Origin of the sequence: Treponema peruense (assembly GCF_016117655.1) — a bacterium.
GTDB lineage: Bacteria > Spirochaetota > Spirochaetia > Treponematales > Treponemataceae > Treponema_D > Treponema_D peruense.
On sequence record NZ_CP064936.1, the window covers coordinates 1,206,791 to 1,264,263 of the forward strand.

Annotated in this window: 56 protein-coding genes and 6 tRNA genes (2 of these 62 running past the window's edge); 31 read left to right on the forward strand and 31 right to left on the reverse strand. The window is 44.4% G+C overall.

Annotation, left to right across the window (positions count from 1 at the left end):
* From IWA51_RS05470 to IWA51_RS05505, 8 genes are all read left to right on the forward strand, one after another.
* A protein-coding gene (locus tag IWA51_RS05470; protein WP_198443515.1) for a glycoside hydrolase family 5 protein crosses the window boundary here: on the forward strand, positions 1-115 show its 3' end. It extends 1,064 nt beyond the left edge of the window; the window shows 115 of its 1,179 coding nt (coding positions 1,065-1,179); its start codon lies off the left edge, out of view; its stop codon occupies positions 113-115.
* 76 nt (positions 116-191) lie between these two features.
* Positions 192-1,817 carry a glycoside hydrolase family 5 protein gene (locus tag IWA51_RS05475; RefSeq protein WP_198443516.1) on the forward strand — a complete coding sequence of 542 codons (1,626 nt, stop codon included), beginning with the start codon at positions 192-194 and terminating at the stop codon, positions 1,815-1,817.
* 81 nt (positions 1,818-1,898) lie between these two features.
* Complete coding sequence (locus IWA51_RS05480) at positions 1,899-3,038, forward strand: glycoside hydrolase family 5 protein (protein ID WP_198443517.1); 1,140 nt, start codon at positions 1,899-1,901, stop codon at positions 3,036-3,038.
* Between the two features lie 40 nt (positions 3,039-3,078).
* Complete coding sequence (gene yicI / locus IWA51_RS05485) at positions 3,079-5,112, forward strand: alpha-xylosidase (protein WP_198443518.1); 2,034 nt, start codon at positions 3,079-3,081, stop codon at positions 5,110-5,112.
* Entirely contained in the window at positions 5,109-5,762 is a 654-nt protein-coding gene (locus IWA51_RS05490) for an SGNH/GDSL hydrolase family protein (protein WP_198443519.1), read from the forward strand. Before yicI ends, IWA51_RS05490 begins: the two co-directional genes overlap by 4 nt.
* A gap of 1 nt (position 5,763) precedes the next feature.
* Positions 5,764-7,941 carry a beta-glucosidase gene (locus tag IWA51_RS05495; RefSeq protein WP_198443520.1) on the forward strand — a complete coding sequence of 726 codons (2,178 nt, stop codon included), beginning with the start codon at positions 5,764-5,766 and terminating at the stop codon, positions 7,939-7,941.
* On the forward strand, positions 7,913-10,231 hold the full coding sequence (locus tag IWA51_RS05500) for a glycoside hydrolase family 95 protein (protein WP_198443521.1): 2,319 nt from the start codon (positions 7,913-7,915) through the stop codon (positions 10,229-10,231). The genes IWA51_RS05495 and IWA51_RS05500 overlap by 29 nt, the downstream gene beginning before the upstream one ends.
* Before the next feature lie 2 nt (positions 10,232-10,233).
* On the forward strand, positions 10,234-11,067 hold the full coding sequence (locus IWA51_RS05505) for an alpha/beta hydrolase (RefSeq protein WP_198443522.1): 834 nt from the start codon (positions 10,234-10,236) through the stop codon (positions 11,065-11,067).
* 19 nt (positions 11,068-11,086) lie between these two features.
* Here IWA51_RS05505 and IWA51_RS05510 read toward each other — a convergent pair whose 3' ends face one another.
* The gene (locus IWA51_RS05510) at positions 11,087-11,230 is read right to left on the reverse strand and encodes a hypothetical protein (protein ID WP_198443523.1); all 144 of its coding nucleotides are present in this window, start codon (positions 11,228-11,230) and stop codon (positions 11,087-11,089) included.
* Positions 11,231-11,395: 165 nt separating this feature from the next.
* Here IWA51_RS05510 and IWA51_RS05515 point away from each other — a divergent pair, with 165 nt between their 5' ends.
* The 4 genes from IWA51_RS05515 to IWA51_RS05530 all read left to right on the forward strand — a co-directional run bounded on the left by IWA51_RS05515 (position 11,396) and on the right by IWA51_RS05530 (position 16,493).
* On the forward strand, positions 11,396-12,532 hold the full coding sequence (locus tag IWA51_RS05515) for an FIST signal transduction protein (RefSeq protein WP_177527875.1): 1,137 nt from the start codon (positions 11,396-11,398) through the stop codon (positions 12,530-12,532).
* 12 nt (positions 12,533-12,544) lie between these two features.
* On the forward strand, positions 12,545-15,106 hold the full coding sequence (locus IWA51_RS05520; RefSeq protein ID WP_177527876.1) for an EAL domain-containing protein: 2,562 nt from the start codon (positions 12,545-12,547) through the stop codon (positions 15,104-15,106).
* Between the two features lie 80 nt (positions 15,107-15,186).
* Positions 15,187-15,750, forward strand: coding sequence for a hypothetical protein (locus IWA51_RS05525; RefSeq protein ID WP_198443524.1), 564 nt, complete (start codon positions 15,187-15,189; stop codon positions 15,748-15,750).
* An 8-nt stretch (positions 15,751-15,758) separates the two neighbouring features.
* The gene (locus IWA51_RS05530) at positions 15,759-16,493 is read left to right on the forward strand and encodes a tRNA threonylcarbamoyladenosine dehydratase (protein ID WP_177527878.1); all 735 of its coding nucleotides are present in this window, start codon (positions 15,759-15,761) and stop codon (positions 16,491-16,493) included.
* Positions 16,494-16,495: 2 nt separating this feature from the next.
* On the opposite strand, the gene IWA51_RS05535 is transcribed toward IWA51_RS05530, so the two are convergent.
* From IWA51_RS05535 to IWA51_RS05565, 7 genes are all read right to left on the reverse strand, one after another.
* Positions 16,496-17,329, reverse strand: coding sequence for a cysteine ABC transporter substrate-binding protein (locus IWA51_RS05535; RefSeq protein WP_198443525.1), 834 nt, complete (start codon positions 17,327-17,329; stop codon positions 16,496-16,498).
* Between the two features lie 94 nt (positions 17,330-17,423).
* Positions 17,424-18,179: an amino acid ABC transporter ATP-binding protein gene (locus tag IWA51_RS05540; RefSeq protein WP_198443526.1), complete on the reverse strand. Its 756-nt coding sequence runs from the start codon at positions 18,177-18,179 to the stop codon at positions 17,424-17,426.
* Between the two features lie 25 nt (positions 18,180-18,204).
* The gene (locus IWA51_RS05545) at positions 18,205-18,903 is read right to left on the reverse strand and encodes an amino acid ABC transporter permease (protein ID WP_177527881.1); all 699 of its coding nucleotides are present in this window, start codon (positions 18,901-18,903) and stop codon (positions 18,205-18,207) included.
* Positions 18,881-19,543: an amino acid ABC transporter permease gene (locus IWA51_RS05550; protein WP_177527882.1), complete on the reverse strand. Its 663-nt coding sequence runs from the start codon at positions 19,541-19,543 to the stop codon at positions 18,881-18,883. The genes IWA51_RS05545 and IWA51_RS05550 overlap by 23 nt, the downstream gene beginning before the upstream one ends.
* A gap of 1 nt (position 19,544) precedes the next feature.
* Complete coding sequence (locus IWA51_RS05555; protein ID WP_177527883.1) at positions 19,545-20,270, reverse strand: Bax inhibitor-1/YccA family protein; 726 nt, start codon at positions 20,268-20,270, stop codon at positions 19,545-19,547.
* Positions 20,271-20,285: 15 nt separating this feature from the next.
* The gene (locus IWA51_RS05560; protein ID WP_198443527.1) at positions 20,286-21,020 is read right to left on the reverse strand and encodes a late competence development ComFB family protein; all 735 of its coding nucleotides are present in this window, start codon (positions 21,018-21,020) and stop codon (positions 20,286-20,288) included.
* A gap of 56 nt (positions 21,021-21,076) precedes the next feature.
* Positions 21,077-23,104 (reverse strand): aconitate hydratase, encoded by a 2,028-nt coding sequence (locus tag IWA51_RS05565; protein WP_198443528.1) that lies wholly within the window; start codon positions 23,102-23,104, stop codon positions 21,077-21,079.
* A 119-nt stretch (positions 23,105-23,223) separates the two neighbouring features.
* Between IWA51_RS05565 and IWA51_RS05570 the strand changes: the two genes are divergently transcribed.
* A complete protein-coding gene (locus IWA51_RS05570) occupies positions 23,224-23,877 on the forward strand; it encodes a hypothetical protein (RefSeq protein WP_198443529.1) in 654 nt (217 codons plus the stop codon).
* Between the two features lie 26 nt (positions 23,878-23,903).
* Positions 23,904-24,878, forward strand: coding sequence for a hypothetical protein (locus tag IWA51_RS05575; RefSeq protein ID WP_198443530.1), 975 nt, complete (start codon positions 23,904-23,906; stop codon positions 24,876-24,878).
* A 5-nt stretch (positions 24,879-24,883) separates the two neighbouring features.
* Here the strand turns inward: IWA51_RS05575 and IWA51_RS05580 are convergent, their stop codons facing one another.
* The 7 genes from IWA51_RS05580 to IWA51_RS12660 all read right to left on the reverse strand — a co-directional run bounded on the left by IWA51_RS05580 (position 24,884) and on the right by IWA51_RS12660 (position 33,730).
* Entirely contained in the window at positions 24,884-26,029 is a 1,146-nt protein-coding gene (locus tag IWA51_RS05580; RefSeq protein ID WP_198443531.1) for an AI-2E family transporter, read from the reverse strand.
* A gap of 17 nt (positions 26,030-26,046) precedes the next feature.
* On the reverse strand, positions 26,047-27,381 hold the full coding sequence (gene serS, locus IWA51_RS05585; protein WP_177527889.1) for a serine--tRNA ligase: 1,335 nt from the start codon (positions 27,379-27,381) through the stop codon (positions 26,047-26,049).
* Between the two features lie 59 nt (positions 27,382-27,440).
* Positions 27,441-28,991 carry a hypothetical protein gene (locus tag IWA51_RS05590; RefSeq protein WP_198443532.1) on the reverse strand — a complete coding sequence of 517 codons (1,551 nt, stop codon included), beginning with the start codon at positions 28,989-28,991 and terminating at the stop codon, positions 27,441-27,443.
* Complete coding sequence (locus IWA51_RS05595; RefSeq protein ID WP_198443533.1) at positions 28,988-29,362, reverse strand: hypothetical protein; 375 nt, start codon at positions 29,360-29,362, stop codon at positions 28,988-28,990. The genes IWA51_RS05590 and IWA51_RS05595 overlap by 4 nt, the downstream gene beginning before the upstream one ends.
* Positions 29,359-32,409, reverse strand: a complete 3,051-nt coding sequence (locus IWA51_RS05600; RefSeq protein ID WP_198443534.1) for a chromosome segregation SMC family protein — start codon at positions 32,407-32,409, stop codon at positions 29,359-29,361. Before IWA51_RS05600 ends, IWA51_RS05595 begins: the two co-directional genes overlap by 4 nt.
* 141 nt (positions 32,410-32,550) lie before the next feature.
* Positions 32,551-33,621, reverse strand: coding sequence for a helicase-related protein (locus IWA51_RS05605; protein ID WP_230402722.1), 1,071 nt, complete (start codon positions 33,619-33,621; stop codon positions 32,551-32,553).
* Positions 33,533-33,730, reverse strand: a complete 198-nt coding sequence (locus IWA51_RS12660; protein WP_230402723.1) for a DEAD/DEAH box helicase — start codon at positions 33,728-33,730, stop codon at positions 33,533-33,535. The genes IWA51_RS05605 and IWA51_RS12660 overlap by 89 nt, the downstream gene beginning before the upstream one ends.
* Positions 33,731-33,778: 48 nt before the next feature.
* On the opposite strand from IWA51_RS12660, the gene IWA51_RS05610 reads away from it, so the two are divergent.
* Positions 33,779-34,894 (forward strand): glycosyltransferase family 4 protein, encoded by a 1,116-nt coding sequence (locus tag IWA51_RS05610; RefSeq protein ID WP_177527894.1) that lies wholly within the window; start codon positions 33,779-33,781, stop codon positions 34,892-34,894.
* Here the strand turns inward: IWA51_RS05610 and IWA51_RS12920 are convergent.
* From IWA51_RS12920 to IWA51_RS05630, 4 genes are all read right to left on the reverse strand, one after another.
* Positions 34,803-35,228 carry a DNA cytosine methyltransferase gene (locus IWA51_RS12920; protein ID WP_198443535.1) on the reverse strand — a complete coding sequence of 142 codons (426 nt, stop codon included), beginning with the start codon at positions 35,226-35,228 and terminating at the stop codon, positions 34,803-34,805. The two genes, IWA51_RS05610 and IWA51_RS12920, sit on opposite strands and share 92 nt — an antisense overlap.
* Positions 35,229-35,487: 259 nt before the next feature.
* On the reverse strand, positions 35,488-37,230 hold the full coding sequence (locus IWA51_RS05620) for an ABC transporter ATP-binding protein (protein WP_198443536.1): 1,743 nt from the start codon (positions 37,228-37,230) through the stop codon (positions 35,488-35,490).
* Positions 37,231-39,033, reverse strand: a complete 1,803-nt coding sequence (locus tag IWA51_RS05625) for an ABC transporter ATP-binding protein (protein WP_198443537.1) — start codon at positions 39,031-39,033, stop codon at positions 37,231-37,233. It abuts the gene before it with no gap.
* Positions 39,034-39,176: 143 nt separating this feature from the next.
* Positions 39,177-39,794 carry a TetR/AcrR family transcriptional regulator gene (locus IWA51_RS05630; protein ID WP_177527897.1) on the reverse strand — a complete coding sequence of 206 codons (618 nt, stop codon included), beginning with the start codon at positions 39,792-39,794 and terminating at the stop codon, positions 39,177-39,179.
* Between the two features lie 299 nt (positions 39,795-40,093).
* On the opposite strand from IWA51_RS05630, the gene IWA51_RS05635 reads away from it, so the two are divergent.
* The 11 genes from IWA51_RS05635 to IWA51_RS05685 all read left to right on the forward strand — a co-directional run bounded on the left by IWA51_RS05635 (position 40,094) and on the right by IWA51_RS05685 (position 47,437).
* The gene (locus tag IWA51_RS05635; RefSeq protein WP_198443538.1) at positions 40,094-40,762 is read left to right on the forward strand and encodes a class I SAM-dependent methyltransferase; all 669 of its coding nucleotides are present in this window, start codon (positions 40,094-40,096) and stop codon (positions 40,760-40,762) included.
* 53 nt (positions 40,763-40,815) lie between these two features.
* A complete protein-coding gene (locus tag IWA51_RS12665; protein WP_230402724.1) occupies positions 40,816-41,685 on the forward strand; it encodes an alpha/beta hydrolase in 870 nt (289 codons plus the stop codon).
* Positions 41,686-41,755: 70 nt separating this feature from the next.
* Positions 41,756-42,409, forward strand: a complete 654-nt coding sequence (locus IWA51_RS05645) for a class I SAM-dependent methyltransferase (protein ID WP_198443539.1) — start codon at positions 41,756-41,758, stop codon at positions 42,407-42,409.
* A 642-nt stretch (positions 42,410-43,051) separates the two neighbouring features.
* A complete protein-coding gene (locus IWA51_RS05650) occupies positions 43,052-43,309 on the forward strand; it encodes a heavy-metal-associated domain-containing protein (RefSeq protein ID WP_198443540.1) in 258 nt (85 codons plus the stop codon).
* Positions 43,310-43,491: 182 nt separating this feature from the next.
* On the forward strand, positions 43,492-44,082 hold the full coding sequence (locus IWA51_RS05655) for a hypothetical protein (RefSeq protein ID WP_198443541.1): 591 nt from the start codon (positions 43,492-43,494) through the stop codon (positions 44,080-44,082).
* Between the two features lie 256 nt (positions 44,083-44,338).
* Positions 44,339-45,586, forward strand: a complete 1,248-nt coding sequence (locus IWA51_RS05660; RefSeq protein WP_198443542.1) for a methyltransferase domain-containing protein — start codon at positions 44,339-44,341, stop codon at positions 45,584-45,586.
* A 24-nt stretch (positions 45,587-45,610) separates the two neighbouring features.
* A complete protein-coding gene (locus IWA51_RS05665; RefSeq protein ID WP_198443543.1) occupies positions 45,611-45,769 on the forward strand; it encodes a hypothetical protein in 159 nt (52 codons plus the stop codon).
* 30 nt (positions 45,770-45,799) lie between these two features.
* Positions 45,800-46,222, forward strand: a complete 423-nt coding sequence (locus tag IWA51_RS05670; protein WP_329601803.1) for a hypothetical protein — start codon at positions 45,800-45,802, stop codon at positions 46,220-46,222.
* On the forward strand, positions 46,212-46,382 hold the full coding sequence (locus tag IWA51_RS05675) for a hypothetical protein (RefSeq protein ID WP_198443545.1): 171 nt from the start codon (positions 46,212-46,214) through the stop codon (positions 46,380-46,382). Before IWA51_RS05670 ends, IWA51_RS05675 begins: the two co-directional genes overlap by 11 nt.
* Before the next feature lie 9 nt (positions 46,383-46,391).
* Positions 46,392-47,183 carry a class I SAM-dependent methyltransferase gene (locus IWA51_RS05680; RefSeq protein ID WP_198443546.1) on the forward strand — a complete coding sequence of 264 codons (792 nt, stop codon included), beginning with the start codon at positions 46,392-46,394 and terminating at the stop codon, positions 47,181-47,183.
* Positions 47,180-47,437, forward strand: a complete 258-nt coding sequence (locus IWA51_RS05685) for a hypothetical protein (RefSeq protein WP_198443547.1) — start codon at positions 47,180-47,182, stop codon at positions 47,435-47,437. The genes IWA51_RS05680 and IWA51_RS05685 overlap by 4 nt, the downstream gene beginning before the upstream one ends.
* 202 nt (positions 47,438-47,639) lie before the next feature.
* Here the strand turns inward: IWA51_RS05685 and clpX are convergent, their stop codons facing one another.
* The 9 genes from clpX to IWA51_RS05730 all read right to left on the reverse strand — a co-directional run bounded on the left by clpX (position 47,640) and on the right by IWA51_RS05730 (position 51,794).
* A complete protein-coding gene (gene clpX, locus IWA51_RS05690; protein WP_177527905.1) occupies positions 47,640-48,902 on the reverse strand; it encodes an ATP-dependent Clp protease ATP-binding subunit ClpX in 1,263 nt (420 codons plus the stop codon).
* Positions 48,902-49,516, reverse strand: coding sequence for an ATP-dependent Clp endopeptidase proteolytic subunit ClpP (gene clpP / locus IWA51_RS05695; protein WP_177527906.1), 615 nt, complete (start codon positions 49,514-49,516; stop codon positions 48,902-48,904). Before clpP ends, clpX begins: the two co-directional genes overlap by 1 nt.
* Positions 49,517-49,648: 132 nt before the next feature.
* Positions 49,649-51,019, reverse strand: coding sequence for a trigger factor (gene tig / locus IWA51_RS05700; RefSeq protein ID WP_177527907.1), 1,371 nt, complete (start codon positions 51,017-51,019; stop codon positions 49,649-49,651).
* A gap of 102 nt (positions 51,020-51,121) precedes the next feature.
* Positions 51,122-51,193, reverse strand: a tRNA-Gly gene (locus tag IWA51_RS05705).
* A 49-nt stretch (positions 51,194-51,242) separates the two neighbouring features.
* Positions 51,243-51,314: transfer RNA gene (locus IWA51_RS05710), tRNA-Gly, on the reverse strand.
* Positions 51,315-51,364: 50 nt separating this feature from the next.
* Positions 51,365-51,445 (reverse strand) — tRNA-Leu (locus IWA51_RS05715).
* Between the two features lie 47 nt (positions 51,446-51,492).
* Positions 51,493-51,565: transfer RNA gene (locus tag IWA51_RS05720), tRNA-Lys, on the reverse strand.
* A 47-nt stretch (positions 51,566-51,612) separates the two neighbouring features.
* Positions 51,613-51,686, reverse strand: a tRNA-Arg gene (locus IWA51_RS05725).
* Between the two features lie 36 nt (positions 51,687-51,722).
* Positions 51,723-51,794, reverse strand: a tRNA-His gene (locus IWA51_RS05730).
* 172 nt (positions 51,795-51,966) lie between these two features.
* Here IWA51_RS05730 and IWA51_RS05735 point away from each other — a divergent pair.
* From IWA51_RS05735 to csrA, 5 genes are read left to right on the forward strand one after another with little or no spacing between them, the layout of a single operon-like run.
* Positions 51,967-52,404 carry a hypothetical protein gene (locus IWA51_RS05735; RefSeq protein WP_198443548.1) on the forward strand — a complete coding sequence of 146 codons (438 nt, stop codon included), beginning with the start codon at positions 51,967-51,969 and terminating at the stop codon, positions 52,402-52,404.
* 21 nt (positions 52,405-52,425) lie between these two features.
* Positions 52,426-54,297 (forward strand): flagellar hook-associated protein FlgK, encoded by a 1,872-nt coding sequence (flgK, locus tag IWA51_RS05740; protein WP_177527909.1) that lies wholly within the window; start codon positions 52,426-52,428, stop codon positions 54,295-54,297.
* A 26-nt stretch (positions 54,298-54,323) separates the two neighbouring features.
* Positions 54,324-55,568 (forward strand): flagellar hook-associated protein 3, encoded by a 1,245-nt coding sequence (locus IWA51_RS05745; RefSeq protein WP_198443549.1) that lies wholly within the window; start codon positions 54,324-54,326, stop codon positions 55,566-55,568.
* Between the two features lie 22 nt (positions 55,569-55,590).
* A complete protein-coding gene (gene fliW / locus IWA51_RS05750; protein ID WP_177527911.1) occupies positions 55,591-56,034 on the forward strand; it encodes a flagellar assembly protein FliW in 444 nt (147 codons plus the stop codon).
* A complete protein-coding gene (csrA, locus tag IWA51_RS05755) occupies positions 56,035-56,256 on the forward strand; it encodes a carbon storage regulator CsrA (protein ID WP_177527912.1) in 222 nt (73 codons plus the stop codon).
* A 78-nt stretch (positions 56,257-56,334) separates the two neighbouring features.
* On the opposite strand, the gene tsaB is transcribed toward csrA, so the two are convergent.
* The 3 genes in view from tsaB to IWA51_RS05770 are tightly spaced (at most 18 nt apart) and all read right to left on the reverse strand, a layout consistent with a single transcriptional unit that may run on beyond the window.
* Positions 56,335-56,955, reverse strand: coding sequence for a tRNA (adenosine(37)-N6)-threonylcarbamoyltransferase complex dimerization subunit type 1 TsaB (tsaB, locus tag IWA51_RS05760; protein WP_198443550.1), 621 nt, complete (start codon positions 56,953-56,955; stop codon positions 56,335-56,337).
* 2 nt (positions 56,956-56,957) lie between these two features.
* Entirely contained in the window at positions 56,958-57,395 is a 438-nt protein-coding gene (gene tsaE / locus IWA51_RS05765) for a tRNA (adenosine(37)-N6)-threonylcarbamoyltransferase complex ATPase subunit type 1 TsaE (RefSeq protein ID WP_198443551.1), read from the reverse strand.
* 18 nt (positions 57,396-57,413) lie between these two features.
* Positions 57,414-57,473: the final stretch of a hypothetical protein gene (locus IWA51_RS05770; RefSeq protein ID WP_177527915.1), read on the reverse strand. It continues 204 nt past the right edge of the window; only the last 60 of its 264 coding nucleotides appear in the window; its start codon lies beyond the right edge, outside the window; it ends in the stop codon at positions 57,414-57,416.

Genomic DNA, 57,473 nt, shown 5'->3' on the forward strand with positions numbered 1-57,473 from the left:
GTCCCTTTCAAAAGAACTGGGCTTCTGTTCCATGCTCTGGGACTGCAACAGCTGGTATAACCGTACCGGACTCCGGTGGAATTTTGACGAACTTTCGGCCATTTACTCCCGGTAACAATTCGTAAAAAACTCATATAAAAAGTAAAAAAAATTATGTTTTGCGCACGGTTTTCCTGTGTTACACTTTTAGTATGAAAAGAATACTTAGAAATACCGCGGCCGTCTGTGCCGTTTTTGCAGCAGCCATGCTTTGTCTGCCTTCATGCGAATCTTCTCCTTCAGGAGAAACTCTGGACACAAGTGAGTTGACAGAAATCGTAACTTTTGACAGCGTAAACTTTGCCAATGTAAAATCGGGCGATACAATTACGGTAACAACTGTTGCGGGAAAGGGGCTTTTCCAGACATCTGCGCCTTCAAGTGCAGTTCTGTTGCTTTCTACAAAAGGAACGTCAGGTACAGCACTTTCTGGCGGAACGTGGTCGGCTAATGCAACAGCCCTGAAAAGAGGTGCTTCCCTTAAGTCGGGCACGCAGACTACGGTATACACACTTTCTGAAGAAAACGCCGCCCTCGTGAAAAAAAGCGGCCTTTCGGTGTGGGCAGGCGGTGCAACAATTACCGCTGTAAAGAATTCCAGTGCTTCTGCCACAGTTTCGTCTTCTGTAAACAAAACTGACAGTGCAAAAAAATATTTTAGCGACAACCTTTCTGCCGGCTGGAATCTTGGCAATGACCTTGACACTTCCAACAGTACTTCAAACTGCAGCTCATATTCCCCATGGTGTGGGGTAAAGTCAACAAAGCAGATGTTTGCAAACGTCAAGAGAGCAGGCTTTGACTTTATAAGAATCCCCATCACATGGAAAGACCATTACAATACTTCTACAGGAAAAATAAACGAACAGTGGATGGCTTACGCAAAAGAAGTTGTTCAGAATGCGGTGGATGCAGGTTTTGTTGCCGTAATCAACCTTCACCACGACGGTGCCGACAACAACAGCTGGCTTAACGTTTCAAAAGCAGACGACGGCCGTGACGAATATCTTGAAGTAACATCTCAGTTCACCGACTTTTGGAGCCAGATTTCCTATGCATTCCGCGACTTTGGCAGTAACCTTATGTTCGAGTCCCTTAACGAAATTCATGATGGTGGCTGGGGTTGGGGAATAAACCTCAAGGACGACGGTCTCAACTACGCAATTCTTAACCGCTGGAGTCAGGCTTTCTGTACAGTAGTGCGTTCCGGCTGGGGCAACAACAGCTACCGCTATCTTGCATTCAACGGCTACTGCTCAAACCCCGACCTTACAGTAGATGCCTTTGAGTTCCCCAAAGACAGTTCTGCTTCTGACGGAATAAACCGCTTTGCACTTTCGTTCCACTACTACCAGCCTGTTTCTTTTGGAATCAACGCAGAAATAAAAAAGTGGGGCAGTGACTACGGTAACGTTCCTAAAGGTGAATGTGACAGCTGGGGTCAGGAAAAAACAATGGACGAAACCTTTGCAAAAGTTGCCAAAAAGTTTACCGACTGCGCAATTTATGTAGGTGAATACGGCGCAACCTATAACGGAACAAAATACAGCGACTACCAGAGATACTACGATGAATATCTTGTAAAATCAGCAAGAAAAAACGGAATGCTCTGTGTTGCCTGGGACAATAACGCCGGCTGTACAGGAAAAGAAAGTTTCGGCCTTATTGACCGTTCTACAGGAAATGTCCGTAGCAATTATTCAGCCATTGTAGAAGCTATTATGCGCGCTTCAAAAGCTTCTTCTGACTACGAAATTACTGACCCATCAGAAAAATAATTTTCAATCAAATTTTTATAGAAAAGCAGTGCAATTTGTCCTATTTTGCACTGCTTTTTGCTTTGGTATTATTTGAGTTGTATGAAAATATCTGCATTATTTGCTGCGGCGTTTCTGTTGGTTTCATGCGCGTCACAGCCTGTTGTACTTTCAGATTTTACTGCTCAGAAAGCAAAAGCCGTTGTTCCTTCCGGGGCAATTCCTTCTTCGCAAAAGATGGAATTTGTACAATCCCTTGGAGCCGGAATCAACATAGGCAATACGCTTGATGTAATTACTGACCGCGACGGACCGGGAACAGATGAAACCGGCTGGGGTAATCCAAGAATAAGCAGAGAATACATTCATGCCCTTGCGTCATACGGTTACAAAACTGTGCGCCTTCCCGTTACCTGGACAGAACATACAGGTCCTTCTCCAGATTATATTATAGAAGAAAAATGGCTTTCGCGTGTTCAGGAAGTTGTGAACTGGTGTCTTGAAGAAAATCTGAATGTCATTGTAAATATGCACCATGACGGCGGAACAAGCAAAACCAGCTGGATTCTTTCTGCTGCCACCGACTTCGATTATGTAAATACACGTCTTGCCGTTACCTGGAAGCAGGTCGCACTTCGGTTCAAAGATTATCCACAGTCCCTTGTTTTTGAAGCAATGAATGAAGTAGGGTTTGATTCAAACTGGGAAAAGCGCTATGAAATTCTTAACGGACTCAACCAGACTTTTGTTGACACGGTAAGACAGACCGGCGGGGCAAACAGCGAAAGGTATCTTATGGCTTCGGGTTACTGGACAGATATAGAAAGAAGCTGCGACAGTCAGTTTAAAATGCCAAAGGACATCGCAGACAAAATAATTCTTTCTGTCCACTATTACACACCGAGTGCATTCTGCATTTCAATGGATTCTTCAAGTGACTGGTATTCGTATACGTGGGGAACAAAAAAAGATTATTCCGAACTTAAAGGAAAGTTTGACCTTCTTTACGATAATTTTATTTCAAAAGGAATTCCTGTTGTTGTAGGCGAATACGGATGTGTACGCGGTAAAGACGAACAGAGCCGTCTTGCCTGGCTTTCTTCTGTTGCAATTGTGTGCAAAAATTACGGTTGTACTCCGGTTCTGTGGGATACAGGACACGAAATAAGCCGTTACAATCCGTTTGCAATGACAGAAGTTTTAAGTATTGCAAACACTCTTTCGGGAATTAGTGCTGAATAAATTAATTTAGAATATATATTCCAATTTTTATGGGGGAAATATGAAATTTACTAACGGTTATTGGGTTGTTCGCGACGGATTTTCTGCAAACTTCGCGGCCCAGGCTTACGATGTGCGTGAACAGAACGGAACTCTCGAAGTTTATGCACCTGTTAAAGTGACAAAAACACGTGGCGACAGTCTTAACGCAACTCTTCTTACTGTGCGTTATTCTTCACCCATGCCCAATGTTATTAAAGTGAAGGTTTCTCATTATGAAGGCTCATACGATGCAGGTCCTTATTTTGAGCTGAATTCTGACTCTTCTTTCAAGCCCGCAATTTCTATTTCAGAAAAAGAGGCTTCAATTACTTCAGGCAATCTTACAGCAAACGTATGCATTGCTGACTTCTGGAAAGTAACTTACACAAACGACAAGGGACGCCAGCTTACAAAAAGTGAATCAAAGTCAGCGGCCTATATGGTAAAGCACTCACACCCGCAGGAACACATGTTCTACAGCGACGAGCTTCCTTTTATGAAAGACGAACTTTCACTTGGGGTCGGCGAATACGTTTACGGACTGGGAGAGAGGTTTGGCTCTTTTGTAAAAAACGGACAGACTGTTGACATTTGGAATGCAGACGGCGGAACAGCAAGCGAGCAGGCTTACAAGAATATTCCGTTCTACATGACAAACCGCGGATACGGCGTTTTTGTAAATAACCCGGGGGCTGTTTCTTTTGAAGTTGCCAGCGAAAAAGTTTCACGCGTTCAGTTCAGTGTTCCGGGAGAATCTCTTGAGTATTATGTAATTTACGGCCCTGAACCAAAACAGATTCTTGAACGCTACACGGCTCTTACGGGACGTCCGGCTCTTCCGCCAAAGTGGACGTTCGGTCTGTGGCTTTCTACTTCATTTACGACTTCCTACGATGAAAAAACAGTTATGCACTTCATAGACGGAATGTTTGAAAGAAAGATTCCGCTTTCTGTTTTCCACTTTGACTGTTTCTGGATGAAGGGATTCCACTGGAGCGACTTTATCTGGGATGAAGAAACTTTCCCCGATCCTGCAGGACTTATCAAGCGCCTTCATGACCGCGGACTCAAAGTATGTGTCTGGATTAACTCTTATATTGCACAGCGTTCTTATCTTTTTAAGGAAGGAATGGAAAAGGGATACTTTATCAAAAAGCGTGACGGTTCAGTCTGGCAGACAGATTTGTGGCAGGCTGGAATGGCCGTTGTTGACTTTACAAACCCCGATGCCTGCAAGTGGTATGCTTCAAAACTTCGCGCACTTCTGGACATGGGCGTTGACTGCTTTAAGACAGACTTCGGCGAGCGCATTCCCGAAGACGGTGTTTACTTTAACGGCGCCGATCCTGTAAAGATGCACAACTATTATACATTCCTTTACAATAAGACAGTATTCAATCTTCTTGAAGAAAAATACGGCAAAGGAAACGCATGTCTTTTTGCACGCTCAGCTACCGCCGGCGGACAGCAGTTCCCGGTACACTGGGGCGGTGACTGCGAGTCTACATTCGAGTCCATGGCCGAAACTCTGCGCGGCGGTCTTTCACTGGGACTGTCAGGCTTTGGTTTCTGGAGCCATGATATCGGCGGCTTTGAAGGAAACCCGCCGCCGGCTGTATTTAAGAGATGGCTTCAGTTTGGTCTTCTTTCATCACACAGCCGCCTGCACGGAAGCAATTCATACCGTGTGCCCTGGTCTGTTGACGAAGAGTCTTCTGAAGTTGCAAAGAAATTTGCCGAGATTAAAATAAAAATGCTCCCTTATATTCTTGAAGCCGCAGAGGAAGCAAACAAAACAGGTGTTCCTGTCCTTCGTGCAATGATGCTGGAATTCCCCGAAGATCCTTCTTGTGCACAGCTCGACAGACAGTATATGCTCGGAAGCAAATTCCTTGTAGCACCTGTTTTCTCAGAAGACAATAAGGTAAGCTATTATATTCCGGCAGGAAAATGGCGCCATTATATTGACGGACGGGAGCTTAATCTTGAATGCGGAAAATGGTTCACAGAAGAATATGACTTTATGAGCCTTCCGTTATGGGAGCGTGTATGATTTTGGAGAAGGGAAGCCGGCTTGTTATGGCCGGAGATTCTGTAACCGACTGCGGAAGAAACCGTGAACTGCCTCCTTGCTTCTGGAGTACCTGGGGCGACGGTTATGTTCATGTAGTTTATGCAAATCTTTTGGCCTTTGCACCACAAAGCAGCATCATGGTAATAAACCAGGGTGTGAGCGGCAATACATCCGAAGACCTCAACAACAGATGGGACTCAGATATAATGTCGCTCAAGCCAGACTATGTTTCTATTATGATAGGAATTAACGATGTCTGGCGCTGGTTTGACAGTGCACTGCGTCAGGAAAAGCTTGTTGACAAAGACATGTTCCGCGCCAACCTTCGCTCAATTATGGACAAAACAGTTTCGCACGTTAAGAAAGTGTTTCTTATGACACCTGTTCTTTTTGAACTTAACGAAACCGAACCCATGTTCATAAAAAAACGTGAATTCGATGCTGTAATAAAAGAAGTCGCACAGGAGTACAATCAGCTCTTCATTGACTGCCAGACTCCTGTTGACCGCGTACTCAAATACCAGCATCCTTATATGTTCACAATGGACCGCGTTCATCCAAATCTTCCGGGGCACACGCTTATAGCCGAGTCCTTTTTGAACGCAATAGAATTAGACCGGAGTAAATAAATTGACGGATTTCGAGATAGACAAAATTGTTGCCGGACTTTCGCTCGAAGAAAAATGCGCAATGATTCACGGTGCAGGGCTTTTCAGAACTGCAGGCGTAAATCGCGACTGTTCTTGCGGAACCAGTTTCTTTAAGGAAGGAATACCTTCTCTTGTTATGTCAGACGGACCTATGGGAGTCCGCAACGAATTCTGTGACGACAGTTGGGACACACCCGGAACAAATGATGACTTTGTAAGTTATCTTCCGAGTGAAACAGCAATTGCCGCAACATGGAATGAAGAGCGTGCCTTTGAATGCGGCAATGTACTTGGAAGTGAGGCACGGGGCCGCGGCAAAGACATGATTCTTGCTCCCGGGGTCAACATAATGCGCACTCCTTTGTGCGGAAGAAATTTTGAATATCTTTCAGAAGATCCGTTTCTTACAGGCCGCCTCGCTGTAAGCATAATCAAAGGTATACAAAAAAATGACGTTTCGGCCTGTGTAAAGCATTTTGCCCTGAATAACCAGGAAACCCAGCGGTCGGATATTAATTCTGTCGCAGACATACGATCCCTTAACGAGATTTATTTTCCTGCATTCAGGGCAGCCGTGCGTGAAGGAAAAGCATGTGCGCTAATGTGTGCGTACAACCGCTGGCAGGGCGTACACTGTTCAGAAAACAAAACTCTTTTGGAAAAAATTCTTCGTGACGAATGGAATTTTGACGGTGTTGTGGTTTCTGACTGGGGCGCCGTTCATTCAACAAAAGCTGCTGCAGAAAACGGAACCGACATAGAAATGGACATCTTCCCAAACTTTGACGATTACCATTTTGCAGCCCCTCTTGTAAAAGCAGTCCGCGAAGGAAGTGTAAGTGAAAGCGTAGTTGATGCAAAAGTAAAAAGAATTCTGCGTCTTATGCAAAAGCTTAATATTCAGGGCAAAGACCGCAATAAGGGCGCATACAATACAGAAGAACACCGGCGCGTATGTTTGAATACAGCGCGAGAATCTGTTGTCCTTTTGAAAAATGAAGGCAATGTTCTTCCAATCGATGAGAAAAAAACAAAAACAGTAACTGTCATAGGTTACAACGCAGATGCAATGCAGTCTCCCTACGGCGGAAGCGCTGCCATAAAAGCACTTTATGAAATAACACCTCTTGCCGGAATAAAAATGTATCTTGGCGGAAACACACGCGTGCGGTACTGCCAGGGTTACGGCTATCCAAAAAAAGACTGCGAGGATATCGAAAAGTTCCGCGCACAACTTCATGACGAAGCGGTAAAGGCAGCGCGTGAAAGTGACTGCGTAATTTTTGTAGGCGGAACAATGCACTATCATCCCGAATTCCGTCTTGGCAACAATGCGCTTTCAAACCTGCGCGGAAAAGATCCTTGCAGAATAGACAGCGAAGGGTTTGACAGGGACGATATAAAACTTCCTCTGGAACAGGATGCGCTTATAAACGATATACTTGACGCAAATGCAAATACCGTAATTGTAATTTCTTCGGGCAATGCAGTGGATATGAGCGCATGGAGTGACCGTGCAAAAGCTATTGTCCAGACCTGGTACAATGGAATGGAAGGTGGCCGTGCACTTGCAGAAGTTCTGTTTGGAAAAATAAATCCTTCGGGAAAACTTCCGTTTACTGTTCCAAAAAAACTCGAAGACTGTCCTGCACACGCACTGGGTGAATTCCCCGGAGACGGAACAGACGTGCGTTATAACGAAGGCGTGTTTGTAGGTTACAGATATTTTTCTACTTTCAAAAAAGAAGCGGCTTTTTGTTTTGGCCACGGACTTTCCTATACAAAATTTGAATATTCTGGCATGAAAGTCAAAGCTGGGAACAACAATGTTCAAGTTAAGTTTAATGTAAAAAACTGCGGCAATGTTGCAGGTGCAGAAGTTGCGCAGGTTTACGTCGGCGGCGTTTGTGAAAAACCCAACGGCAGGATAGAAAATCCCTCTCTTGAACTCAGGGGCTTTTGCAAAAAATATCTTCTTCCCGGCGAAAGCGCGGAATGCAACGTAACTCTTGATACAAGTGCCTTTGAATATTATTCCGAAGAAAAACAGGACTGGGTTTTGCCTGATGCAAACAGAAAAATTTTTGCAGGTTCTTCTGTAGAAGATACAAGACTTGAGGGGGAAGTAAGTGTCGCAGAAATGCAGTCTGGTATTTGACAAAAGCGCACAGGAGTGGACACAGGCTCTTCCTTTGGGAAATGGACGGCTCGGATGCATGGTCTTCGGCGGAACAGAACACGAGAGAGTTCAGATCAATGAAGACACGCTCTGGTCAGGTGTTCCCAATGCTCCTGAGTCAGATGAAGGAAGGGCTGCCGTTCTTTCACAGGTGAGAGAACTTCTTTCAGAAAAAAAATATACGCAGGCACAGCAGCTTGCAGACAAAGAAATGCTCGGCCCGTGGAGCGCTTTTTACGAACCGGCTGCAGATTTATTCCTTGACTTTGCAGACAGTTCCCCTGTTACAGAATACACGCGTGAACTGGACATGAACTTGGGCTGCGTAAATGTTTCTTACAAACAGAACGGAATAATTTTCAAGCGCAAATATTTTGTTTCGCATCCTGACAATGTAGCCGTAATTTATCTTGAATCTTCGGCAGAAAATAAACTGTCGTTCACCCTTTCATTAAAAAGCCCGCTCAGGTACACAACCGATTCCTACAGCGGAATAAATGCACGCTCACTTATGCTTGAAGGCCGTGCACCTGTATGCGGACCAAATGAATTTGGTCCCGACGAAGATCCTGTAATTTATGACGAGCCGCGCGGAATGCGTTTTACATGCATGGCGAGTGTAAAAACTACAGGCGGTTCCGTAAAAGTAACTGACACAAATATTTGTGTAAGCGAATGTACATCAGCAGAAATTTATCTTACGGTCGCTACAAGTTTTAACGGTTTTGACAAAGAAGCCGGAACACATGGAAAAGACGACAGATCCCTGTGCATTTTAATGACAGAAGCGGTCCTTCAAAAAAAATACAGTGACATTCTTTTGAACCACGTGCAGGACTTTTCAAGTCTTTTTTCACGGGTTGAATTCACACTTGACGCAGATACACCCACAGAAAAAACGGCCCCGCTTTATTTACAGTACGGTCGCTATCTTTTGATTTCCTGCTCGCGTCCTGGAACCCAGCCGGCAAATCTTCAGGGTATATGGAATCAGGACATAAGACCTGCCTGGAACTGCAATTATACAACAAACATAAATGTAGAAATGAATTACTGGGGTGCCGAAACACTCAATCTTTCTGAATGCCATGAACCTCTTTTTGACATGCTGCAGGAACTTGCCGTAACAGGTGCAGACACTGCAAAAAAAAGATACGGCTGCAGAGGATGGTGCGCCTGCCACAACAGCGATATCTGGAGAAAAACAACACCCGCCGGAGGAAGCAGCGAATGGGCTCTCTGGCCGATCGGCGGTGCCTGGATGTGTACACATATCTGGGAACATTATACGTTTACCGGCGACAAAAATTTTCTTAAAAAAATGTTCCCCGTGTTAAAAGGCTGCGTTGAATTTATTCTGGACTATCTTGTAACAGAACCCGATGGAACTTTAACAACCAGCCCTTCAATTTCGCCCGAGAACAATTTTATTGATCCTTCCACAAACAAAAAGTGCTGTCTTTCACGCGGTTCCGCAATGGACATTTCTATCTTCAGAGAAGTTTTGGAACAATTTGCAAAATCAGCAGAAATACTTGGCTGCAAACAGGAACTTTCCCTTGAAGCGCTTGCTACTGCTGCAAAACTTCCAAAACTTAAAACCGGTAGTGACGGCCGGCTTTTGGAATGGGAAGAAGAATTCGAAGAAGCAGAACCGGGGCACAGACACGTTTCGCATCTCTGGTCGCTTTACCCCGGCCACAACATTGCGCGCGACTCATCTCTTGCACACTCATGCGAAAAGTCACTGGACTACAGGCTTTCACACGGCGGCGGTCACACTGGCTGGAGCTGTTCATGGACAACTGCCCTTTACGCAAGACTGGGGCAGGCACAAAAAGCTCACCGGTATCTGACTGTACTGTTCCAGAAGTTAACGTACAAAAATCTCTTTAACGTCTGCCCTCCGTTCCAGATAGACGGGAACTTTGGCGCAAGTGCAGCCATTGCAGAAATGCTTTTGCAGAGTGACGGCAATAACATTCAGCTTCTGCCGGCCCTTCCCGAAGAATGGAGTGCAGGAAGTGTAAAAGGGTTAAAAGCCCGCGGCGGTTTTACAGTAGACATTGTCTGGAAAAATTCTGCTGTTGTTTGTGCAAAAATAAAATCTGTTTTTGAAGCAAATACATTTACGGTAATTTCACCCGGTATCCTCGTCTGTGATCTGGCAGGAAAAGAGCTTGAGTCCAAAAAAACAGATGACGGCCGCTTTGCACTGAGTGTAGAAAACTGCCAGCAAATAGAATATACTTTTACAAAGAAGGAATAAATATGACACACGAAAAAATAATGCTTCCCGTTCAGTATCATGACAAGGGAATCAAAAACAACGGTTACACTCCGTTTATGACAACTTACATTCTTGACAATTACGACGAGTATTGTGCAGACCGCAAAAGACCCATGGTTGTAATCTGCCCGGGCGGAGGTTACGAAATGCTTTCAACAAGAGAAGCAGAAGCCGTTGCCATAAAAATGAATTCTTTCGGATACAACGCGTGTGTAGTCTGGTACAGTCTGGCCCCGATGTCGTTCCCTGCAGCGTTCCTGGACTTGTGCGAAGCAGTAAAATATGTGCGTTCACACAGTGAAGAATGGCATGTTGACACAAACAAAGTAATCGTTGCCGGATTTTCTGCCGGCGGTCATCTTGCTGCATCGCTCGGCGTTTACTGGAACAGTCCGCTTGTTTCAAAGTATCTGCCTTATTCAGCTCAGGAAGTAAAGCCCGACGGACTTCTGCTCAGTTACCCGGTAATCACTACAGGCAAATACACGCACGAAGGTTCAATAAAAAACGTACTCGGTGACACAAAAGAATATTCAGAAGAAGACGTAAGGCTCGAAGATCATGTCACGTCATCTGTACCGCCGGTATTTATGTGGCATACAGACGAAGACGGATGCGTTCCCCTCGAAAACAGCTTGTCATTTGCACTTGCATGCCGCAAAAACAAAGTTCCGCTTGAATATCATGTATTCCGCAGGGGAGGCCACGGACTTTCACTTGCTACGGCAGAAACTTCATGGCCCAACGGCGCCGGAATTCAGGACGCATGTTCTGTATGGCCCGCTCTTTTTGAAAACTGGATGAAAACTTTTTAACCTAAAGAAAAAAATAAATTCATGTGAATGAAGCAATGGATTCTGCCCAGAAGAACATGGCGCGCTGTCCTGCCGCTGTTTTTATTTTTCCCCAGAAGGCAGTCTGAAAAAGGTTGTCTGTAGCTGGAAAAGTATTGGACTCTGCAAGTTTAAGTGTAACCATGCGTTTACCATACTAACCAAAAGTAAAAGCCGCAATACTGTACAGGTGTTTGCCGTGCTAGTGATATAAAATTACTTTTTCCATGATTTTATGCGCATTTTAACCGAAATATGATTTAAATAAAATTTGATAATGCTGTTGTTATGTGGTAAAATATAACAGAAAATGCAAAGGTATATTGTTTCGTTCAGCGAAAATGCAGATGAAAAAAAAGCACTGGAAGAAAATTGCACAAAAATCTGTGGTTGCAATAATTGTGCACAGCCTATTCTCATTATTTTTTCTTCAGATACAGAGGGCTTTGAATTCTATTCCCGTTCGCTCAAGTCCCGCTTTCCTTCTTCTACAGTAATCGGCTGCACTACTTATTCTGTTTTTTCTTCCTGCGGAACAGCCAGCCGTGGTCTTTCGTGTCTTTCTGTCTTTGACGGAATAGAATGTTCTTCGGGAGTTCTTCTTGAAATTACCAGAAATCCAATGAAATACCGCTCATGTGTTACACAGGCGCTGTCATCCCTTTCTTCGTACGAAAACAACAGTTATGAAAACACCTGCTGCCTTGAATTTACAACCGCTTTGAGCCGCGCAGAAGAGCTTGTCCAGGACACGTTAAGCGACGCACTTTCCCGCACCAGAATACGCACATTCGGCAGCTCCGGCGGCTGTATGCCTTCAGAAAAGAAAACGTATGTTTCGCTCAACGGAACAGTTTATGATGAAGCGTGCGTATTCGTCCTTGTACACAACACCCGCGGAAAAATCTTTCTTTACCGCGAAAATATTTATTCACCGACTGCAAACAAGTTTACCGCCACTTCGGTTGACTGCGAAGAACGCACCGTTTACGAATATAACGGCCGTGTGGCAGCAGATGTACTTTCGCGTGCCCTGACTGTTCCGCGGGACCGCCTTTCAGAAGCTCTTTTTACACACCCGATGGGCCGCGAAATAGACGGAGATATTTATATAACAGACTTTGACAGGGTAAACGAAGACGGTTCAATTTCGTATTTTTCAAGAATCTACGGCTATACAAAAATGATTCTGCTTGAACCAGACAATGCCCAGAGAGTATGGCGCGAAACAAAATCTGCGGTTGTAAATGCCGTTCCGAACCCGTCTTTTTCAATTGCCGTTAACTGTGAATCCCGCACCATATTTTTTGAACGCTCGGGAATATTCGGTGACTTTGTACGGAATCTTGGTACATATTCCGGCGGCTTTGTGGGATTTTCAGGCTACGGAGAACAGCTGGATTTTATGCATCTGAATCAGTCTCTGGTTCTTGCGGTGTTTGAATAGTTTGGGGGAGTTATGCGCAGTTATAATACCGGGATCGTTTATTCAGATGAAAAGTGCATCGGATGCAATAAGTGCATTGCCGCCTGCAGCGTGCTTGGAGCTAACTGTGCCATAATACAGAACGGCCAGAACAGAGTAGTGGTAGACTCAAGAAAATGCGTTATCTGCGGAAGTTGTGTATCTGTATGTCCGCAGAAAGCAAGAACTTACCGCGATGACAGTGAATCATTTTTTACAGGCGCTGCGCAGTCACAGAACATAAGCGTAATTATTGACCAGTCATTTTTTGTCCTTTACAAAGACCGCGCCCGTTCGGTACTGGGATGGTTGCGTTCACTCGGTGTAAAAAACATTTACAGTTCCTCACTTGGAGCCGAAATTTCTGTCTGGGCAAACGTTCGCTATTTGCTTGCACATCACGAAGAAGATGAAGCTCCGTTTCTTGTAAACTGCTGCCCGGCCTTTACGCTGCGTGTAGAGCGGGAAGAAATCGATTTTTTAAAGAAACTCATTCCTGTACATTCGCCGGCTTTCTGTACTGCAATTTATGCAAAAAAATATCTGGGCGACACATCCAGAATGGTTTTTATAAGCCCGTGCGTGGCCGTAAAAGACCTTATTTCAAGACACAAAGGCACAATAGATGCAAGCGTTTCTTTTGACAGCATCATTACGCGCTTTAACGAAGCCAAATACAGTGGAACAGAATCTGACCCCGACCAGACCGGCCGCACTTTTGGAAACATAATTTCTGCCGAAGACGGAATGGCCCGCTGCCTGGCACTCTTTTTCCCCGAAAAATACATCATAGCACACTACAACAATTTGTCACCGCATACTTTCAGTGTACTGCGCAATGAAACACAAAACTGCAGCCTCAGCGAAAGACCTCTTGCTTCAACAGTAGTTTCTTGCAGAAACGGCTGTCTTGACGGACCGGGAACAAAAAAATTCCGCTCTACGGTATCTTCCATCTGCATTGAATATTTCAGAATGTTTACAGATTCGATGAAAGATCTGGACATAGAAGCCAGCCATAAAAGAAACCTCGAAATGCTCGAAAAACAGTTTGCAGGTCTTGACTGCGCAGACTTTACATGCAGTTTCCAGGATCATTACCAGCAGCCGTACAGAATACCCAAATCTACCTATGACGAAATTTTTACCGCAATGCACAAAAATACAGTAAAAAAGCGTTCGGTAAACTGCGGTTTCTGCGGTTACAGAAGCTGCATGGAAATGGCCTCTGCAATTGCCTACGGGTACAACCGCAAGGAAAACTGCATCCACTACATGAACGAAGAAATGGCCTTCCGCTATTTTATAGACCCGCAGACAGGCATTCCCAACAGGGCTGCTTTTGTACGCGACGCCGAACTTCTTCTTAAATCCAATCCCGCAAAAAAATACGTAGTCTGTTCGGGAAATGTAAACAAATTCAAGATAATAGACGACCTTTACGGATTCGAAGCAGGCGACAAGGTACTTCACATTGTTTCTGTTGTATTAAAATATACTGTCGGTAGCGAAGGTCTTTGTGCAAGTCTTGGCGGCGGAAACTTTGCACTCTTTTTTGAATATACCCCCGAAAATATGGCGCGTCTTACCAAGCGTGAATTTATTGACTGTTCGGTGCTGGGCATTGCATTCCGTGTAACAATGCGGTTCGGTCTTTATGTAGCGCAGGACCGTTCAGAGTCAATAATGAACATGATGAACTATGCCACAATTTCCATGGACAAAAATTCTTCACCAATGGAAAACACGTTTACCATGTACACGCAGGAATTCCACGACCAGATGAAGCTCGAAACAATGATTACTGCAGATATGCAGGGCGCAATGGAACGCCAGGAATTCAAACTTTTCTTTCAGCCGCAGTATAATCCCGCAGGAACACTTGTCGGTGCCGAAGTTCTGTGCCGCTGGATAAAGGACGACGGCTTTATACGCACACCCGATGTGTTTATTCCCATCTTCGAGAAAAACGGCTTTATAAAAAAACTGGACCGCTATGTCTGGGAAAAATCGTTCCAAGCAATCCAAAGATGGCATTCAGCAGGAATAAAAGTTGTGCCCATTTCGCTTAATATTTCGCGCATTACGTTAAAGGACGACGATATAATTTCGTTTATTTCAGACCTGCACAAAAACTACAGCTTGCCGCCGCATACCGTTCACTTTGAAATTACAGAAAGCGCGTACATGAACGACCAGAAACGCCTTATAGGCCGCGTAAACGGAATACGCAATCTTGGTTATGCAATAGCAATGGACGACTTCGGAAGCGGCTATTCTTCGCTTAACACGCTTAAGGATGTTCCCATAGATATTCTTAAACTGGACATGGGCTTTTTGCGCGAGTCAGAAAATACCGAGCGCGGCGGAACAATTATCAATTCTGTAGTAAGAATGGCACAGGACCTTAAGCTTATGACTATTGCAGAAGGTGTAGAAACGCAGAACCAGGCAGACTTTCTGTGTAGCATAGGCTGTGATGTATTGCAGGGCTTCCTTTATTCAAGGCCGGTTTCGCAGGCTGAATTTGAACGGATAATCGGTTTTTCAAAATAAATGTGTTTCAATAACAGATTGCATTTACCCCAAAGTTGAATTATAATATTGGCATATATTTTTTTGATTTTGGAGTAGATATGAAAAATGCTTTTACTTTAATCTGTGCAGCTTTATTATCTGTCATTTCTTTTGTTTCATGCGATTTTACCGCCGAAGATTTTATCGCTCCGCAGGACACATGGGTAAACAAAGACTTCAAGTACGCGTACAAAGATTCTAATGGTACTGAAAAGACGGTAACTCTTACAGGATATTTTTTGTATTCTGACGACGAGTATACTAATTCAAGCTTCAAGTCCGGTGTAGAAATTCCTGCAGGTCTTACTGTTGTGATTATTTCAAGAAATAATGATGCACTAGGTCTTTCTGCTGAAACTTATGTAAAGAAAACTTTTGCCAAAGGAAAAGTAACAGAAACAGACCCCGATGATACAGCAACTTCCGCAGAATTCGATGTAGGACCCGCTTTCTGGACAGCCTTCTACCTTGGAAACAGCATTTCTTTTGCAAAAAACGGCAATAATGTTCCGGAGCAGTTAAGATATGACTCTTATACAGAACTCAGCCCTGATGGTCTTAAAGAATTTACTTCAAAATTCTCCTGGCGCAAACTTCTTGCCAATATTCTTCTTGCAGAATAATTCAGTTTATGGACAGTCAGTTTTCTCGGACTGAACTTATGTTTGGTTCCGGGGCAATGCAGGCTTTAAAGAGCGCGCGCATTCTTGTATTCGGTGTAGGGGGCGTGGGCAGTTATGCAGTAGAAGCCCTTGCCCGGTCAGGAATAGGCGCACTTTGCATTGTAGACAGCGATACTGTTGCCCTGTCAAACATAAACCGCCAGCTTTGTGCGCTACATTCCACTCTGGGACGGGCCAAAGTAGATGTAGTTGCAGAACGCATCAAAGATATTAACCCTCTGTGCAGCGTAACGGCGCGCCGCGAATTCTTTCTTCCAGAAACAGCCTCTTCATTTGATTTTTCTCTGTACGATTACGTCATTGACTGTATAGACACGGTTTCGGGCAAGATACAGATAGTACTTCAGGCAAAAGAGGCCGGTGTAAAGGTAATAAGTTCAATGGGGGCAGGCAATAAACTTGATCCAACAAAATTCCGTGTAGCAGACATTTACGAAACATCAGTTTGTCCCCTTGCAAAGGTAATGCGCCATGAATTAAAAAAGCGAGGCATACCTTCACTCAAAGTCGTTTTTTCTACAGAACCTGCGCTGAAAGTACAAAATGCACTGGAAGGACAGTCTTTTGCTTCAGAAACAGACTCCGGGATAAAAAAAATCCCGCCCGGAAGCAACCCTTTTGTGCCGTCCGTAGCGGGACTTATCATAGCCGGTGAAGTAATCAAAGACATCGCCGGCCTTTAGAATTACATCTGTCCGCCTTCTACAACAAGATTGTCTGCATCTGCTGCAGCCCCGTAAACGGGTCTGAGTGTTTCTTCATAGTCAGCGTGAAAGAACTTCTCTTCGGCAAGTGAAACAATTTCATTGTTAATCCAGTCAAGAAGACTCTTGTTTCCTTTCTGAACGGCAGGAGCAATTGCATCAAGACTTCCGAGAGACTCAATTCCAACCTTGAATCCGGGGTTTTCAAGTGCCCATGCAAGGACTTCAGTATTGTCAGTAGACATGGCAGCGCCTCTTCCGTCTACAAGAGCGTTGTAGGCTTCGCTGTACTGGTCAAACTTAAGCAGTTCAACTTCGGGATAATTCTTTGTAAAGTAAGTTTCTGCAGTTGTTCCCTTGCTTATGATAAGCTTCTTTCCAAAAAGGTCTTCTGGCTTTTCAATAAGTGCTGCTTCCGGGGAAACTACACCAAGTGCGACCTTCATGTAGGGAAGTGCAAAGTCAACTTTTTCTGCGCGCTCGGGAGTGCGTGTAAAGTTTGCAAGAACAATGTCTACTTTTCCTGTGGCTAGAACTTCAACACGGCTGGCGGCTTCAACAGGAACGTATTCAACCTTAACGCCAAGATCCTTTGCAATCCTGTCACCAAAGTAAACGTCGTATCCACGGTAGAGTCCGTTTTCGTCAACGTAACCAAAAGGCTTTTTGTCACTGAATACTGCAATAACAACTTTTCCGCTCTTTTTTATCTGCTCAACGGTGCGTCCATTGGCTGAATTTTTTGAAGCGCATCCTGTAAGGACTGCAGCTGCTGCAACGACTACCGATAATGTCCTGAAAATGTTTTTTTTCATAAGTTTCACCTCTTGGAAATAACATATCGGAATAGTAGGAAAATGTCAACCAAAAATGCAGATTTTTTTTTACAAATTTCAGGATCCGGTAAAACTATTTTTTTGCTTCAATTCTGTCAAACATAAAGGCACTCAAAAACTTTCTTGCGCGCTCTGTTCTGGGATTGTTAAAGAACTGTTCCGGCGTGTCTTCTTCGACAATGAGTCCGTCATCAATAAAGACAATCTTGTCTGCAACAGCGCGTGCAAATTCCAGCTGGTGGGTTACAATAAGCATTGTCTGGCCTTCCTTTGCAAGTTCAATCATTACATCAAGTACTTCCCTTACCATCTCGGGGTCAAGGGCTGCAGTAACTTCGTCAAAAAGCATAACCTGCGGGTGCATGCACAGTGCCCTTACAATAGCCACACGCTGTTTCTGGCCGCCCGAAAGCTGTCTGGGGTAGGCGTCCTTTTTTTCATAAAGCCCGACGCGCTTTAAAAGAGCTTCTGCTTCTGATTCAACTTCATTGCGACTGCGTTTCTGTGCTTTCATTGGTCCAAGCAGAATGTTTTGCAGAACCGTCATGTGCGGGAACAAATCATAGCTTTGAAAAACCATGCCCACTTTCTGTCTTATAAGATGCATTTCCTTCGTGCGATTGCTTATTACTTCACCGTCAAGCGAAATTGTTCCGCCCTGAATGGACTCAAGACCGTTTATGCATCTGAGAAGCGTGCTTTTTCCGCAGCCCGAAGGTCCCAGTATAACAACAACTTCGCCGCGTTCTACAGAAAGAGAAACTCCTTTTAGAATTCCTCCTGCCTCGCGAAAATCTTTTTTTACGTCAATTATTTCAAGCAGCGCCATATTTTAAGCTCCATTGTCAGAAAATCTATTTCAATTTTTTTTCGAGTCTGTCTGCGGCAAAAGAAAGCGGCCAGCACACTGCAAAATACATCATGAAAATAACAGAATAAATTGCAATGGAAGCCGTCGGAACCGAAATTCTGTTTGCTTCAATAATCTGCTGTCCAATTTTTACCACTTCAATTACACCCACAAATACTACAAGTGAAGTAGTTTTAATCATTCTTGTAATAAGGTTCATCGAAAGCGGAACAAGTCTTCTTATTGTCTGCGGAATTATTATGTAAACAAAAATCTGGCTTTCAGTGAGGCCCAGTGCACGTGCGCTTTCATACTGGTGTGACGGCATTGACTCAAGTGCACCTCTTACAAGGTCACCCATTTCTGCCGTTCCCCAGAGCGTAAAGACAAGAACAGAAGCCGCTTCGCCCGAAAGTGAAATACCGAAAGCCCTTGTTATACCGAAGTACGCCAGAAAAAGAAGAACCAGCTGTGGCATAATGCGCATAAACTCAAGGTAAACTCTGCATACTGCCCGCACAATTTTGTTCTTCGACGTCATGATAATTCCAACAATAAATCCCAGAACAAGTGAAAGCGCTACAGAAACTGCAGCAATGCTTATTGTAACCCAGAGTCCGCCCATAAGCCTTGCAAAATTGCGACCCATGAACAACACCCCGAACGCCTCTTTTATACTGTCAAGCATTCCCGAACTGTCCATGTCTAAGTCTCCTTTCTGCCCAGGCACTTGCGGCTGTTACCGGCAGCAGAATAATAAAATATGCAATTACAAGAAGAGCAAGCGCTTCTTCTGTCTTGTAGTAAAGGCCAATAAGATCTTTTGCCACATACATAAGGTCTGCAAGAGCCACCGCGCTGAACATGGACGTCTCTTTTATAAGAAACATCATGTTTGCACAGACTCCTGGTACAGAAACAGCCACTGCCTGCGGAAGAACAACGTATCTTACAATCTGCAGCCGCGTAAGTCCAATGCATTCTCCGCTTTCAATCTGATTTTTTCCCACTGTTTCAAGGGAACTTCTGAATGTTTCGGCCATGTAACTTCCGCCAAGAAAAGTAAGGCCAATAACAGCGCACTGCTCCGAACTGAGTTTTATTCCAAGCCGCGGAAGGGCAAAGTAAAGGAAAAAAAGCTGAATCAAAAGCGGTGTATTGCGCGAAAGTTCCGTGTAGATTCTGACTATAACCCGTAAAACAGGCACTTTCCAGTATCTTATAACGGCACAGACAAGTCCCACCAGTGTAGAAAGCAGAATTCCCACTACGCCTATTTTTATAGTAAGAATTGCGGCCTGAATATACAGCGGAATGACTTCTTTTATAAAAGCAAAATCCATCTTAATCGCGGTTTCTTCCAAAAAGTCTCAGAAGTGAAAGGAATATGTTTATAAAGTCAAGGTAAAGCTCAAGGGCTCCGTAAATTGCAAGTTTTTTGTATGCATCTGAACTGTCGGCTCTGTTTGCAGCCTTAAGAATCTTTTGCGAGTCAAAGGCTGTAAGACCGGTAAAAATTACAACGGTCGCAAGCGAAATAAGCCATTCAACCCAGCCCAGGCTCATCTTAAGAATAAAAGTAACCAGCATATTTATTACAGAAACCAGAATAACCCCGATAAGACCCATCATAAGATAGTGTCCCGCAGAAGCAAGACTGGACTTTGTAACAGAACCGTAAATGCTCATTGCCCCGAACATTACAGCCGCACCCAAAAAACAGTAAGCGATTGTATTTATGTGGTATGCAAAAAATATTGAAGAAAGTGTAAGGCCGTTAATAACAGAATACAGGATAAAGCAGAAAATTGCTCCTCCAACAGACATTTTTCTTATCGTTGCAGAAAAAATCCATACAACAGCAAGTTCGGCAACAGCCAAAATAATAAATCCGATTGCGCCTCTTCCCCAGATAAGGTTAAAAATTGCCGGGGAAACTGCAGCCGCATAGGCACAGACTGCACTCAAAACAAGGGCAAGTCCCATCCATGCGTATGTTCTGCTTAAGAATTTGCGCTTGTCGTCGGCAGAAGCCCTGTATACTGTTACTGTGTTTTCCTTAGATTCCATATTGCCTCCGTTTTATCAGAAATTGTCTTCATTTTCATCTTCTGTACCTTTTCTGAACAGAAAGATATCCTTTATTTTTACGCTGTAAGTTGAATCCAAATCGCGCTTTTCGTTAGTTTCACTTGTTACGGGAACAGTAAAAATACAGTCAGCAGGGCAGTAGCCTTCAGATTCAACGTGTATAGAAAAATTGAATTTCTTTACAAGCCCTTCAGATTCTGCTTCAACCGGAACAGCCCAGAAAGTGTATGTTCCTTTTGTTGTTCCGTAAGTTGAACAGGGATTGGGCCATGTAATGTCCATCATTTTTACGGCACTTCCGTTAAGGTTCAGTTTTACCTGTGCGCCTGCAAGCGGTTCAAACGTCTGTCCGTCCAGAATATTTCCTTCAAATACAGGAAAATGAAAGGCAAAAGTTTCGGGCTTAACAGACGGCGCCATATTGATTCTCTGTTCCCTGTGGTATGGACGTTTTGCCGAATTTATAATCTTCATTCCTTCAATAACAAGTTTGTCAATGTCGGCAGAAACCTGGCTGTTTCCGTTAAGAAAGGCATTGCTGTACGTTACTCCGCGGCCGCTTACCACATAGCGCGGCGGTATTCTGTTAAGAACATAACTTGCCGTATCAAGACGGCAGTTTTTGCAGTCGCAGGTAAGCCATGCTGCATTTCTTGCCTTGGCCTGGTCGTAAAGATCGTTTACATGAGACAGAACTGTTTCTTCCATAAGATTATGAATGTTTTCCATATTCCAAATGTCTCCCAATTTCAATACTTTACTTTCAGCAAAGTATTGAACTTATCTTACTGACCGCCGGCCTTTGTATAACTGGCAAGTCCGCCTGCAAGAAGAATGTTTCTTGAACGTTCTGCCATGTCATTTACACCCTTTATATTAAAGTCACCGTTCTTTGTGTGTACGCAGATGTTGAACGGAAGTGCTTTTTTAAGGCTTTCAAAGATTCCGGTGATTTCAAGTGTGTCTCCGTCAGAAATCTTGTCATAATCTGCAGGATCTTCAAATGTAACGGGAATAATTCCGTAGTTTATAAGATTTGCCTTGTGGATTCTGGCAAAACTCTTTGTAATTACAGCACGTACACCAAGGTACATTGGTCCGAGTGCGGCGTGTTCCCTGCTTGAACCCTGTCCGAAGTTTTCTCCTCCTATAACAAAACAGCCCGACATGTTTATTGCAGCAGCCTTGTTGTAGAATTCAGAATCAAGTCTTTCGTATGTAAATTTGCTTATTTCAGGAATATTCGAGCGGAACGGAAGAACCTTTGTTCCTGCAGGCATAATGTCATCAGTAGAAACATTGTTTCCAGCCTTAAGAAGAACAGGAAGCTTAAGGTTGTCTTCACAGCTCTTGCACGGTGGGCATGCCTTGATGTTTGGTCCGCGTACAATTTCTACTTTTGCAGCTTCCGTGGGATCGAGCGGTGCAATAAGAAGACCTTCATCCTGTGCGTCCATGCGGATTTCTTCAGAAGAAAGGCGGTCCGATGTTCCGTCAAGAAGAGAAACCCTTCCTGAAGATGTATATGACGGGTCTTCGTAGTCCAGTGTCGAAGCGTCTGTTATGTAACCTGTAATAGCACTTGCTGCGGCTGTTTCGGGGCTTACAAGATAGATGCCTGCATCTGCTGTTCCCGAGCGGCCCTTGAAGTTTCTGTTGAATGTACGCAGTGAAACGCCTTCTGAGTTCGGGGCAAATCCCATTCCGATACACGGTCCGCAGGCGCTTTCAAGAATTCTGAATCCTGCACGTATCAGGTCTCCCAGAATTCCGGCTTTGTCTGCCATAAGAAGTGTAGTGCGGCTTCCAGGAGCAATTCCTGCTTCTACACCCGGTGCAATATGTTTTCCCTTTACAATGGCGGCAACAGCGGCAAGGTCATCAAGTGAAGAGTTTGTGCAGCTTCCTATTGCAACCTGTGTAACCTTTGTCTGTGAAAGTTCAGCAACTTTTTTTACTGCATCCGGTGAATTCGGGCAGGCAGCAAGGGCACTAAGTTCTGAAAGATTGATTTCTATAATCTTGTCGTAAACAGCACCTTCATCTGCCTTAAGTTCTGTCCAGTCAGCAGCACGTCCCATGCTTTCAAGGAATTTTTTTGTTGTAGCGTCAGACGGGAATACAGAAGTTGTTGCACCCAGTTCGGCACCCATGTTAGTAACTGTTGCACGCTGCGGAACAGTAAGGCTTTCTACTCCTTCGCCAAAATATTCGTAAATTGCACCAACGCCGCCTTTTACGGTTTCCCTGCGCAGTACTTCAAGAATAATATCTTTTGCTCCGACACCCTTTTTGAGAGTTCCGGTAAGTTTTACACCAAAAATTTTGGGCATGGCAAGATGGAAAGCACCGCCGCCCATAGCTACGGCAACGTCAATTCCGCCTGCACCAATGGCAATCATTCCTATTCCGCCGCCTGTAGGAGTATGGCTGTCAGAACCAAGAAGTGTCTTTCCCGGCTTTCCGAAGTGCTCAATGTGAACCTGATGGCAGACGCCGTTGCCGGGTCTTGAATAATACAGACCGTATTTTGCAGCTACAGACTGGAGGTAGCGGTGGTCGTCATGGTTTTTGAAGTCAGTCTGAAGGGTATTGTGGTCTACATAGCTTACACTTACTTCTGTCTTGACGCGCGGTACACCTATTGTCTCGAACTGAAGATAGGCCATGGTTCCTGTTGCGTCCTGTGTAAGAGTCTGGTCTATTCTGATTGCAATGTCGTCCCCGCGTTTAACCGGAGTTCCCGGAACAAAGCCCGAGGCTGCGCTTACAATGTGTTTCTGGATTATTTTTTCGGCTAGAGTCAAAGACATTTTTATACCTCTACAGATTTGAATATAAGTATAACTTATTTTACTGTTTAACACTGTTTTTTTCAAGGTATACGCTGTTGAACTATCTTTTTTACCTGTATTGTGTTATAATAGTTGTAATGCGCATTTTAAAGTTATTTTCTGCAGCTTTTCTTTTGTCACTCTTTTTCTCCTGCTCAAATCCGGCACAGGTTTCTTCTGTTCGGACTGCCGAAACCTTGCGCACTGTTTCTGATTCCATGGCACAAAATGTCGTCTGGTCAGAAGAACTGCAGGGGGACTTTCTCAAACAGAAAGTTATCGGTGCAGACGGTGTTTCAAAAAGTGTAAAAACTACGCCTTACAGTGCCGCCGTTTCTTCAGATCGGCAGAAATATCCGCCTTTGCCACCTTATATACGCGGTTTTGCAAGCCTTGATACTTCCCTTTACGATACACAGGCTCTTGAAACACTCAATGCGTTCTGCAGTGCACTTGTTTCGGGTGAAGGGGCAGACTCTTTTATGGCAGAAGGTGATGTATATTCGCTTGTAATGTTCCGCTATGATTTGGCGCGCCTTTTTGAAGAAGAAACTGTATTTTCAAGGTATGTGATAGGAAAACCTTTTGTTCAGGACGGAATTTATCAGTGTCCGGTGCGCTTTTTTACTTCACAGGAAGAAAGTGTTTCTTATCTTGCGCCGCACACAGATGTTTATATTTTTCTAAAAAAATCAGAAGCGTCGTGGGAAGTAGACCAGATTTCGTTTATGGACACTTCAAACAGCCGTTAATGACAGATATTTTTGCAGGGGAAGTTATGAATCAGGAAAAAGAACTTACGGGAATTGAAAGGGAACTTGTTCTTCAGTATTTGAGGGACGACAATGTGCCTCTTACCATTACGCTAGAAGAAAAGCCTCTTATGACCGAAACCGAGCTTTCCGAAAACAAAACCGAACTTCCTTCTGCCGACGAGCGGGTTCCGGCAAGCGCTGTTTTTCCTGTAGCCATTCCTTCACAGCAGATAACCGTTCTGGACAAAGGTATAATTCTTCTTAAAAACCAGGTGCGTTCTGTTCAGCCTTTTTTGGGAAAGACCGTGCGCGTTCAGTTTTACTTCAACCACCTGGGACTTTATTTTATTACGACAATGAAAGAATGCTCACAGGGGCTGGCCATCGTTGTTCCGTCAAGCATAAAGCGCGTTCCTGATGTTATTGTAAAATGCAACTATGACTTCAGCGCGACACTTTCCTTTTCTTCGGGAACAAAAAGCGTGACACTTGAATGCATTCCCGAAGCCGGATACGACCTTTTTGTCCAGCCCAGATGGGACTCTATAGAAACAGAAGTGCAGAAAGCTGCAAAAAAACTGCTTGAAAAATTCGTGTCAGAAGTAAAAAGCGGCCTTTCTGCTCCTGTAGGAAACGGACTGCAGCTTATAAATGTCGTCCGTTTTCTTACGCAGAGAAATCTGTCCCTTCCGCCTGCAATAGAAGGAAGATGCCGTCCGTTTGGAATAATCTACGTTGATACTTCAAGAATTGTTCTTTGTGCAGAAGGGGAATGTGCATCCCTTTCATGCGGCGAAACATATCTTCTTTCAATGACATTTGCACTTTCTTCAAGCCGTCTGTTAAAAAGAATAATAGACGTTCAGTGCGAAGTAGAAAAAGTTTATTCAGATGACAGTGAAAGCGGCCGTTCGTGCATTTCGCTCAAATTTGACGGCCTTAAAAAAGAAGACGACCGCTTTTTGTACGAGCGCCTTTCCGGAAAAAAACTGGAATAGAGCCTTTAAGCGTCTGTTTCCTGAACCGCGGTTTCTGTTCCTGCTGCATGATTTTTTTTGTTAAAGAAAGGAATGTGCGTCCGGCGTTTTTTGCTGCGGTCCGAACCGTTTCCCAAAAGAACCGCAATCGGTTTAAGGAATTCTATGTTTTCGCAAATAATTTTGATTATTACCAGAAGCGGAACAGAAAGAATCATTCCTATAAAACCCCACATCCAGCCCCAGAGTGAAAGTCCCACAAGAATAATAAAAGGTGATATTCCAAGGTCAGAACCTGCCCATCTTGGTTCGACAATGTTACCCAAAATCATGTTTATTGCAAGAACTGCAGCCGCAACATAAATTGCGTATCCCCACTGCGGGTAAAACTGAAGGAGTGCAAACATTGTTGTTACCAGCCACGAAATAATCGAGCCGAAGTTTGGAATAAAGTTCAGAATAAATGCAAGAAAACCCCAGATTATGGGAAAGTCCATCTTTATTACAGAAGTAGAAAGAAATACCAGAACACCGGTAATGAGAGAAATTGTAAACTTTATTGAAATGTACCTCGTAACTTCTGCAATTATTTTTGTTGCAATGAACATAAGCTTGCGGCTGGTTCCTTCTTCCTTGAATGCTGTTTTTACCTTTGAATGCATTCCCCTGAGTTCAATAAGAAGAAAAATTACAAAAAGCGCAATCATCAGAATAACTTTTGCGCCCGAAATCATATAGTTGCTCAAAGAAATTGCCCAGTTCTGTACCGTGGTTCTTACACCAAGGGAACTCCACAGGTTTGCAAAAAGCGAAGAATTTTCGTCAAAAGGCAGCTTGAATGTCTGCGCCAGAAATTCGTAAAGCCCCAGAAAACGCGTTTCGTACTTTGGGTAGGTGCTCAGGATTGTCTTGAGACTTGCTACAAGAAGATTTCCTACGACAAAAAAGGAAATCATTGCAATAAAAACAATTATAAGAATTCCTATAATCCACGGAATATGGACGGAATTCATTCTTTTTACAAAAGGGTAGAAAACAAAAGACAAAAGCACCGCCACCGTAAGCGGAATAAAAAACGATGACGTGAGCTTCAGAACAGCGGCAACCATAATGAAAGAGACAAATAACAGAAGAAGAAAAATGGATCTTGCAAAGTTTGTCGGTTTATTCATTATGGAGCCTTTTTTAATTATTTGCCGGCCTTTGCGGTGCGGTACAGCGGAGAAGTTGAGTCTGTTTTCGGACCGATTTTGTCGAATCCGCAGTAAGGTACAAGAACTTCAGGTACTGTAATTGAACCGTCGGCATTCTGGTAGTTTTCAAGAATTGCAAGCATTGCGCGTCCTACAGCAATTGCAGTTCCGTTGAGCATGTGCACGTACTTGTTCTTTCCATCATCATCATGGTACTTTACGTTAAGGCGTCTTGCCTGGTAGTCTGTACAGTTTGAAGTAGAAGTTACTTCACCGTAGTCTCCGTCGGGGTGTTCTGCGTCAGATCTTCCGGGCATCCATGCTTCAAGATCCCACTTTCTGTATGCAGGTGCACCAAGGTCTCCTGTACATGTATCTACTACGCGGAACGGAAGTCCCAGTCCTTCAAAAATTTCTTCTTCAATAAGACGAAGTTTTTCGTGCAAATCGTTGCTCTGCTCGGGCAGACAGTAAACGAACATTTCTACCTTGTCAAACTGGTGTACTCTGTAAAGACCTTTGCTAAAGTGTCCCGCAGCGCCTGCTTCCCTTCTGAAACAGTGTGAAAGTCCGCAGTAGAAAAGAGGAAGCTTTGACTTGTCAAGAATTTCGCCGGAATGGTAACCGCCGAGTGTAATTTCTGCTGTTGCAACAAGGCAGGTTCCTTCTTCTTCAAGTGTATATACGTTGCTTTCGTTTCCGCGCGGATTGAATCCTATTCCCTTAAGAATTTCTTCCTTTGCTACGTCCGGTGTAATGAATGTAGTAAAGCCGTGCTTTCTTAAAGTATTGAGAGCATACATAATGAGTGCCTGTTCAAGGAAAACAGCTTCATTCTTGAGGTAGTAGAACTTGGGGCCCGAAACTTTTGTTCCGCGGTCAAAGTCAATAAGGTCAAGTGATTCACCCAACTGAACGTGATCCTTGGGCTTAAACTCGAACTTGCGCGGTGTTCCAACTTTTTTTACTTCAAGATTTTCTGTGTCAACTTTTCCTACAGGAGCAGCAGGGTTTGCCATATTCGGAATCTTGCGGGCTGCTTCGTCGAGTTTTGTTTCTATGTCTGCAAGTTTTGATTCTGTTTCAGAGATGGAATCTTTGAGGGACTTTCCTTCGTCAATGTATTTCTGTCTTGTTTCTGCGTCAAGCTTCTGCTTCATTGCAGCGGCATTTGCGTTTCTTTTCTGCTGCAGGTTCTGAAGTTCCGTAACAAGTGTTGTTCGCTCATCGTAAAGTGTTACTACCAGATCAGCGTCTGCTACCATGTTTCTGTTTGCTATGTTTTGTTTGACAGCTTCAAGATTGTCTTTAATAAACTTATAGTCTAACATTCTTTTCCTCTGATTATTCAATTAGTATTCAATATATAACAAATTCTGCATTACTTCAATTACCTTATATTGAAATAGAATTTCTTAAGGTAGGTGATTCTTTCGCGTGCACTGTTCCAGTCTGTACTCTGCGGGTATTCCCTTACAATCGTTTCGTAGGCAGCAAGTGCATTCTTTATGTCCCTTACCTGGGAATTTGTTTCAAGAACCTGCCCTTTAAGAAAAAGTCCTTCGTCTATTTTTGACGTTGCCTTTTCAAAGAACGAGTCCAGGTACCGCAGTGTCTGAACATAATCTTTTGAGTCAAACGAATTTTTTGCAAGCGAAAGGTAGTCTTCTGCCGTAAGAGGTGAGTCTTCTTCGATTTCTGAAAATGTACTTTCCATAACTTCAGATGGAACTGTTTCTACAGAAATGTCTTCTTCAGGAGCCGATTCCGAAGTCTGGATTATTGTTGTACCGGAGTCTCCTTTCTGCGAAGATGAATTCTGCTGTGGCTGCACGGTTGTATCTGGCTCTGGAATTGTCTTTTTTGGGGCAGTGGTATTTTGTACGGTGCCGGCGGTATTTTTAGAAGTATTTTTGTCTTCTCGGGAAGGAGTGCTTTGTGAAACTGCCTGCTGTGTTTCAGAAGCGGTTTCTTCCTGAACTGTATTTGACTTTCGTGCCGGTCTTGGCGGAACAGCCTGTGCATATGAAGGAGCCTGCGCGTGTTTCTGCGTTGCGTTTTTTCCTTTGACCGTAACTTCAAGCCAGTCGTCTATTATGTCTCCTGTAAGGGTGTCTGTTTTACTGAAGTGAAGAAGGGTTGTTCCTTCATTTCTTGAGCGTAGTGTAAATGAAGTATCCGTTGTTCCGATTTTTCTGCCAAAGTATCTGAACAGCTGCTTTCCGTCTTCTTCGCCAAGGTAAAGCCATCCGCTTCCTGGGTAGGAAATGTCCAGATACTGACCGCTTGTCATTGTCATTGAACGGGACGGAACAGGGATTATTTCTTCGGCTGCACTTTCTGTTTTTTCTTCTGGTGTTTGCTCGGGTTGTGAATCTGTTTCCTGTGTCTGCGGCAGCTGCTGTTCTGTCGCGTTTGTTTCTTCTGTAGTTTGTTCTGTCTGTATTTCTGTTCTGCCTGGAACCTGTTGTTCTTCTGGTGTTTCAGGTACAGAAGACGGCTGTTCTGCCTGAGTTTCCTGTTGCGGCTGTACTTCGCCAGAGGTATTTTCCAGAGACTGTTCCGGTTGGGTAATAGCGCTTTCTGAAGTGATATCCTCTTCAGGGGTAAGAATTTCTGTTTCTATGGGTTCTGTTTCGGGTAGAGGTTCCTGCGATTGTTCTGTTTCGCCGCTCTGGTCCTGAGGAAGCGGTTCTGTTATAAAAAAGCCGTCTATTCCTTCTACAGGCTCAAGCGCCGGTTCTGTTTCCTGCTGTTCCGGCTCTGTTGTGGTAGTGTCTGTTGTTTCATAAACAGGCGGTTCCTGTATGGCACCCGGTTCTGTCGGTAACGTTTCCTGCGGGACTTCTGCAGGCGGCTCTTTTTTTGGGGAAGATGCACACGAGGCAAAAAACAGTGCTGAAAGAAACAGGGTAAACGTATATTTAATGCAGTTTTTCACGGAGCAGCTCCTATGATTGAATCAATTATTTCTTTGTTTGAATTCCGCAATTTTTCAAGACCGCTTTCGTCTGGAAGGGTAAAGTATCTGTCTGTTTCTTCCTGCGTCCATCTGTCTTCGGGTATTCTTGAAAAATAGTGGTCTTCAGTAAGAGTGCTTTCAGCGGGGGCAAGTAGTTCCCTTGTCTGAACGTAGCGCTCTGCCGTCGGAATTACAACGGTTCTTTTATGGTTTTTGGGAATCTGCACGACGGCAATTACCATCGCGCTTATAAATAGAAACACCATCAGTGCCAGTACGGTAACAAGAAGCCGACTCTTTTTGGAAGCAAGTTTTTTTACCGTATCTGATATTCTGTCAGGTAATCTCATGTCGTCTCTTGCTGTTCAGTTTCGCCAGCGGCACTCTGTTCCCCAGAAGAATCTGTCTGCTCTTTCTGCGGGTTCTGTTCCTGCAAAGACTCTGTCTGTTCTGCAACAGCCGGACTTTGTTCTGATGCCTGTGGTTCCTTCAGAGTTCCGTCGGGGTTATGTTCCCTGCGGGGCGGTCTTGCCGGAATTACAATGCCTTCTTCGGGTGGAACATCTTCTTCTACAAAGTCGTCCTGCGAGTCAAAGGAAGCGCGACCGTTTATCATGTCTTCATCAAGCCTTACCTGAACAATTTTTGTGATTCCGCTTTCTTCCATTGTGACTCCCAACATACTTGAAGCACCCATTACGGTTTTTCTGTTGTGTGTAATGACAATGTACTGGCTTACTCCTGCAAAAGTTCTGAGCGTGTTTACAAAACTCGAAACATTCTTGTCGTCAAGGGCGGCGTCAATCTCATCAAGAAGACAGAACGGGCTTGGTCTTACCTGGTATGTTGCAAACAGAAGAGCAACCGCTGTCATTGTTTTTTCACCACCAGAAAGCAGTGAAATGTTTTCGAGCTTTTTTCCCGGCGGCTGTGCATAAATGTCAATTCCGCTTGTAAGAACATTTGTCGGGTCTACAAGACGAAGTTCACCGCGGCCTCCGTTGAACAGTCTTCTGAACATATTGTGGAAGTTTCTTCTGATTTTGTTGTATGTATCCAAAAAAAGTTCCGAAGATTTTGTTCTGATTTCTTCACTTACGCGCACAAGACTTTCAAGGGTTTTCTGCGTGTCGTTGTAATTTGCCTGCTGCTTTTCGTAGCGTTCCTTTTCTTCGGCAAACTGTTCAACAGCCATAAGGTTAACAGAGCCCAGTTCCTGAATTTTCTGCTTTGTTTCAGAAAGCTTTTCCTTTAGGGAAGCAGAAGAGGCTGTAATTGTGTACATGCGCTCTTCAAATTCCATAAGATCACGCGAATAATTGTCCTGAAAGTTCTGCTTTACGTTTCTGATTTCTGTTTCGTTCTGTACAATGTCTACGCTGAACTTTTCGAGCTGAGACTGGTATTTGTTGCGTTCTTCCTGCTTTTTCTGGAGTGCGCTTTCTTTTCCGCTTACTTTGCTGTAGCATTCCTTGATCTGTGCATCCAGTCCGTTGAGTTCTGCTGTAATGGATTCTCCCTGCTGCTGAAGTTCTGCAATGCGTTCTTCAATTTCTGCAATCTGGTCATCCATCTCTTCTTTGCGCTGGTTTTCTTTAAAGAGCTCGTTCTGCTGTTCGCGCAGTGAATTTTCTTCCGAAGCAAGGGTTTTGCGCAGTGTAGAAATCTGTTGCTCGCATGAAGTAATCTGCTGGCTCATCTGTGCCTGGTTTATTCTGAGTTTTGCGAGCGTTTCCTTGTATTCGTCGATTTTTTTTGTAAGTTCGGAATTCTTTTTTACAAGACCGTCGTTTTCGGTTTGAATTCCGTCTATCTTGTTGAGGTTTTCCTGGATTGAAAAATCTATGCCGCGTTTTTTTGTAATAATTCCTTCAGGTGACAGAAAGTCATCTATGAATCTTGGAGCCGTCTTTGTGTACTGCTCAAGTGCCTCTGAAAGGTCTGTGAGCATTTCAAGAAGATCAGAAAATGCCTTTACAGCATCTGTTCCCATAACGGCAGAATCTTTTTCACTGTGCGAAGGAAGGGCTGCAAAGTCGCGGAATATGTTTGCGCGTCCGTTTGCAAAAATCTTTATTTTTTCGAGCTTTGTGTCCAGTTCGTCCTTTGCCTTTTTGTTTGCTGCAGAAGAATAGCCTGCGTCCTTAAGTTTTGCGTCAAGTTCCGTTACAATGTCTTCTGTAATGGCTTCGAGCTGCTTCTGCAGTTCGGCTCTTTCATCATCAAGTGCCCTTATCTTCTGTGCGTTTTCTGCAATATGGGCTTCGTTTTCATGAATCTGTCCCGAAGACTGGTCAATGTTCTGTACGAATCCGTCTATATTTCTGTTAATGTCATCGAGTTTTTTGTTTTTTTCGTGAAGTTCGGCGTTAAGAGCATCAATGTCTTCGTTGTATTCTTCTATGCGTTCCTGAACGTTTTTTATGCGGTTTTCTATCTGTCCAATGGCTTCTTTTACCTGGCTCTGATGGTCGTGCAGCTGTTTTGCCATTGCTTTTTTACCGGTTTGTTCAGCACTCAGTTTAATGACTTCCTGCTGCTTTATGTTTACCTGTTCCTCGAGGGACTTGATTTTGTCGGTATTTTCGTTGAGTGTATTGTAGATTTCTTCTATTTCTGCGGCGGCTGCATTGCGTTTTTTTTCGGCTTCAGCGCGGCTCTGCTCATGTCTTGCCTTATTCTGGGTAAAGTCCTTGAGCTTAAGAAGTTGAATGTCCAGCTCGTAATTGAACTTGTCTTCGTTGAGTTTTCTGTACTTTGAAGTCTTGTCTGACTGAACCTTAAGCGTTTCGTAATTGCGCTTTGTTTCTGCAAGACCAATGTCTATCTGTGCAAGATTTGCCCTTGTTCTTTCGAGTTCGCGCTCTGCGTCTGCAACCTCTGCTTTGCTGCGGCTTATTCCTGCTGCTTCTTCAAAAAGATAGCGGCGGTCTTCGGGTTTGGAAGAGAGAACCTGGTCAATTTTACCCTGTTCCATGACAGAATATGCAGCTTTACCGACACCGGTGTCCATAAAGAGCTTGCGAATGTTTGTGGCTCCAACCTGTCTGTCGTTAATAAAATACTGGTTTTCACCGTTCCTGTAGAGGCGTCTTTTTATGACAATTTCGCTGTCTTCGAGAGGGAGAAGTCCGTTTTCGTTTGCAATTGTGAGTGAAACTTCGGCAAGGGAAAGTGCAGGTCTTGCTTCTGTTCCGTTAAAGATTACGTCTTCCATGGATTCTGCGCGAAGGTTCTTTGATTTATTTTCGGCAAGAACCCATTTTATTGCGTCTACAACATTACTTTTTCCACATCCATTGGGGCCGAGCAGGGCTGTTATTCCGTCCGCAAATACAATGCGGGTACGGTCGGCAAATGATTTAAAACCGTAGATTTCCAGACTTTTTAAAAACACATGATTCCTCTTGAAAGAAATGCACCAATAACAGAGGCACATCTTAGAATAGAAAGCCCCGATTGCAAACCGGGACTTCCAAGCATTATATCAGTAAAGGTACTTTGTAACAAGATACAACCAAAACTTTCACAGCTGCATTTATTCGCAGTCTTCGGGAGCCAGAAGTTTTCCGCCGTAGAGAATCTTGGGGTAAACTTTTATGTGAATCTTTTTTTCAAGTCTTGCGTAGTTTTCCATTTCCCTTTCGTCACCAATCACGCAGTTGATTCCTGTGTTTCCGGCCCGTCCCGTTCTTCCAGCCCTGTGAATAAAGAAATCTGTAGTTTCGGGCAAATCCATCTGCACGACGTGCGTTATTCCCGGAATATCCAGTCCGCGTGAGGCAAGGTCTGTCGTTACAAGGACAGGCAGTTTTCCGCTTCTGAAACGGTCAATTGCGGCTTTGCGGTTCTTTTTGTCTGTTTTTCCGCTCAGACCCGCGCAGTCAATTTTTCTGTAGGCAAGCTTTGAAACAATGTTTTCGATCTGGTCGGTTCTTGCAGTAAAAACAATGAGTTTCTGCGGCTTTTCTGCGTTAATGAAGCTTCTGAGAGTGTCAATTTTGTCCCTGCGTTCGGCAAAGATGGCCCAGTGTTCAATTCTTTTTCTTAGGACATCTTCCAGCGGCAGTGTAACAAGTTTAATTGCATCTTCTTCTGAATATTTTCCGCCGGTTATTCCGTCCCTGGCTTTCTGAAGAATTTTTCTGGTATAGTCACTTACCGTGGCCGAATTTCCTATAAGCTCTACATTTGCAGGCAGTCTTTCCAGAAGTCCTTCCGTAGAATCCCTCAGTTCTGGTGACAAAAGACGGTCTGCTTCGTCAAGAACAAGAACTTCGGTACTGTCTGCCTTGAGTTTTTTAAGATGGATAAGTTCAAGAAGACGGGCAGCCCCACCTATAACAATCTGCGGCTTTTCCTTAAGCATATCAATCTGGCGCGCAATAGGGGCACCTCCGATGCAAAGTGCACATTTTACCTTTGAAACAGCCTGAATCTGAACCTTTATCTGGGCGGCAAGTTCGTACGTAGGGGAAGCAATAAGAATTTTTACGGCTTTTGAAGGATTTTCTTCTGTTTCAAGCCTCTGTATAAGCGGAAGAAGGTAGGCGAGCGTTTTTTCCGGTGCCCGTTTCGCTTTGGAACATAATATTTTTTTTTGCTGCAATAAGCGGAATGACTTCCCTTTGGACCGCAGTAGGTTCTGTTATTCCGGCAAGTGCAAGGGCGTCAGTAAGTTCTTTTGTGATTCCAAGATCTGAAAAAGTAGTATTCATTTTTCTACTATAGCATATTTTGCATTTTTAGGATATAATCCCGCTGCTATGAAATTCGGAATTGATACATTCGGCTGCGATCACGGAAGGTCGGGGCAGGGCTCATATCTTCTTTCTTTAGTCCGCAGTCTTCCTTCTGACTGTGAATTTGAACTTTTCGGAACCGAAGTTGACAGATATACATATACTTCTGATTTGCCGTTGAAATACATCGGCGTCAATGTTCCCGACAGTCTTGCAGCAGAGCGTTACTGGCATTTTTTTAGGGCAAACAAATTCTGCAGGAAGAATTCCTATGATTCTGTTCTGTATACCGCAGGTGCACGGCTTTTGCCTTCATCATTTTCTGTTCCCGGAGTGGCCGTTGTCAATGACATACTCAGTGCAGCATTTGCTTCAGGAGAAGATGCATTTGCCCGCTGGCAGATAAAAAAAGGCCTTTCTTCTGTAAACTGCGTAATTGCTTCAAGTGAATATGTCAGGGAAGATATACTGCGTTCGGGAATTTCACCGAGGCGCATAGAAGTCGTTCACAACGGAATAGACCACAGTCTTTTCTTTCCTACAGACGTGCTGGACTCTGGTGGTGAAATAATTGACATAAAGCCTTTTGCAATAAAACGGCCGTACATAATTTATGCCAGCCGCATGCAGAGTGCCGAAAAAAAGCATATTGAACTTATAAAGGCATTTTCCATCTTTAAGCAGAAAACGGGTTTTCCGCACAGACTTGTCATAGCCGGAAGCGAAGGTCCGTTTGGCGAACAGGTACACAAGGCAGCTTTTTCTTCAACTGCAGCAAGCGACATTTTTATAACAGGGTATTTCCCGCATGAAAACTTTCCGGAGCTGTACAGAAATTCAGAAGCGTGCATTTTCCCTTCAGTCAACGAAGGTGTAGGACTGCCTGTTCTTGAAGCGATGGCGACCGGTGTTCCTGTAGCATGTTCTTCTTCCGGGGCTTTGCGCGAAATTGCAGGTGACAGCGCTCTGTTATTCAACAGCGATGATGTAGAAGAAATGGCTTTCTGCATTGAGCGCATAATTACTGACAGGGCACTTCGCAAAAAACTTATAGAAAGCGGAATCCGCCGTGCGGCAGATTTTTCATGGGAAAAAACCGCTCAAAAAACCGTAGAAATATTGAAATCCACTGTGGAATAAAAATTAAGACTTTATAAAAAACATTGTAGTCCTGCTCTTTTAAGAGATTTACAATTTTGATTTTTCGCAAATTTCCATAGTTTTTTTCTCCCTCTGTATTGTGCAAGAGTCTGTAAGTTGTTTCCGCTAAACGGCTTGTATCGGAAAATCCAACGCATTTTAACCCGGACTGTTCAAGCCCGAGTCTACCAGCTCCAATGCCAGAGCAAAGTATGCTGATACTTTGTCCAAAACATGCTGATGTTTTTAGGTCTGTATGCTGACGTCTTTTGAATTTTGTACTGATGTTTTTAGCCTGAAAAATTTTATGAAAATTTTCAAAATTTATGGTCAAAAAAATTGACAGCGAGGGCTTTTAAACGTATATATCAAAGTAGAAACAGACGGTTAACCCTCAAAAACGTGAGGAGAAGAAGTTCTACTGTTCTCCCGAGCAAGGGTCTTTGCCACAATGTCAAGTGGTGAATTAAAAAAAGACAGATCACTATCAAAGAAATTTATCTTTCATAGTGTGTCTGCCTCTTTTGAACCTTGAGCTTTCTTATACAAAAAAAGCCTGAGAGAACTTTTAAAGAACTCTCAGTCTAAATCGCTTAATTTAATCGCCACCCGGCGCTTTGTCGTTGTAGCTCCACCATGCGGCGGTAAAGACCGTTTTTGTCCATCAGCTCTGCCGGTGTTCCTTCCTCCGCAACCCGACCATCTGCCAGAACGACGATTTTATCGGCTGCCTCCACAGTACGCATCCGGTGAGCGATCACCAACACAGTCTTTCCTGCCAGCAGACGGGAGAGCGCTCCCTGAACCTTTGTCTCATTTTCCACATCCAGGCTGGCCGTTGCTTCGTCAAGAAGGACGATGGGGGCGTCTTTCAACAAGGCTCGTGCAATAGAGATACGCTGCCGTTCACCACCGGAAAGCTTCGCCCCGTTTTCTCCGATGGGGGTGTTGTAGCCCTGGGGAAGCCGATGAACAAACTCATCGCAGTTGGCCGCTTTGGCCGCAGCCCGCACTTCTTCATCCGTTGCGCCACGCTTACCAAGACGGATATTTTCCATCACGGTATCGTCAAACAGCACCACATCCTGAAACACCATAGAATAATCCCGCAGCAGTACCTCTGGGTCTACGGTAGAAATATCCACACCACCTACACGAATCACTCCTTTGGAAATGTCCCACAGCCTTGCGGCAAGCCGGGCACAGGTGCTTTTACCGGAACCGGAAGGACCTACCAGTGCCGTGACTTCGCCCTCTTTAGCAGTAAAGCTTACATCATGCAGGACTCCTTTCTCATCATAGGAAAAGCCCACATGCTCAAAGACAATATCATGTCCCTTTGGCTCAAATTTCTCCGCACCCTCCGCTTTAGGCGTGTCATAAATTTCATTCATACGGTCAGCAGACACCTGAGAAACAAACATTTCTGCAATGAGTGCCAAACTTTGGTCGAATGGGGCATAGACACGAGTAATGACCAATAGAAACAGGAACAAAAGCATGAAATCAATGCTGCCGGACAGGATCAAATTCGCCCCCACAAGAATGGTCGTTGCCACGCCTAACCGCATGATAACGCTTGCGGCATTTACAAAAAGGCCGGTTCCCAGTTCACCCTGAATTGTAACTCGTTCATATTCGTCAATTTTCTGATTCAGTCCGTTTAGATACCGTTCCTCCTGGTTTGTGGCACGAATCTCTCTAACATTTTCTAATGCTTCCTGAATACCATCTGACACTCGGACAGCAGCTTTTTTCGTCCGTTCTGCATTTCGGGCGGCAATCTTGCGGCTACCAAACAGCAGGCCAAAGGCTACCGGTACACCCCACAGGCAAGCAACAGCCAACCGCCAGTCGTAAACAAGCAGGCACACAGCGATAATCGCCGTAGAGATGTAAGCACCGTACAGATACCCCAGCACATGAGACCAGACATGTTCCATCCGATTCACGTCTCCCATGATAGTCTCGGTCAAATCTGCCAAGTCCCTCTTGCCAAAATACCCCAGAGGCAGTTTACGAAGCCGTTCCGCCAGACTGAGACGTGTGGTTTTGACCTCATTATATACCAGCCCATAGGTAGCTTTGTATTGCTGCAAATGGGTCACGAAGGACAGGAGGGCAAAGAGAACCAACAGTCCGAGGACAATCGCTGAACCGGGAAGCGGACTTCCTTCTGTCAAGGCTCCCATAAAACCAGACATTACCAGATACAGAATGCTGACACCGCCCATAACAACCAGATTCACGATCACTGTCCAGAATGTGCCTTTCTTTGTGTTCCGGACACCCTGATCGGTCAGGGCATATTTTCGTTGAAACTTTTCTCCAAACATTTACTCTGCCTCCTTTTCGCTGGTGATTTTCCACTGAACTGCCTTGTTATAGTCAGTCCACATCCGGGCATACAGACCGCCCGAAGCAGTCAGCTTGGCATGAGTACCCTGCTCGACAATGTGCCCCTCTTCAAGAACGATAATCTTATCAGCGCCCACAACAGTGGATAGACGGTGTGCAATCATAATAACAGTGCGGTCTTTCGTCAGTGTGGCAAAGGCTTTCTGAATCAGCACCTCATTCTCAGGATCGGCAAAAGCAGTTGCCTCGTCAAGCACCACAATGGGGGCATCCTTCAAAATGGCTCTGGCCAGTGCGATGCGCTGTTGTTCACCACCGGAAAGATAGGTTCCCTCGGTGCCGATCTGTGTATCAAGGCCATCCGGCAGTTTGTCAAGAATATCCTTGCACTGGGCAGCCATTAGCGCGGCCATCACCTGTTCTCTTGTCGCTTCTGGTCGGGAGGCTCGGACATTTTCCAAAATAGAGGTTTTGAACAAACGGTTATTCTGGAATACAAAAGCCACCTGATCCATAAGGACATGCGGATCGATCTGAGCAACATTGACTCCTCCGACTTCCACTGCGCCGGACGTTGCATCCCAAAAACGCGGAATCAAGCTGGCCGCCGTTGTCTTTCCGCCGCCGGACGGTCCCACCAGAGCTACGGTCTGCCCCGGTTCGGCTGTGAAAGACACATGAGAGAGTGCAGGGCTTTCCGATCCGTTATAGGTAAAACTCACATCCTTAAATTCTACTTTATTACTACGAGGGGACTGCGGGTGACTGGGTGCTTTCAGGGTAGGTGCCTCCATCACCTGATTGATCCGCCCCAAAGCGGTACTGGCCAACATCATACCAGAGGAAGCAAACATTATTTTTGCAAGCGCAGTGGAAATGATGGCTGAAAATACGGCATAAAAAACGAAATCGGCAACAAAGCCGGCAAAACTGCCGTTTGCCAGTGCACCTGGAGCAAGGAACAGCGCCACTGGAACCAGAAACACGAACGCTCCTTCAGTAAAGGTTAAATTGACAGCCTGAGGAGCACGGCATACATCCGCCGTATAATGTTCGGCTTTGCTGCTGTAATCTTCGATAGCCTCCTGAAACGCCTTGAACGAGTAGACCGTCTGCTGAAATATTTTAACTACAGGAATTCCCCTTACATATTCTGTTCCCGCTTTTGTCATGCGATCCTGGGCCGCCTGGTATTCCGCCATCAGTTTGGCATTTTTGCCACCCATCATGGAGAACATGGCGATTACCGAAATGACTGCCGCTAAAAGGCAGGCTGCTCCCATTCGCCAATCAAACAGAAACATCATGACCAGCATCGACAAAAACAACACGATAGTGCCTACTATGTCTGCCAGATTATGTGCCAGCAATGTTTCGGTGTCGGCTGCCGCAGCATCCAGCCGCCCGCGAATCAGACCAGAAGCGTTGGAATCAAAAAAACCCAGCGGAGCCTTCATCACATGAGCAACCCCTTGTTTTCGTATGTTGGAAGCTGTACGGAAAGCAGCCAGATGGGTACACATTAGGCCTGCAAAATACAGAATAATGCCGCCCACTGCGAACGCAAAGGCAATCCAGCCATATTTGGAAACATTCTGCGCCTGTGTCCATTCCGGGGCTGCCTTAATCAGATCACGGGCCGCCAGCCAGATACAAATGTATGGAGCCATGCTCAAAAGCATTGACACCGCCGATAGGGCCAACCCTAAGAAGGTCAGGCCTCTGCGGTTTCCCGCATATTTCAGCAGGACAGCCACATCGTTCTTTTTTTCTTCTTTCATCGAATGACCTCTTTTAAATAGTGAGAAATATATTGGTTAGCATAAACTAACTTTCAAATAAAAAAAATAAAGAATATCACACAGCACTCTGCTTGTGAAAGGGACAGAGCGCATTCTGCATATCACTGACGCAATCGCAGCAATTAAGACGACATCAGCTTCAACCATCCGGCCGTATAGAAAGTACGCAGCTGTTCTACATCCCGCATGGCCTGTTCCTGCGGAATATCGTGAACAACGATCTCAACAAAGCCGTCCAACATACCACTGGCAATGATATGACACAGAGACGGGCTTAATTCTGGGATACTGTGTCCCAGGCGGCGGAGCGTCTCCATGTACTTAAAGGTGCTTTCCACTTCCAGTTCTACCATGTTATGAATAAAGTTTTCATAGCCAGTGCCTTCTGCGCCGCAAAACAGCAGTTTCACCGGTTTCCTGTGCTGGCAGACATATTCCGCCATCCAATGAATGTAAGCTCCTGATTCCTCGACCATATGTTCCGGTTGTTCCTCTGCGGGAAGCTCGGAAAAGGAGATATGCGCATCCACATATTTACTCATCAAAATAGCGGCATGCGGTTCTACAATGGAAGCAAACAGAGCCTCTTTGCTGGAAAAATAGCCGTAAAAGGCCCCCGTAGTTACTCCAGCGTGTTTCACGATCTGCCGCAGAGAGGCCCCAAGAAACCCTTTTTCAGAAAATTCATCCAGAGCAGCCTGTTGTATTCTTTCTAATGTATCTGGTGTTTTTGATTCCATGACGGCCTCCATATAACAGTGCTATGTAACAATGTTATAATGCAGCAGACAGATACGTTTGTCAAGGCAAATAGCGGTTTTTTACAAACAAATCAAGCTTTATTCATAAAAACGGCTTCTGTTCGCCGCAATGTCAAGTGGTGAATTCAATTTGTGTTGAGGAAAGATAGTTGGGTGAGAATCTGGCGCAGCGGTTGAAAAAATCATAATCCGGCGCTATACTGCCAGTTAGATATTACTAACTATTGGTATAAATCACTTATAGAGAAAAATCGGAAGTTGAAAGGGAGAACATTGCAATGAATTTTTTTGAGAACACCCGTAAGCCGCAAGGCTTCAGTGGAAAATTGATGGCGAAGATGATGAACAGCGGCCACGCCAAGGTGTCGCAATGGGGATTCTCAAATATCTCCGCGAAGCCAGACGCTAAAGTGCTGGATGTCGGTTGCGGAGGCGGAGCAAATATTGCGGCCTGGCTGGATAAGTGCAGAAACGGCCATGTGACAGGACTGGACTATTCGGAGGTCAGTGTGGCAGAATCTCAAAAGCTGAACGCTGCTGCCATTAAACAGGGAAAATGCAGAGTGGTTCAGGGCGATGTATCGGCTATTCCCTTTCCCGATGCGGTCTTTGATTATGTCTCTGCCTTTGAGACAGTTTACTTCTGGCCGGATCTGAAAAAATGCTTTTCCGAGGTAAATCGTGTTCTGAAAAGCGGCGGAACATTTCTGATTTGCAACGAGAGCGACGGAACGAATGCCGCAGATGAAAAATGGACAAAGATGATCGGCGGTATGAAGATTTATAATCGTGATCAACTTGCCGTTGCTTTGAAAGAAGCGGGTTTTACAGAGATAAAAACGTATACAAACACAAAAAAGCATTGGATATGTATTATCGCAACAAAACAGACTTCCAGTTTATCTGAAGTTGGACAACGTGAAAAATCGGGAATTTCGGAGGAATGAAAGTATGACTGAAAAAGAGTTTACCAAGGCGGCGATATGCGAGGTATAGGATTATGGCTTTTTCAGAAGAACTAAAGGCATTTCAGGATACACATCCGTTTTCCGCAGCAATCGTGGACGGCATAGAAGTAAATTATCTGCTGTGTGGCAATGAAAGCAGCAAGATCACTTTGGTGTATCTTGTGGGCGGAACGGGCTTTTCTGTTGTTTGGTTCAATCATATCAGGCAGATGGAGAAAGATTATCGGATTCTGACCTTTGATTACCCGGTGCAGATTAATGACATGGAGCAGCTTGCGGATTTTACAATTCGGTTTGTGGAACAGATGAAAATCAAAAATCCGTTATTTATAGGCGCATCTCTGGGCGGACTTCTTGCACAGCTTATTATGCGAAAATATCCGAATGGCGATGCGGCTTACGGACTCTATTCCACATCCGCTTTGTCCGCGTCCGCTGTCAAGGACTTAATGAAGCAATACAAATCCTACGGAGTCATGCTTGCGCTTATGAAGATTGTACCCTATAGCTGGATTCGCAAAATTCTGATTAATGTCTCCAAGAAAATGGTCGGTGTTGAAAACGAGGCGGAGCAAGACCGAAAATATATGGAGGATTTCTTCGAGTGGGTTTACCAAAACTACACAAAGGAATTTGACATTCATATGACCACGCTGATGGTAAGCATAGCGAAAATAAAACCGATAACGGAGCAGGACTATAAAAAGGCTGATAAAAATGTGCTGCTCGTCCTGCCCACGGACGATAAGGCTTTTTCAGAAGCGGCGAAGAATGAGCTTATCAGTCATCTTCCGAACGCTATGGTCACAATGGTAACAGGCGGCCATACAGCCACATTGTACAAGGTTGGCACATATGCGGAAGGCACACGGAAGTTTATTGAAGAAAGAATCTCAGTTTAGAAAGCGTGTAATCTATGTCTGGGCGGGATGCTGACAGGCAGTTCAATCGGGATTTTGAGGAGGAATAGTCATGGCAGATAAAATACAAAAGGCATATCAAGATTCAAAAAATATATATGATGACGTGCTGACGCAGGGAAATATTTTCAGCAAGCTCTACATTAATTTCTTTTGGAGCGGAACAGATGATAATGAAATCGCAAGGAAAGTGCTTTCATATATCCCTGATGATTTTCACGGAAAACTGCTTGATGTACCTGTTGGGACAGCTGTATTCACATATAAGAAATGGGGAATGCTTCAAAACGCAGATATTACCTGCCTTGATTATAGCGAGGATATGATTGAACAGGCACGGGATAGAATGAAGGATTACTCCCATGTTTCCTGCGTTCAGGGAGATGTCGGAAATCTTCCGCTTAAGGATGAAAGCTGTGATATCGTCATCAGTATGAATGGTTTTCATGCTTTCCCGGACAAGAAAAAAGCCTTTAAGGAAACATGGCGTGTATTAAAACCGGGAGGCAGGTTCATCGCCTGCTTTTATATAAAGGGTGAAAAGAAAATCACAGATTGGCTTGTTAAAAATGTTTTGTCAAAAAAAGGATGGTTTACTCCACCATTCCCAACACAGGAACATCTGATGAACATTCTTAATAAGCTTTATAAGAATATAGATTTTCATGTAGAAGGGGCAATGGTCTATTTTTCGGCAGTAAAGTAGAAAACTTTCAATGCATGCATTGTCATAAGGATAATGTACTTTTGAATAGCTTCTTTTCATTTTTTCAGTTGCTTTAATATAAGCATCTGCTTTGTAATGACTTCCTCTGTCCGAGTGAATTATCAAAGGGTTTTTAATTTTTCTTGTTGCCTTTGCTTTTTCCACTGTCTTAATTACAAACTCTTCTTCCATAGTTCGTGATAATTCCTATGCAATAATTTTGCGCGAGAATAAATCCATAATTGTCGAGATGCAGCATTTGAAAGCCTACGCTTCCACGGATGCACTTAAGAACGCCTGCATTGACCCGCAACATCCGCAAAGGGCCTGGAACGGACTACGGCAAGACAGGCAAATATACCGGCATCGGCACTTTTACGATTGTGGAAGAGGCAGACGGCAAAGGCGCCTCCAGGTGGGAGCTGCTTTCATGCCGAGTGTATTGTGATAATGCCGTGACAGGACGGTGTAAAAAAACTGAAAATTCTGCAAATCTGCCGATGCCCTATTGACAAAGACCAAACCGAAAGAGTTATACTTGGTAATGAGTTAGCGGCTACTAACAGGAGGTAGCCGCATTAATTAAAAATAATGGTTAGTTAATGCTAACTTATATTAGGATGGCAAAGAAGGAGGTTTTCTTTGATCAGGATCATATTAGGCGTAGAGGGAATGGCCTGCGGTATGTGCGAGGCCCATATCAATGAGGCGATAAGGAATGCGTTCCCTGTAAAAAAAGTAACAAGCTCGCATACGAGGAAACAGACAATCATCCTTACAGAGCAGGATATCCCGGAACAGGAACTGAAAGGTGCAGTGGCAAAGGCTGGGTATGATGTTGTGTCAGTAAGCAGTGAGCCGTATGAGAAAAAAGGGCTGTTCGGAAGACTTGTGAGGTAGTGCTATGCAGACGCAGGTTTTTCAGGGTGTCATGATACCGTTTTTGGGGACAGCACTCGGCTCCGCCTGTGTGCTGTTTATGAAGAATAAACTGAACCCAATGGTGCCGGTGGGACGGGGGCTGACGGGTTTTGCGGCAGGCGTCATGGTGGTGGCTTTCCGTTGCAGAAAGGGGAAGGCGAATGTTCAAGGTTGAAAATAAATCGAAAGAAGAAATTGCGGAAATCGGAAGGAAGATCGGGGAGGCGTTTGCCGCTGAAAAGGCGGGGATTGTTACAATGCTGACAGAAGCACAGGCGGTCAAGGCTTTTGAAATAATGACTGAATATTTTTACAGGGCAGGAGTGCTGTATGCCACATCCGAAACAGGCGAAGGCTATCTTGCGTATTGGGAGAAAAAGAAAAAAAACGCAGTCGGCCCTGCGTTGCATATGATTAAGCGCTTTTTAAGGGAACTGCCGTTAAAGGCGAGTCTGACTGTCATGCAGAGCGGTGGTGAGCAGTACGCAAAGATTTTTAAGAAAGAGCGTAATTACATTGCTGTATCCATGATAGTGGTGCTACGTGAATTTCAGGGAAAGGGATTCATGCACAAGGTTTTAGAACAGCCTTTTGCCGAGGCAAGGAAGAAAAATATCCCCTGCATACTGGATACCGACACACCGCTCAAGGTGGAGAAATATATCCGATGCGGCATGAAACTGGCCGGAGAGAAGAAACTGCGGCATGGCATTTCATTGTATACAATGGCTTACTCTGCAATCCTGTCCTGATACCGCTTATCATAGGGAATCTGACAACGATGCTCCCGTGGCCGGTAAACCAGTTTGATCATTTTTCTGAATCCCTAGGGCATCTGGCGGTACTGGCTGTGGGCATGGTTGTGATATATAAGGAACAGGAAAACAGAAATAAGAAAGAAACAGGATCGTAATAGCAGTACATGAAATGGCAGGGAGTAAGAGGAATATGGCAGGCGGGTGAATCGATGTATTCTCTGGCTGCCGAAAAGCGGGAGGTGATCTGTATATGAAATATATCGGAATGCCCATGGGAATGTGGGCGCTGTTTAAAAAATCTTTTGAACAGAATCTGACCACAGAGTTTGGGCTGGACAGGAATACGGCAAAAAAAGTCACGGCAAAAGCAAAATTCCGTTATAAAGAGATCATTGCCGGACTGCCGGAATTTGAAAAGAAAGACTGTTTCAAGGTGAATATCGTCAACTGCGCCCTGCTCTCTGCCTTTGTGCTGAATATGCCAAAGCGCCCTGATGTAAAGCGGCTGACAGCATATTATGCCGGCTCCATGATGACTCCTGCCATGAGGTGGTTCTGCCGTAAGAGCGGGAAATCCAAATTTTCTGACAAGGACATCGCTTCCATGCAGGCCACTGAGCGGCTGAAGGCGGCAGACAGGAATCCTTATTCGTGGAACATGGAATTTTATCCTTATCCGGACGGCAGCGGTTATGAAGCCCGTTTTACTGCCTGCGGCATCTGTACTCTGATGCGGGAGCTTGGCCTGTACGACCTTGTCCCTGCCATGTGCCGGCTGGATTACACCATGAGCGAAGCGGGATGCGCAACAGACTTTGTCCGAAAGTACACATTGGCTTCCGGCGGACCGTACTGCGACTGCGGTTATAGAAAGAAGCCAGGCAGGAACGACAATAAAGGCTTTTGGGACAGGTGGGCAAAACGCTATGACAGAACAATAGCAATAGAAAAGAATACCTATGTACAGATTCTGCGCCGCATGAAAAAGAAACTGGACAGGGAGATGTATGTATTGGAGCTTGCCTGCGGCACAGGGGTTTTGTCCGCACAGCTTGCGGGAGGCGTAAAAATGCTGGAGGCAACGGATTTTTCAGAAAAGATGATAGAAAAGGCGAAGCAAAGGGCGCACTCTTCCAGACTGCATTATTCCGTGCAGGACGCAACGGCGCTTCCCTATGCACCGGGAACCTTTGATGCAGTGATCATCTCAAATGCCCTGCATATCATGCCGTCCCCGGAAAAGGCCCTGGCAGAAATAAGGCGGGTGCTGAAACCGGATGGAATCCTGATCGCGCCCACATTTACGGCAGCAGGAAGCATTTTCGGGCGTTTGAAGATACGGGTGATGGAGCTTTCGGGTTTTCAGGTATTTCACAAATGGAAGCCACAGGAATATCTGGATTTTTTGAAGGCGAACGGTTTTACCGTAACCGACAAGGAGGTTTATGGAGGCGCGCTGGCGCTGACATATGCAGAGGCAAAGGTGAAAAAGGTATAAGAAACGGGCAGGAGACAGCCTGTTATGAAATACAACGGTTTTTATTTCAGGCTTTTTACAAGGCCGATGAAAAAAGTCTTGTCAGAAAAATATGGCAGGCAGTATGCGGATGGAATCATGAAAAAGAGTAGGGTTCTCTACCTCAGGCTGGTGAGGGAAACGGATTGCCGAGGATACCTATGAGCGGCACAATACCTTCTGCCGGCTCCCTGGCTGTGCCTCCATTTGTTTTATGTCATGATTCTTTTTATATTCGCATGGCTTAATGGCAACGGCTATGAAGCGGCTGCCCTGCCTGCGGCGGAGGCTCTTTTTTCACAGCTATCCTGGGTTGTGGCATTAAGTGAGGCATTTATGCTGCCGCCCTTTTTATACTGGTTTTATCTGCAGGTTTGCGGCAAAACGGTGTTCCCGAAATGGATAGCGTTTACGAACGTGTTGGTTATTTACGGAATTCTGCTGCTTGTGAAAACTGCCATGCCTGATGGATCATTCCGGATTGGATTTACAAACGGGCTGATGAGCGCAAGCATGATCATTTGGTTCGGGATTATGCTTGCGTGGTCTGTGCGGCATCTGCAGACAGGTGTCCCAGATAGCAAAGATAGGCGGACAGGAGGTTGTTATGACAAGTAAAAAGTACAAAGAACTGTTGCTGAAAGAGTTTGATGACAATGATCCAATCGTCTACAATATGTGCCGCAAAGATTATCCCGATGTGAGCGGGCTGAAACTTGAGCGGTATGAAGTGAGGAGAGGGTTCCGCCTGCATTGTGTGGTCAGGAAGTCGGGCTGAATGGGAGGTATGGATATTATGGAGTTACGATTAGGAGACGTCCAGGAAACAGCCCTGATTCCACTTGCGGTCAGGGCAAATGAAACAAAAAGGGAAAATGCGAGAATCCATGATGGGAAAGCTGTGGAAATCATAGAAACGCTGGGAATTGATACAAAGGATATAGACAGATTCTTTTCCCATGAGGGCGTGGTGGCGAGAACGATCATGTTTGACAGGACTGTGAAAAAACTGTTGTCAAAATATCCGGATGCGGTCTGTGTGAATATTGGGTGTGGGTTGGATGACCGCTTTTCGAGGGTTGATAACGGAAAAATCCAGTGGTTCAATGTAGACCTTCCGGATTCCATAGAAGTGAGAAAAAAAGTTTTTATGGAAGCGGAGCGCGAACATATGCTGGCGGGCGATATCCTCAAGACAGACTGGATAAAAGACATCCCCAAAGCAGATATCGTGATCGTGATTGCCGAAGGGCTGCTTATGTATTTTTCAAAGGAGCAGGTAAGGACGATCCTGCATAACATCACTGGCTCTTTTAACCAGGGATACCTGCTTGCGGAGCTGATGCACCCTAAGATGATGAAAGAAAAGATGCACGATACGGTAAAGCATACCAATGCGAAGTTCGGGTGGGGGACCGAAACGGGAAAGGAGCTGTTAGCACTCGACCCGGAGTTGGAACTGTTAAAGGAGAGCAGTTTTTGGGATGAGATGAAGAAATATACGCTTGTGGGAAAGATAGGGAGCGTCATAGCGAAAAACCTGAATAACCGGCTTGCTGTTTACAGGTGGGGAAAATGACGGAGATCTATCTGGCAAAAAACCATCTGCTGCTGGAGGCGGGATACGGGAACATGGAAATGCACAGCCATTCTGCCAGCCATGTTTTGGTCGGGCTGCATGGGAAAATGCGTGTTGTCACGGATGAGGAAGAGATAACATGCCGCGGCGCCATCCTGCCGTCGGGGATTGCCTTTTCGGGCTATCTGGTATTCCGGAAACTGTTCTGTGCCTATATGCAGATTGCAGAAGGCGCATCCATTACGGCCACTTAGGCGGAGCTTAACGGCCGGAAGGCATTGGAAAACGGCCGCCTCATAATCAAATAAAGAGCAGAAAACCTTCATAATGGAATTATCCGCGGAAGCGGAAATTCTAAAGTTATGGAGGTTAATGTATGCTCGATTACAAAGACATCATTAACAAGAACACTGTCTGTAATTTTTAGGGATTAGTCCGTCGGGCAGCCTTTTATTTTTAAGCCGTTTTCTGGTCTATCAGAAGCGTCTTTACGTCCGGTATTACTTTTTTCTCAACAATATCTTTTGTGATTACAAGTTTTTTCTTTCCCTTGACGCTCGGAACTTCAAACATAATGTCCAGAAGCAGATGTTCAACAATAGCCCTGAGTCCGCGTGCACCGGTCTTGTTTTTGACTGCAATTTCGGCAATCTGGCTTATTGCATCGTCATCAAACGAAAGATCCAAATCATCAATTGCAAAACTAGCCTTGAACTGCTTTGTTATGGCATTCCTTGGTTCTGTAAGAATTCTTTTAAGGTCGTTTTTGTCAAGTTCCTTAAGGGCACAGGTCATTGGAAGACGGCCTATAAGTTCTGGAATAATACCGAATTTGACAAGGTCGTCAGATGTTACCTGGTTAAGAAGTTCCATTCTTTCTTCGTCTGTACGATGTGTACCTTCTGCACCGAATCCGATGGAAGAAGAAGAAAGTCTCTGTTCTATAATTTTGTCCAGGCCAACAAATGCACCACCGCAAATAAAAAGAATATTTGTAGTGTCAATGTCTATCATTTCCTGGTTCGGGTGCTTGCGTCCTCCCTGTGGCGGAACAGAAGCATGGGTTCCTTCAAGAATTTTAAGAAGCGCCTGCTGAACGCCTTCACCACTTACATCGCGTGTAATTGAAGTGTTTTCGCTTTTGCGGCTTATCTTGTCAATTTCGTCAATAAAGATAATTCCGCGTTCTGCCGCACTTACATCACCATCAGCAGCATTAATGAGTTTAAGAAGAACGTTTTCTACATCTTCTCCGACATATCCTGCTTCGGTGAGTGTTGTGGCATCGGCTATAGCAAAAGGAACATTCAGTTTCTGGGCAAGAGTTTTGGCAAGAAGGGTTTTTCCGCTTCCTGTAGGTCCAAGAAGAAGAATATTTGACTTTTCAATCTTTACATCGTTTGCAGCCTGTGCTTCCTTTGAAAGTGAAAGCTGCTTATAGTGGTTGTAAACTGCAACTGACAGAACTTTTTTTGCATAGTCCTGGCCAATAACGTACTGGTCAAGATAGTCCTTGAATTCCTTTGGGGAAGGGACTGTGCTCATGTCTATCGGAGCAATGTTGTGAGCTTCATCGTTCAGAATTGTCTGGCATGCAGCGATACAGTGTTCGCAGATACATACTTCGTCATTCGGTGAACGAATCACGCGGCGGTTTTCGTCTGCCGGCCGTCCGCAGAATGCACATACCGGCTGGCTGTTTTTTCCCAAGCGTGCCATTATTTATCTCCTGTTGTTTTTGTTCTTTCCATTATTCTGTCTATGATTCCGTAAGATTTAGCTTCTTCTGCGCTCATATAGAAATCTCTTTCCATATCTGCAGCAATTACATCTTCGCTTTTACCTGTCTGCTGTGAGAAGTAGCGTATGCTCAGTTTCTTGAGTCTTACAATTTCCTTTGCCTGGATAGCAATATCACTTTCCTGACCCTGGGCTCCTCCCCACGGCTGGTGAATCATTACGCGGCTTGAAGGAAGGGCACATCGCTTTCCTATTGTTCCACCGGCAAGAAGAACTGCTCCCATGCTGGCTGCCTGTCCCATACAAATAGTCTGTATGTCGCACTTTACGTACTGCATGGTGTCGTAAATGGCAAGTCCTGCAGTTACTGAACCCCCGGGGCTGTTGATGTACATATTGATATCTTTGTCCGGGTTTTCGCTTTCAAGGTAAAGAATCTGGGCTACAATAAGGTCTGCTGTTTCATCACGTATTTCGCCGTCAACAAAAATAATTCTGTCTTTCAAAAGCCTTGAATAAAGATCATAGGCTCTTTCTCCGTTTCCGCTTCTTTCGATTACAGTGGGAACCAGAGTGTTCATGTATTCGTTCATAAATTCTCCAATAGGGCAGGTATGTAATTTTTATTTTTTATTTATATACTTTAATTTTACAATAAATAATATAAACAAAAAAAACGGAATGCGACAAGTAGGCACTCCGTTTTTTTAATGACTCAATGTTTTTTAGCGTGCGTTCTTGAAAAGATCGGCAAATTCCATTTTGTCACCCTTTACGACCTTTACCTGTTTGTAAAGTTCATCGTAAAGTTTGTTTTCTTTTGTTTCGTCAATAAGATATTCCTTTGCCTTTGCATCTTTGTAATGCTCTTTGACTTCGTCAACAGTAATGGAATTATCCTTTGCGATTTTCTCATATTCAGCTTCGATTTCTTCGGGAGTTACAGAAATGTTCTTTTCGCGAAGAAGTGTGTCTACAATAAGTCTTGACTTAAGCATCTTTTCGCTGTCGCCTGTCCACTGCTTAAGAAGGTCTTCTTTGCTCTGACCGCTGGCTGCAATCATTTTGTCGAGCTGCTCGGGAGTAGTCTGGAACTGCTGTGCCATCATATTCCAGCGGCTTGCCTGTTCAGCCTGAATCATAGACTTTGGAAGTTCAACCGGATTCTTTTCTACAAGCTGGTCAAGAAGGCTCTGTGACTTGAGTTCAGCAACCTTTCTGTTTTTTGCAGTTTCAAGATTTACAGCGATATCCTTTTTGAGATCATCGAGTGTCTTGTACTTTTCGTTGACATCCTGTGCCAAGTCATCGTCAAGTGCAGGAAGATTACGAACCTTTACAGCCTTTACTGTTACTTTGATTTTCTTTGTCTTTCCTGCAAGATCCTTGTCTGCATCGTCAGCCGCATAAGTCTTTGAAATTTCTTTTGACTCATCTTTCTTCATTCCGATGATGTCATCGTCAATCTTGTAAATGTTTTCGCCGGAACCTACAGTGAATACAAATCCTTCTCTTGCGCTTCCGTCAATAACGTTTCCTGCATCGTCAAGTTCGCTGTAGTCGATTGTAACGATGTCATCCTTTGCAACTTTTTCACCGTCTTTCTTGTCGATAACTACTGCATTGCGCTCCTGAATAGCCTTGAGCTCTTCCTGAAGTTCCTTGTCACCGACTGTAACCTGCGGTTCTTTAACTGTAATTCCGTCAAAGTTCTTTACTTCTACCTTGGGGAATACGTCATATACTACTGTGTAAGTAAGGTCTGCATTAAGGTCAAGAGCCGGAAGCTTGTCGCCTTCAAGACGCGGCTGTGTATAGGGAAGGGGACGGATGTCGCCTGTATCATCTTCGCTGAAAATCTGGTTGAGTGACTCGTCAATAAGATCGCCCATGATTTCCTGCTTGAGTGACTCGCCGTACTTCTGCTCAAGAACTTTTACAGGAACATGTCCCTTTCTGAATCCCGGAAGCTGAATGTTTTTCGCATACTTTGAAACAGCTGCGTTGTAGCCTGAAGCTACATCTTCTTTTGCGATTGTGACAGTAAGTTTTACTGCTGAGTTTTCAATTCTGGATAGTTCCTTGGTAACTTTCACTTGGGTAACCCCTGTATAAAAAAATATCAGATGCGGCTAAAATTCCGCTTCTTTGAGTAAAAAAAAAGCGATTCAGACAGGTCCAAATCGCTTTTCGTATAGAGCGGGAAACGGGAATCGGACCCGCGACATCAACCTTGGCAAGGTTGCGCTCTACTACTGAGCTATTCCCGCAAAAAAATTAATCATTGCGTCTAAACTATAGTTTTCCGTTCAATGTTAGAGCGGGAAACGGGAATCGGACCCGCGACATCAACCTTGGCAAGGTTGCGCTCTACTACTGAGCTATTCCCGCAGATTCTTCTGAATCGCATTTTTCGTACCGCTGTAAAACAACAATACTATTGCGAGAGAAGGGACTTGAACCCTCACGCCTAGGGCACCAGATCCTAAGTCTGGCGTGTCTGCCAATTTCACCACCCTCGCATTATGAAAGCGTCGAACCGACATACACGGAGTTTTTCAAATCCGTATGAGCGATGGGAGGATCGAACTCCCGACCCACAGATTAAGAGTCTGTTGCTCTACCAGCTGAGCTAATCGCCCGAATTGTTCGCTTTCCGTTTTGCCGGAACTCGATTACCTACTTTGTTTGCGTCCGACACGATTCGAACGTGCAACCTCCGGATTCGAAGTCCATTGCTCTATCCTGTTGAGCTACGGACGCGTTTTCATAGGTTACAGTTACTTGCGGTTCGGCTAGGGTGCCTAGTGGGTTTCGAACCCACGACAACCAGATCCACAATCTGGGATTCTACCCCTGAACTACAGGCACCATGTAATCGATGTGTTTTACTATATCTGAATCAGTCTGTTTGGTCAAGAGTGCAAAGCGAAATTTTCACAATTTTTTTCTTTTTTTTTCAATTCTATAATACTTTCTTTTCTAAAGTAAAATATTGATTTTCCGATAATAAAAGCAGAGAACTAATCAAATGGAAAGTGATATGAATTTTGAAACTGAATTTTTTTGCATTCTGAAGGAACAGAGCGATATACTTGATTCTATGCTGGCAGCTCAGGCTGAACTTAGAAATTGTGTAAGAACAAGAGTGTGGAGCGGGCTCGAAGAAAAAATAACAGCCGTTTCAAATCTTGGACACCGTTTCTCACAACTGGACGAGCGTCGGGAAGCACTTCTTCTTGCAGACAAAAAACTTGTGAATGCAGACGGCGCAAGAGCCCTTGTTTCTTCAGTACGTTCAAAACTTTCCAGAAGTAAGATAGAAAATGATGCACTTTCGGAATATATCCGCATTACCAGGGAATTTATTTCGGGAGTTCTGGACCATTGTGTTCCGCAGAGAAGCAATACGCTTTATACAAGTTCCGGAACAATCAGAAAACCGACTTCACCGAGTGTTGTTGTTAACGTGACATTTTAGTTTTGTCTTTCAGGAGTAATTATGGCAAGTTCATTTGCAGGAATTGAAATTGGAAAAAGAAGTCTCATGGCGCATTCTACCCAGATTTCCACTGCGGGACACAACATTTCGAATGCAGACACCGAAGGCTATTCCAGACAGCGCGTCAATGTACGTGCTTTTGACCCCCTTTACCGCCCTGATTTGGAAAGAGCACAGGTTGCAGGTCAGATAGGACAGGGAACAGATGTAGAAAGCATTACCCGCGTAAGGGATGAGCTTTTGGACAGCAGAATTGTAGGCCAGACAAATGTTGAAAGTTACTGGGCAACGCGTGAAAAATATTATGCAATGATTGAATCAGTCTATAACGAGCCCGAAGAAATTTCTGTACGTGGCAATATGGATAAATTCTGGCAGGGCTGGCAGGAACTTTCTGTTTATCCCGACAGTGACGCTGCAAGACAGGCTGTTGTTACGAGAGGACAGACACTTACCGATTCCATAAGACAGCAGTTCCGCGGGCTTTCAGAAATAGGAAAACAGATTGACGGTGATATAGAAGCAACTGTCAGACAGGTAAATGACATTTCATCCCAGATTGCAGCTGTTAACGCAGAAATCGTAAGAAGCCGTGCTATGGGTGACAATCCCAACGATCTTATGGACAGGCGTGATCTTCTTGTAGAAAAACTTGCAAATCTTATAAACGTGACTGTAGACAGAAAGGATCCTGACGAATTTATGGTTCACACAGACGGCCAGGTTATTGTTCAGGGCAGTCTTGCACGCCAGATAAAAAGTGTTCCGCAGATAGACAATAACGGTTACGGAAAACTTGTATGGACAGATACCGGTATTGATGCACAGTTCCATGGTGGAACACTCGGTGCCCTAATTGAACTGCGCGACAAAGATATCCGTTCAGAAGTACAGTCCCTGAATACAATGGCACTCAATTTTGCAGACCTTGTAAATGACGTTCACAGAAATGCAGTCGGTAAAAACAATGTTACAGGACTCGATTTTTTTGTTCAGCATGACTTTGTAGAAAACACAAACGGCAACTATGACAGAAACGGTGACGGTGTTGAAGATTCATCGTACGTATTCAGAATGACGGGAAAAAATGCCCTGCGCCCTCAGGAACAGATTGGACTTGAAGGTACAATGACATTTAACGGTGCTTCGGGAAATGTAAATGTTTCCTATTATGCTTCTGATACGGTTGCAGATGTCGTTAATCGCATAAATGACAGCAATGCCGAAGTGAAAGCTTATCTTGACCGCAATTCAAACCTTGTGTTAAAGGCTACATCTTCTGCTTCTATGGAAAATCCTGATTTTGTCATACGCCATGTGGAAGATTCGGGAATGTTCCTTACCGGATATTCAGGAATTCTTGCACAAAGCGGTGAAGGCGGTGCTTATGACTTTAACCGTGCCGATGCCGTAACTTCCCTTGACGGAGCGCAGTTTGCGGTTTCGCCTGTAATGAGTCCTGCAGATTATATGGAAGTTAACCCTGCAGTTACGGGTGATGTACGCAGTGTTGCCGCCGCTTTTGCAAACACAATCGGTGATGCAGACCCGGGAGACGCGCGTGCTGCTGTAGAAATAGCTGCCATGAGAAATACAAAGGTTATGATAGGAACCGGCCGTACTTTTGATGACTATTTTGCAGAAAGCGTAACCAATGTTGGTCTCAAGGGTGAACAGGCGCAAAACCAGCTTGCGAGCCAGAATAAAATTATGGACGACCTTCGTTCACTCCGCGACAGTATAAGCGGGGTAAATATAGATGAGGAACTTGCAGACATAATCAAGTTCCAGCACGGATACAATGCCGCGGCAAAATTCGTTACGGTTCAGGATGAACTTCTGGACACTCTTATAAACAGACTCGGTGTCTGATAATTTCAATAATATAGGGGCAGGTTATGACAAGAATCAGTTCACAGATCAATAATTCAGACACGCAGTATCACCTGCGCAGACAGGAAGTCAACAGCAATCGTCTTTCAAACCAGATAGGAAACCAGAGCCGCATAAGTTCATTAAGGGATGATCCTATTGCTGCGGGACATCTTGTGCGTTACCAGTCTTATCAGGGAAGGGTTGAGCGCTTTGAAAAAAATGCGCAGACACTGGCAGACCAGTTCAATGTACGCGAAGGCTACATAAACCAGAATCTTCAGATAATGCAGCGTGTAAGGGAGCTTGCAGTCGGAGGCGCTTCTGGAACCTATACCCCGGATGATCTCAAGAATATGGCGACCGAAGTGAACGAACTTCTCAAAGAGTTGGTGCAGAATGCAAATGCCGTTGGACCTGACGGAAATACGCTTTTTTCGGGTACAAGAACAAAGGGTGTTGCATTTGATGTTGTGATGGGAAATGTTCCGGGTGCAAAAGAAGCTCTTATAGAAAACGTACGATATAACGGAAACGTCGGTATCAATAAAGTAGAAGTTGATGAAAATGCATATCTTGAAGTTGACTCAAGCGGAAACAAAACTTTCTGGGCCGAACCGCAGCGTCTTATGGGACAGCGTGACCTAAGTTCCTGGCAGGCACTCGAAGACGGTGTAATCGGAATAGACGGTGTTGACGTTAAGGTTTCGTCCGGTGACAATGTTTATGCCCTTGCTGCAAAAATCAATGACAGCGGCGTTGCAGTAAAGGCAGAAATTGACCCGGTTACAGGCGGACTTAATCTTACTACAACCGACTCTCACCAGATCTGGCTCGAAGACAAAAGCGGTTCTTCACTTTCTGACATCGGAATGATAAAGGACAAAAGCCAGCTTCCTCCGTATAATATCGGAAACGGGGTGCGTGTTTCAGGCGGTTCTCTTTTTGACTCTGTAATTGCACTCCGCGATGCAATGCTCAGAGGCGACAACGAATCTATCGGCGGCCGTGTTCTTGGAACAATTGACCAGGGAATTTCCAATCTTACAACAAGACTTGCCAAGTCGGGAAGTGATTACGAAAGGGCAGTCAACAATATTGAACGTTCCAAAACGAATAATCTTAATGTAACGGCCCTTGTAAGCAGGGAAGGCGACATAGACATAACAAAGGCAATAACAGACATGAAGATGATGGAATACGTTAACCAGGCAACGCTCAGCAATGCCGGAAAAATGTACAGTAGCACTCTTCTTGACTACATGCGCTAATAACAAAATAAAGAGGAATTAAATGAAAGTTGCGACGAAAATGTCAGGAACAGTTGATGTCAGTGCAGACAGAATAATCAAAATGCCGTTCGGGCTGTTTGGTTTTGAAGATTACACAGACTTTGCACTTATTGACAGTGAATATCCGCCGTTTGTCTGGCTTCAGTCCATGCAGGAAAAAAATCTTGCGTTTTTACTTTTAGATCCATTTTTGATAAGCGATGATTACGAAGCCGATATTGACGATTCTGAACTTGCCAAAATAGGAATAGAAGATCCTGCTGATGTAAGTGTTTTTACAATAGTTACAATACCTTCAGACGGAACACCGGTTACTGCAAATTTCCAGGGACCTGTCATCATAAACAGACGCAACAATCTGAGCATGCAGGTCGTTCTCAATGACACTAAGTGGAGTACAAAGCATGGAATTCTTGATGCCCTCAAAAAAAAGGAGGGAAAATAGATGCTTATACTTTCAAGAAAAGTCGACCAGAAAATAAAGATTGGAGCCGACATTACCCTGAGTATAATTGAAATAAGGGGTGATCAGGTCAAGATTGGTGTTGAAGCTCCCAAAAGTGTAAAGGTTTTCAGACAGGAAGTTCTGGAAGCAATTCAGAGTGAAAACATTGCCGCAGCAACACAGCCTTCTGCCGAACAGCTGCAGCGCTTGTTTTCCAAATAATTTTTTTATTTTTGTAATTCGGCGTTTTTGTTTTCAAGAACAATTTCGGCTTCGCTTTTTCTTACATAGACCGGTCCGTCATAATCTTCGAGGGCCGGTTTTTTTTTCTGCAATCATTTGTTCTGCTATTTCAAAAAGGGATTCACAGGCGTCACCTTCGGGTGTAAATGCGTGGAGCGAATACAGCGGGGTTTCTTCATTTACCTTTTCCACAAAGTTACGTGCTCCCGGGCCGCATGCAAGGACTGAAGTTTCTGGATCTATTTTCTGAAGAATTTTTTCTACACCAAGATCTTCGTCTTCACCTATTTTTTCACCGCGTATGTAGAAGGCATGAAAGTATTCGTCTTCCTTTGATTCAATTAGGGGCAGAACAGATTCTATTGCTTTTCTGTACGGCCAAGCATATGCCTGCAGGGACGGAATTCCATATACAGGAACATTGTGCGCAAGGTTTATTGCCTTGAGTGTACTTAGTCCAAGCCTCAGTCCTGTAAAGGTTCCGGGTCCGAGTGTTACCGCCGTGTAGTCAAGTTTTTCAGAGTCAAGCCCCAGTTCTGACATTACATAATCAACAGTAGGAAGGATTTTTTCTGACTGTTTTATTCCGACGTCAAGCGTTACTTTTACAAGATTTTTGTCTTTTTTTGCTGCTATTGTAAGTTTTGAGACAGCGCAGTCTATTGCAAGTGCATTCATTTTTAATCCTCCGGTTCCTGTCTGTTCCAGTTTTCAATTTTAATCTGTCTGCTTCCGTCTTCGAGAGGCGTTATTTCAATTTTTATTGTTCTTTTGGGAAGTTCTGAACTGACTTTTGCGCTCCATTCAACTATGCACACTCCGTCACCGTCAAGCATGTCTTCCACTCCAAGATTAATAAAATCTTCGGGACCGTCCAGTCTGTAAACGTCCATGTGGTAAAGGGGCATTTTTGTACCTTCGTATTCACTTATAAGACAGAAAGTCGGGCTTGTAACAACGTCTGTTATTCCGAGAGCCTTTGCAATTCCTTTGGTTATTGTTGTTTTTCCGGCAGCAAGCGTTCCTGTCATTGCAATTACGTCACCGCTTTTCAAAAGGGAACCGATCTTTTCTCCAAGATCTACCGTTTCCTGTGCCGAGTGGGTTATGTACGTCATTTTTTCTCCTGGGAAAGTTTACGGGAGCGAACCTTGTTCCGACAGCTTGCCGATAAATTCTACAAGTGATTTTTTAAG

Bases quoted from the DNA above. Each gene is read 5' to 3' on its own strand.
- IWA51_RS05645 (WP_198443539.1), top strand. From the start codon at position 41,756: ATGGCAGATAAAATACAAAAGGCATATCAAGATTCAAAAAATATATAT.
- tsaE (WP_198443551.1), bottom strand. From the start codon at position 57,395: ATGACGTACATAACCCACTCGGCACAGGAAACGGTAGATCTTGGAGAA.
- IWA51_RS05530 (WP_177527878.1), top strand. From the start codon at position 15,759: ATGGACAGTCAGTTTTCTCGGACTGAACTTATGTTTGGTTCCGGGGCA.
- IWA51_RS05680 (WP_198443546.1), top strand. From the start codon at position 46,392: ATGGATATTATGGAGTTACGATTAGGAGACGTCCAGGAAACAGCCCTG.
- IWA51_RS05735 (WP_198443548.1), top strand. From the start codon at position 51,967: ATGAATTTTGAAACTGAATTTTTTTGCATTCTGAAGGAACAGAGCGAT.
- IWA51_RS05575 (WP_198443530.1), top strand. From the start codon at position 23,904: ATGAATCAGGAAAAAGAACTTACGGGAATTGAAAGGGAACTTGTTCTT.
- IWA51_RS05620 (WP_198443536.1), bottom strand. From the start codon at position 37,230: ATGTTTGGAGAAAAGTTTCAACGAAAATATGCCCTGACCGATCAGGGT.
- IWA51_RS05520 (WP_177527876.1), top strand. From the start codon at position 12,545: ATGCGCAGTTATAATACCGGGATCGTTTATTCAGATGAAAAGTGCATC.
- IWA51_RS05515 (WP_177527875.1), top strand. From the start codon at position 11,396: ATGCAAAGGTATATTGTTTCGTTCAGCGAAAATGCAGATGAAAAAAAA.
- IWA51_RS05630 (WP_177527897.1), bottom strand. From the start codon at position 39,794: ATGGAATCAAAAACACCAGATACATTAGAAAGAATACAACAGGCTGCT.
- IWA51_RS12665 (WP_230402724.1), top strand. From the start codon at position 40,816: ATGGCTTTTTCAGAAGAACTAAAGGCATTTCAGGATACACATCCGTTT.
- IWA51_RS05660 (WP_198443542.1), top strand. From the start codon at position 44,339: ATGAAATATATCGGAATGCCCATGGGAATGTGGGCGCTGTTTAAAAAA.
- IWA51_RS05580 (WP_198443531.1), bottom strand. From the start codon at position 26,029: ATGAATAAACCGACAAACTTTGCAAGATCCATTTTTCTTCTTCTGTTA.
- IWA51_RS05610 (WP_177527894.1), top strand. From the start codon at position 33,779: ATGAAATTCGGAATTGATACATTCGGCTGCGATCACGGAAGGTCGGGG.
- yicI (WP_198443518.1), top strand. From the start codon at position 3,079: ATGAAATTTACTAACGGTTATTGGGTTGTTCGCGACGGATTTTCTGCA.
- flgK (WP_177527909.1), top strand. From the start codon at position 52,426: ATGGCAAGTTCATTTGCAGGAATTGAAATTGGAAAAAGAAGTCTCATG.
- IWA51_RS12660 (WP_230402723.1), bottom strand. From the start codon at position 33,730: ATGAATACTACTTTTTCAGATCTTGGAATCACAAAAGAACTTACTGAC.
- IWA51_RS05745 (WP_198443549.1), top strand. From the start codon at position 54,324: ATGACAAGAATCAGTTCACAGATCAATAATTCAGACACGCAGTATCAC.
- IWA51_RS05545 (WP_177527881.1), bottom strand. From the start codon at position 18,903: ATGGACAGTTCGGGAATGCTTGACAGTATAAAAGAGGCGTTCGGGGTG.
- IWA51_RS05570 (WP_198443529.1), top strand. From the start codon at position 23,224: ATGCGCATTTTAAAGTTATTTTCTGCAGCTTTTCTTTTGTCACTCTTT.
- fliW (WP_177527911.1), top strand. From the start codon at position 55,591: ATGAAAGTTGCGACGAAAATGTCAGGAACAGTTGATGTCAGTGCAGAC.
- IWA51_RS05635 (WP_198443538.1), top strand. From the start codon at position 40,094: ATGAATTTTTTTGAGAACACCCGTAAGCCGCAAGGCTTCAGTGGAAAA.
- IWA51_RS05675 (WP_198443545.1), top strand. From the start codon at position 46,212: ATGACAAGTAAAAAGTACAAAGAACTGTTGCTGAAAGAGTTTGATGAC.
- csrA (WP_177527912.1), top strand. From the start codon at position 56,035: ATGCTTATACTTTCAAGAAAAGTCGACCAGAAAATAAAGATTGGAGCC.
- IWA51_RS05560 (WP_198443527.1), bottom strand. From the start codon at position 21,020: ATGGAAAACATTCATAATCTTATGGAAGAAACAGTTCTGTCTCATGTA.
- IWA51_RS05550 (WP_177527882.1), bottom strand. From the start codon at position 19,543: ATGGATTTTGCTTTTATAAAAGAAGTCATTCCGCTGTATATTCAGGCC.
- IWA51_RS05510 (WP_198443523.1), bottom strand. From the start codon at position 11,230: ATGGTTACACTTAAACTTGCAGAGTCCAATACTTTTCCAGCTACAGAC.
- IWA51_RS05655 (WP_198443541.1), top strand. From the start codon at position 43,492: ATGTTCAAGGTTGAAAATAAATCGAAAGAAGAAATTGCGGAAATCGGA.
- IWA51_RS05625 (WP_198443537.1), bottom strand. From the start codon at position 39,033: ATGAAAGAAGAAAAAAAGAACGATGTGGCTGTCCTGCTGAAATATGCG.
- IWA51_RS05685 (WP_198443547.1), top strand. From the start codon at position 47,180: ATGACGGAGATCTATCTGGCAAAAAACCATCTGCTGCTGGAGGCGGGA.
- clpX (WP_177527905.1), bottom strand. From the start codon at position 48,902: ATGGCACGCTTGGGAAAAAACAGCCAGCCGGTATGTGCATTCTGCGGA.
- serS (WP_177527889.1), bottom strand. From the start codon at position 27,381: ATGTTAGACTATAAGTTTATTAAAGACAATCTTGAAGCTGTCAAACAA.
- IWA51_RS05505 (WP_198443522.1), top strand. From the start codon at position 10,234: ATGACACACGAAAAAATAATGCTTCCCGTTCAGTATCATGACAAGGGA.
- IWA51_RS05480 (WP_198443517.1), top strand. From the start codon at position 1,899: ATGAAAATATCTGCATTATTTGCTGCGGCGTTTCTGTTGGTTTCATGC.
- clpP (WP_177527906.1), bottom strand. From the start codon at position 49,516: ATGAACGAATACATGAACACTCTGGTTCCCACTGTAATCGAAAGAAGC.
- IWA51_RS05565 (WP_198443528.1), bottom strand. From the start codon at position 23,104: ATGTCTTTGACTCTAGCCGAAAAAATAATCCAGAAACACATTGTAAGC.
- IWA51_RS05525 (WP_198443524.1), top strand. From the start codon at position 15,187: ATGAAAAATGCTTTTACTTTAATCTGTGCAGCTTTATTATCTGTCATT.
- IWA51_RS05540 (WP_198443526.1), bottom strand. From the start codon at position 18,179: ATGGCGCTGCTTGAAATAATTGACGTAAAAAAAGATTTTCGCGAGGCA.
- IWA51_RS05555 (WP_177527883.1), bottom strand. From the start codon at position 20,270: ATGGAATCTAAGGAAAACACAGTAACAGTATACAGGGCTTCTGCCGAC.
- tsaB (WP_198443550.1), bottom strand. From the start codon at position 56,955: ATGAATGCACTTGCAATAGACTGCGCTGTCTCAAAACTTACAATAGCA.
- IWA51_RS05595 (WP_198443533.1), bottom strand. From the start codon at position 29,362: ATGAGATTACCTGACAGAATATCAGATACGGTAAAAAAACTTGCTTCC.
- IWA51_RS05475 (WP_198443516.1), top strand. From the start codon at position 192: ATGAAAAGAATACTTAGAAATACCGCGGCCGTCTGTGCCGTTTTTGCA.
- IWA51_RS05665 (WP_198443543.1), top strand. From the start codon at position 45,611: ATGAAATACAACGGTTTTTATTTCAGGCTTTTTACAAGGCCGATGAAA.
- IWA51_RS05490 (WP_198443519.1), top strand. From the start codon at position 5,109: ATGATTTTGGAGAAGGGAAGCCGGCTTGTTATGGCCGGAGATTCTGTA.
- IWA51_RS05535 (WP_198443525.1), bottom strand. From the start codon at position 17,329: ATGAAAAAAAACATTTTCAGGACATTATCGGTAGTCGTTGCAGCAGCT.